The following is a 45,531-nucleotide window of genomic DNA, read 5'->3' as shown; positions in this document are numbered from 1 at the left end:
CGGCCTGCGCCCAGGGGCGCGTGGGCCAGGCTGCCAGCAGCGCCATGCCCTGCAGCCACTGCCGGCGCGTGCGCGAGGCGGGCTCAGTCACCGTCGGCATCCGAGAAGCCAATGGTGACATCCAGGGCCAGGGCAACGTCGTTTTCCACCAGGTGCTTGAGCTGGCTCAGCGCCCGGCTGGCGGGGGCGGTGCGTGCCAGCTCGACACGGTCCACGGCCTGCATGGCGGTGTCGGCCTGCTGGACGGCGGCGCGCAGCTCGTCGGCCAGGCGCGTCCAGCCTTGGGCTTCGACCAGGCGGGCAATGCTCACGTGGTCTGGCTGGCGGGCGTCGCCCACGGCCAGGTGGCGCAGCGAGCCCCATTGCGCCTGCCAGCTGGCCAGCGTGCCCTGGCTGGGTGCGCGCGTGACGGCGGCCGGCTTGCCCGGGCTGGCGCTGCGCAGCGGCTTGTCCATGGACTGCCAGCGCAGCCGCTCCAGGCCGCCGATCCACTGGTTCAGGAATTCTGCGGTGCTGTGGAAATCCAGCGTGGTGCTGGCGCTGGCGGCCAGGTTGGCCTGGTGCAGGTCGTGCATTTCCTGGGCCAGCTCGGCAGCGACCAGGCCGACGTAGTGGCAGGCCGGGGTGTGCGGCTGGGCCACGTCGACCCACAGCAAATGCTCGGCCGCCGGGAAGCCCTTGGCCGGTGCGCCGATCGTCTCCATGGCGGCCAGATCCTGGGGGGCCTTGCGCAGCGCGGTCTTGAGCAGGGGCAGGCGCAGCGGCTGGAAGTCGACCATGCGGGCGGTGCGACGTTCGATCTGCGGGCCCATGGCCAGCGCCGACAGGCGCTCCCAGTCCTGGCTGGCCTGGGTGAACTGGGCGCGCGCCGCCGCTAGGCCGGCCTGGCCGGCGCAGTACTGCTGCACCTGGCTGTGCAGCTGCTGTGCGGAGGCACTGGCCTGGGCCGATTGCGGCACAAACCATTGTGCGTACAGCGCCTGGGCGGCAGCCCCGGAGGTCAGGGGTGGGGCCGATGGTGCGGCGGCCAGGGCATGGCCAGCGGTCAGCAGCCCGATCAGGCCCAGGGAGAAGAAAGAGCAACGCATCACAGAGATTCCACAAATTGAACCAGGGCTGCGCGGTCTGGCGCCGGCATCTGGCGGAATTGTTCCCGTGCAGCCTCGGCTTCGCCACCGTGCCAGAGGATGGCCTCGGCGACACCGCGGGCACGGCCGTCGTGCAGCAGGCGCTGGTGGTCGTTCACCGCCGGCAGCAGGCCGATGCCCCACAGCGGGGGGGTGCGCCACTGGCGGCCGTGGGCGGCAAAGTCCGGGCGGCCATCGGCCAGCGCCTCGCCCATGTCGTGCAGCAGCAAGTCGGTGTAGGGGGTGATGTCCTGGCCGGACAGGGCCGGGCTGCTCAGGCGCGGAAACAGCGCGGTGCCGGTGCGGTAGCTGGGGCGGTGGCACTGCGCGCACTGCGCGGCATGGAACAGGGCTTCGCCGCGCAGCACACCCTCGTCCTGGGCGTTGCGGCGCGCAGCCGGGGCCAGGGTCGACTGGTAGAAGATGACATCGTCCAGCGCATAGTCCTCGATCTCGACCCCCTGCTGGCCCTTGGTATTCCCATTCGGCGCGGCCAGGCAGTCTTTCTGCGCGGGGGTGCAGGTCTGCTGCGGGAAGCGGCTGGAGGTGATGCCGATGTCGCCCAGGAAGGCGCCGGCAGTCTGGTGCGCCAGGCTGCCGACGTTGGCCTTCCAGCCAAAGCGGCCCAGAACCATCCGCTCGGCGTAGGCATCCCAGACGTAGTTGGGCTGCCCCTTGATGGGGCCGGTGCTGGCCGCCTGGGCCTGGGCATTGGCCAGAATCTCGGCCTCGGGGATGGCTTCCAGCAGGCCCAGGCCGATCACCTGCGGGGCAATCCGCGGGCTGACCATGACATCGGCGGCCATGGGGCCGTAGGCCAGGTTGCGCAGGTGGTAGCGGGGCTTTTCCAGGGTGTAGGGCGTGCCGTCGGCGTACTGCCCCTCGATACGCTCGTAGCTCATGTGCACCTCGCCTTCGCCCTGGACACCGTGGATGCCCATGGTGTTGAACTGATCGCCGTACACAGGCTCGTGCTTGGGGCCGCCATGGGCATCGGTGCCAGGCACCGACAGGCGCAGCAGCAGGCCGGCAAACGGCTGGGGCGCCAGCGGGTTGTGGAAGTCCGGGGGCTGGGCGCGCCCGTCCTGCACGTGGCAGCCGCCGCAGGAGCGGGCCAGGAAATGCGGGCCCAGTCCGTCGCGCGCGGTGGTGGAGGCCGGGGCCTGGACCCAGTTGCGCTTGAAAAAGGAGTTGCCCACCACGAAGCGCGTGCGCTCGGCGTCACTCAGATTGGCGGCGGGCAGCGAGAAGGCGTTGCGGCCGTTGGAGAACACGGTGGTCTTGCCACCGGGCTGGGCATCGGCGGCAGGGCGCGCAAACAGGGCCTGCGCGGCATCTGCGGCGGTGGCAGCCCTGTCGCCAGGGGCCGGGCGGGCGGTGCAGGCGGCCAGCGCCAGGGCGGTGGCCAGCACGCTGCTGGTGCGGAGCAAGGAGGTCATAGGCAGGGGGCCGAAGGCCCAGAAACAGGCACCGCGGCCAGGCCGCGGTGCAGGAAGACAGGCAGCCGGGGCTGCCGCTCAGGGCTCGACCAGGTTCAGCTGTTCGAAGCCGACGGCCTTGGCCGCGTCCACCAGGTCTTTGCTTTGCTGGGTCAGGGAGTCGATCGTGGCCTGGATCTTGGCGCGTGCGGCGCTGTCGCGCGCGCCCTGGATGGCCTGGTCGAACGGGGCCGGAATGGCTTGTGCCGAGGCCACGGACTTGGCAATCTGCAGCGAGGTCTTTTCGGCGATCACCGGGTCCTGCGCCGCCACCCAGTCGCGCAGGCCGGGGCCTTGCAGCACCGTGCCGTTGCGGCGCTGGTAGTGGCCCAGCCAGACATTCTGGATGCCTTGGGCGTTGGTGACCGCGTCGCGGTGGGTGTTGTCCGAGAAGCAGGAGTGTTCGTCTTCCTGGTCACGGCTGGCCATGGCCACTTCCAAGCGCTCGCCCGCCAGTTCACCGCGCGACAGCGAGCCCAGGCCGATGAACACCTTGCGCAGGGATTCGTCGCCGCCCTGGTCGAAGGCCGCGCGGAAGTTGTTCTTCACGCCGGGCTTCCACTGGTCGGCCACGGATTGCAGGTCGTCCAGCAGCAGCTCGGTCACCACCTTGAGGTAGGCGCGGCGGCGGTCGGCATTCGGCTTCTTGCCGTCCACGAAGTCGGTGTAGGGACGCGCGCCGGGGCCGTGGTCGTCCAGGTCCTGGCCCCACAGCATGAACTCGATGGCATGCCAGCCGGTGGAGATGTTCTCCTCGCCGTCGTGCTCGTTCAGCGCGGCCAGGCGTTCTTTGGTGATGGGCAGCTTGCGGTTGTTGATCAGGCCGGCGCTGTCATCGCCCACCACGTAGTCCACATAGGACTCGTCCATGGGCCAGGCGTTGATCTGGCCTTCGGGGCCGTCGGCGTTGTCGATGGGGCCGTCGTAGAAGCGGAAGGCCTCGGTCTGGCCGTAGAACTCGCGGGCATCCAGCCAGGCCTTGCGCGCCGCGTTCTGGGTGGCGGGGCTGGGCTTGGCCAGGAAGGCATGGATCGCCTTTTGCATCTGCTGCGCGGCTGCGATGGTGTCGTTGTAGTTGGCATACACCAGGGTGCTGTAGTGCTGCACCACGGCCGAGGCCTGGAGCGCGCTGGGGCGGGCGCTGGCCGCAGCGGGTTGGGCGGCGGAGGCCGGTGTGGCCGCGAGGGTACCGAGGGTCAGGGCACTGGCAATCAGATAGCGATACATAAGGCAGGCAGTGGCACAAGGCAGAATCAAAGATGCGCGGATTTTACGCGATTGATAATTATTTTTATTTGCTTTATCGCAACGCTACCGGGCCGTGGCCTGAGTGACCTTCGCTCAGAGCAGCACCGTGCCCTGCACGCAGGTCACGGTCTGCCCGCCGATCCACAGTTGCTGCTGCGCGTCCTGCTGCACGGACACCCAGCCGTCGCGCCCCACGCAGGCGCCCTGGTTGGCCATGTAGGGCGCCTGCAGGTGGCCTTGTGCGATCAGCCAGTCGGCCAGGCTGCCGTTCAGGCTGCCGGTGACCGGGTCTTCGACACCCGTGGTGGAAAAGGCCCGCACTTCCAGCTGGGCCTGGGCGGCGACCGGGGCGGCGCGCAGGCCGGTGGCAAAGGCCTCGGCCTCGCGGCAGGCACGGCCGATCAGCGGCGTGGCGTCGTCGGCCTGGTAGCGCGCCGCCACGCCGACCTTGTGGCCCAGGGCCTTGATGCGCGCCAGGTCAGGCTCCAGGCCCAGCACAGTGTCTGGGCTGTCCAGCAGCAGGCACAGCCAGTGCGGGCCGTTGTCCAGGTAGGCGGCATCCAGCACCTGCTCGTTGGTGATGCCCAGGGCCTCGTAGATCAGGTGCAGGTGGGCGGGCAGCGGCAGGGCGCGGGTGGCCGGGGTGGCAAACGCCAGCCCGGCGGCCGAGGGCTGGATGGGGATCAGGCCTTTGGCGCACTCCTGCACGATGCGCGTGGGGTCCTGGGGCGTGCCGCCCTGGGCCAGCCAGGCATGGCAGGTGCCCAGGGTGGGGTGACCGGCAAACGGCATTTCAGCGGCCGGGGTGAAGATGCGCACGCGGTAGTCGGCGCCCTGGGCGCGGCCGGCTTCGGTGGGCGGTAGCACGAAGGTGGTCTCGGACAGGTTGGTCCAGCGCGCAAAGCTTTGCATCTGGCCCTCGTCCAGGCCCTGGCCATCCAGCACCACGGCCACCGGGTTGCCCCGGTAGGGCTCGGCGGTGAAGACGTCCACGGTCATGAACGGGCGGGTGGTCAGGGGTGGGCAATGGGCGGACATGGCGGGGATTCCCAATCAGAGCGAACAAAAAAGCGCATAGCTTGCGGGAAGCTATGCGCTGTGCACGATACGCCACCCGGGGTGGCGTCCAGGCGATTATTTGGCCTGGAGCGCGCGGATGGCGGCGGCCAGGGCGGCAATGCCCTGGTTGATCTGCGCGGGCGAGACGGTCACGTACGACAGGCGCAGGGTGTTGTGCTCGGCCTCATCGGCAAAGAAGGGCGCGCCGGGCACAAAGGCCATGCCGCGCTCGACCGCTTCGGGCAGCAGGTCCTGGGCGTTCATGCCCTTGGGCAGGCGCACCCACAGGAACATGCCGCCCACGGGGCGGGTCCAGCTCACGTCCAGGCCTTCCATTTCGCGCTCCAGGGCCACCAGCATCACATCGCGCTGGGCCTTGTACATGGCACGGATGGTGGGGATGTGCCGCTGGAGGAAGCCGTCCTTCATCACCTCGGCGACCACGCGCTGGTTGAAGCTGGGGCTGTGCAGGTCGGCGGCCTGCTTGGCCTGGGTCAGCTTGCCGTAGACCGACTTGGGGGCCACGATGAAGCCCACGCGCAGACCGGGGGCCAGCACCTTGGAGAAGGAGCCCATGTAGATCACGCCCTCGGGGTTGCGTGCCGCCAGCGGCAGGGGCGGCTCGCCCTCGTACCACAGGTCGCCGTAGGGGTTGTCCTCGATCAGGGGGATGTCCAGTTCCTTGGCCTTTTCCACCAGGGCCTGGCGGCGCGCCTCGCTCATGGTGCGGCCGGTGGGGTTCTGGAAGTTGGGCAGCACGTAGGCGATGCGGGCCTTATCGGCACCGGAGCCCACCTTGGTAGCAAAGTCTTCGACCAGCATGCCTTCGTCGTCGCTGTCCACGCCCACGGCCACGGGTTCCATGGGGGTGAAGGCCTGCAGGGCGCCCAGGTAGGTGGGTTTTTCTACCAGGATGCGGCTGCCTTTGTCCATGAAGATCTTGGCGATCAGGTCCAGCGCCTGCTGGCTGCCGGTAGTGATCAGCACCTGCTCGGGGTTGACGTCCCAGGGCAGGAAGTCGGCGATCGCCTGGCGCAGCGCAGGGAAGCCTTCGGTGGTGGAGTACTGCAGCGCCGCGGCGCCGTCACGTTCCATCACCGCGTTGCAGGCGGCGGTGAAGGCCGTGATCGGGAAGCCCGCGGGCGAGGGCAGGCCACCGGCCATGCTGATGATGCCGGGACGGTCGGTGAGTTTCAGAATCTCGCGGATCGCGGAGGAGTTCATCTTGGCGGCACGTGCAGCCAGGGTCCAATTCGTCATAACTACTCAATCTCTAGAAGCGGCGCGCGCACTGTGCGCGTGCCGGACAAGGCGTGGTGCGAAGAGCATACCGTTGTGGGGCATGGCCGCGTCACCCGGAAACTACGCATAGCCGGGCGCTGCGGCAATGGGCGTCGGGCACGGGATGGGCGGCGGCGCCGGTGCAGCTATTGTGGGGCGAAGCGCCGCGGCTTGCAGGGGCCGGGCCGAAAAAATCATCGCCGCTTCAGGCGCGCAACATCCAGACGGCGGTGCCCACCAGCAGGGCGGCCATCAGGCGGTTGAACCACAGCAGGCGCCGGCCGTGGGCCAGCCACTGGCGCAAGGCAGCGCCGATGCAGGCGTAGCACAGGTTGCTGCAGAAGGCGTAGCTTGCCATGACGGGCAGCACAACGAGCATGCGCTCGGCAAAGTTGGCCTGGCCAGCGACCCATCCTGCGACGATGGTCAACGCCAAAAACCATGCCTTGATGTTGATGAATTGCAGCAAAACCCCTTGGGCAAAACTGATTTGCAGCTGCGCGGGCCGCGCCTGGGCCAGCTGGCCGCTGCCCGACAGCTTCCAGGCCAGCCACAGCAGGTAGCCGATGCCCACGGCCTTGATGCCCGCGCGCAGGGGGGGCAGGCCGGTGATCAGCGCGCCCACGCCCAGGGCGCACAGACCCAGCAACAAGATCCAGCCGATGGGCACGGCCAGCACGAAGCGCAGGCTGTGGCGCAGCCCGTGGTTGGCCGCCATGGCGGTGGACAGCGTGGTGTTGGGACCGGGGGAAAAGCTCATGGCAGTGGCCAGAACGAGCAAGGCGGTGAATTCTTGGAGTGGCATGACGTGCGAGGGGAATGCAGCTGCCAATGTAGGTGGCTTGCAGGGTACTTGTCAGCAGGTTTTGTACCAACGGCTGCGCAGGCGTGGCGATGGTGGTGGGGCCGACGCTTGGTGAGCCAATGAGTGGTGGAGTGGCTCGGGAAATAAAAAACGAAGCTGCCAGTGCTGGTACAGCTTCGTTTTTAAGTTGTTTTATCTTTGAAGTGCTGGATTGACAGGCGCAAGCAGCTACTTTTTTGATACCACTACCAGTGTGGGCGCTGGTTGTGCCATTCGCAGGCCAGACGTAACAAGGTGCGATTGACGTGTTCCAGCGAAATATCGTGCTCTTCGCACACTTCGCGGATGGTGGCGGCGCCGTTTTCGCGCTCCAGGGCAAAGGCCAGTTGCAAGCTGGGTGCGTAGGGGCCTTCACCGCGGATGGCGGCATCGGGAATGCGCTCGGACAGCGGCAGGCGGGTGAGCGTGGTCTCCAGCGGCTCATCCAGCACATCGTTCAGGCGTGCAAACAGGCCGCACAGGTACACCTCGCTGCGCAGCTCCTGGCTGACACCGGCGTCCAGCAAGTGCGAAGTCATTTGCGCGCGCATCACGGTGCCGAGGCGAATGGGCTGCAAATCTTTGTCGTGGCTGGCGTGGATCAGCTGGGTGGTCAGCCATTCCTTGAGCGTGCCGTAGCCCAGCATCACCAGCGCACGGCGCAGCGAATTGATGGGGTTGCGCGCCCCCAGCGCGGCCGAGTTGGCGTACAGCATGAAACGGTAGGCCAGCAGTGGGTCTTCGCTGAGAATTTCTTCAAAGGTTTCCAGCGACTGGTCGGCATCCACCGCTTTCATCAGGCGCTGCACGTGCTCGTGCGAGGGGTGCAGCACCCGGGCGCCGCGCACCCGGTGCAGCACATCGTCGGTGGGCCAGCCTGCAATCGCGCTGGCGTGGTAGTGCTCCAGGCAACGGCGTGCCAGCGTCTGGCTGTGGATTTCCTCGTACATCTGGCCTTCCAGCAAGGCCAAGCGCTGGGGAACCGGTTGGTCCACGGCGGCGCGCATCAGGATCAGCGCGTCCTGGGGCTCCAGGTGCAGCAAGCTGCATGCGTAGTGGTTGGCTTCATCCGTGGAGGGCAGCTGGTTCATGCCGCCACGCCAGACCAGGCGCACACCACGCTGGGCGGCCAGCGCAACGCCGGACTGCAGCGCAGGGTGGTCGGCCAGCCACTCTGCCCGCACTTCCAGTGCCCACGCGGGGTTGGGAGTGATGTGTGAGAGCAGTGCTTGCAGCAGGCGCACCGACTGTGGCGAGAGCAGGAGCAGCGGGGAGGACGGCGCCCACATTTCGCGCAAGATGCGCAGCAAGTGGGCGGTGTCTACCTGCGTTTCCGGTTCGTCGTGCAAAAACAATTGCACGCCGCCCAGATTGCGTTCGGCATTCCACAGCGGGCGAAAGCCCATCACCAATGCGTTGAGAACAAATTCCACGGTGCCTGCCTAATAAGCTGAGAGAGATGCGCTAGCTTAGCCTTTAGCACTGCTAGCACCAGCCCTGATACGTCGTTGTTTCGCCAGCATGTACTGCGTGCGGCTTCACGCCGCGTCGCAGGCACAAATCTTCGATGTGCGAGGTGCTGTGAGCAGCTTTTAGCCAATGTAATCAAACAGTGACAGCTTTTGAACCGATGCATAGGTCTGCAAAGCAGCATCGACAGCGGTTTGCTGGGTTTGCAGCTGTGACAGTGCTGCCACCATATCAATATCTTCTGCGGCGGATCGCTGGCTTTCCATTTGCTCGTTGCGTGCCAGCAATGCACTGTCCATGCGATCGGCTTGATTGAGCAAATCACCGGCAGTGCCGCGCACGGTGGAGATGCGGTTGAGCTGTGTATCCAACTCCGCAATCGACTGAGCCAGACTGTGCGCCAAGGCGCCGGAGTTGGTGGAACCATCCGCATTACCTGCGTTTTTGACCGCAGCAATCGCGTTGTCCATGGCTTGAAAAATGGACATGGACTCGCTAGGCTTGACGGTGAATGTATCGCCAGCCTGAGGATCGCCAGTGATCACCAGATCCATGCCTGCCACGGAAATGGCATCGCCAGATTTGTAGGTCGTCCAAGTAGTGCCTCCGTCTGTACTGTACTCCATGCCGTCGGCACCATCCTGGAAGGTGATGTCAATCGGCGTAGTCAGCGCTGTGGCTGCTGCAGGGTCACGGATAGTGCCGACATCCGTCCAAGCGGTACCTTGGTTGGCTGCGCCAATATCGACCGCTAGCACCCCATTGCCGGTAGATCCGCTAAAGAACGCCTGCGAACCGTCCAGAGAGTTGGTGATGGTGTATTCACCACTGTTGGGCTGCCCGGACTGAATGCTGCTGGTGCCATTCAAAAAGGGCGTGCTCGAGGCGGTATCCAGGCCGCGAAACAGTGGCAGGCCATTGCTGTCCGTGCGGTTGGCGTAGCTCTGGATCTGGGTGCTCAGGCTTTCCAGCTGCTCCACCTGCGTATCACGCTGCGTCTGGTTGTAGGTGCCATTACCCGCTTGCACCAGCAGCGAGCGAAACTCTTGCACGGCGCTGTTGATTTCGCCCAGCGTGCCTTCGGCGTATTCGATGGTGGCGGTCTGCGCATCCAGCATGCGCTTGTCGGTTTCGATGCGGTCCAGGCGGGTGCGGGCGCGCTCGGCCTGTGCGGCTGCAACCGGGTCGTCACTGGCGCGCAGCACGCGCTTGGCTGCAGAGGTATGCTCCATCTGGCTGGCCAGTTCCGCTTGCTGCTTGCTGATGTTGCTGATGGTGCGGTCATACATGTTGGCCGTACCCAGGCGTGTGATGCTCATGGAGAACTCCTAAACTCTGGTGAATCAGCGGCTGACTGCGTTGAGCACGCTGTCGAACAAGGATTGCGCGGTTTGAATGATCTTGGCCGAGGCCTGGTAGGCCTGCTGGTACTGCAGCAGGCGCGCGGCTTCCTCGTCCAGGTTGACGCCGGACACGGCGGTGCGGTCGGCATTCAGGTTGTTGGCCACGGTCTGGGACAGCTGGGCCGCGTACTTGGCGCTTTGGGTGCGCGTGCCGATCACGGCCATGGCCGAGGAGAAACCATCGCTCAGTGTGGTGCCGCCGTCAAAGATCGTGGCATCGCGCAGGGCCAGGAAGGCCGAGGCATTGCCGGCGTTCAGCTTGTAACCATCGCCCAGGTCCAGGGCATTGCCCACGTCCACGGTATCGCCGTTGGCAGGGGTACCGGTCAGGGTGATGTTCCAGCCGTTGATCTGGATGGCCTGACCCGAGGTGTAGGGGGCGGCGGCTGAAGGGGCGCTCCAGCTGCTGGTGGCCGGGTCATAGGTCTGGTAGCTGTAGTTGCCGGCGCCGTCGAAGGTGATGCGCACCGGGGCATCCTGGGCAGGAATGCCCGCCAGGTCGGTGGCGCGCAGGTTGCTCATCTGCAGCGTGCCCTGGTTGCCCTGGGTGATCTTGGCGGTCACGGCGCTGGACACGGCCAGGTCGTTGGGGTTGTGCACCAGCGGCTGGATTTCGTCGGCGGCCGCGCTGAAGGGCTGGAACAGAATGCTCTGGCCCTGGGTGGCGCTGGCCGTGACCGTGGCGGGCACGGAGAACTGCAGGCCATCGACCTGGGCATCGATGCCGTTCACCGGGTCGATGGGCAGGTTGGTGGTCTTGCCGTCGGAGATGCGGATCAACTGGGCGTTGCTGCTGCCGTCGAACAAGATCTTGTAGTCCGAGGCGACCAGGCTGCGTGTGTCGGTCACGGTGGCCGTGGCGCTGGTGGCCGGGTTGCTGACGTCGTAGCCGGTGATGTTGCTCCAGCCCTGGGTCTGCGTGGTCAGCTTGAACAGGTCGGTGCCGTAGTTGCCCGACAGGGTCAAACCCAGCTTGTTCTGCTGGTTCAGCTCCGAGCCGATGGCCAGTGCCTGGCGGCCCAGCAGGTTGCGGCCGACGACCAGGTCGTCGTTGTTGAATTTCAGCAGGCCGGCGATCTCGCCGCCACCCACCATGTTGGCGGTCAACTCGACCTGCTCGCCATTGGGCTGGCTGAAGTACAGCGACAGCTTGCCGCTGCCCGGGTATTCGGTGGTTTCGGCCACGCTCAGCTGGCCGGCGCTGCTGCCCAGCACCAAGGCTTGGCTGCCTCCCACAAACAAATTGATGGAGCCGTTGTTGCCGTCCACCTGGGTGGTTTGAACGTATTGATTGATTTCACGAATCAATTGATCGCGTTGATCTAGCAGGTCATTCGGCTGGTGACCGGATGCGAGCGAGCGTGAAATCTGGGTATTCAGCGATGCAACTTGGCTAGCGAGTGTATTTACCAGCGTCACATCATTGGCGAGCTGTTGTTTGGTGGCGTACTCTTGCTCGTCCAGCGTTGCGGATGCTGAACGAAAGCGCGCAGTCAGCTCGCTCATACGGGTCAGCACCACGTTACGTGCTGTGCTGTCAGAGGGCGCTGCTTCCACGTCCGCAAAGGCATTCATCATGCTGTTGATGGCAGAGCCCAAGCTGCTGTCGCCACCTGAATAAATGTCTTGCATCTGCATCAGCGACTGGTAGCGGATGGCGTCTGCTGCACTGGCTGCACTGGCTGCGTTGGACTGTTTATCCAGCAGTGCGTTGTAGTTGCGCATAACAGTGGTCACTTGAACACCGCTACCTATGTAGCCAGAGCCTGTGTTTTGACCCACTACTGCTGTAGTGGAAATGGTTTGGCGCGAATACCCCGCAGAGTTTGCGTTAGCAATGTTATGGCTGGTAGTGTTCAGTGCCTGCTGATTGGTGAGCAGTGCAGAAACGCCGATGTTCATGAGACTCACGTGCGTACCTTTCAGTAAATTTAGCTGGGGGTGCCTTGCTGGGCAGAGCGCGCGCTTTCAATGGCGCGAGACAGCTTGCTGGCGTAAAGAGGATCGGTGGCATAACCTGCGTTTTGCAGCGCTGTGGCATAGGAGCGGGCGTTGCCCGTGTTTTCCATGGCTTTGGCGTAGCGCGGGTTTTCGGTAATCAGGCGTGCGTAATCGCGGAACGACTCTTCATACGAGTCGTAGGCGCGGAACTTGGCCTTGACCTTGCGGGGAATACCGTCGACGTATTCGGTGGTGGTAATTTCGGCCACCTTGCCACTCCAGTTGCCCGTGGCCTTGATGCCAAACAGGTTGAACGAGTTGCTGCCGTTGTCACCACGGATTTCACTTTTGCCCCAGCCAGTTTCGTGGCCGGCCTGGCCCAGCATGTAGCTGGCGGGAATGCCGCTCTCACGCGCCACGCGCTGTGCGGCGGCGTTGTGGGATTGCACAAAGTTGTCACGCCCTTTGGGCGAGGGCGCGTAGGCATCCAAGAATGCGGTACTGCCCACGGCAGTGTTGCCCGACAGACCGGGGTAGCGGGCGCTGCGGCCGGCAAAACTCACCGTGGAAGGAATGCTGAAATTGCGCTCGCCACTGCTCAGTGCTGCCGCAGGGTTGACGCCAGCGTCAGCAGGGTCGAGGCCCATGGAGCGGGCAATTTGCGCGGTGATGGCATCGGCCAGCCCACCAGGCATGCCCGCCATGGAGACGGACAGCTGCTGGTCCATCATGGAGTCGGCCAGCTTGGAGCTTTCGTTGTCCAGCAAGCCACTTTTCATGGTGGCCTGGCGCATGCTCTTGATCATCTCGTGCATGAACAGCGACTCCAACTGCTTGGCGGCTTCGCGGGCCGCTTGCGGGTTGTTCGCGCTGGCCTGGCTTTTCAGGCTGTTGAGCGAGTTGATGTCGGTCGCTAGCGCATTACTGGTGTTCATCATGCTCATATCACCTCCAGCTCGGCATTCAAAGCACCTGCGGCCTTGATGGCTTGCAAGATGGCCAGCAGATCCTGGGGCGTAGCACCCAAGGCGTTGAGCGAGCGCACCACATCGGACAGCTGGGGCGATGCGGGCACGCGAATGATCTTGCCGGGCTCTTGCGTGACGTTGATGTTGGTCTTTTCGGCCACCACGGTCTGGCCTTGTGAGAAGGCGCCGGGCTGGCTGATGACCGGGGTGGAATCGATGGTGATGGCCAGGTTGCCGTGGGCAATCGCACAGGGGCCCAGGGTCACGGACTGGTTCATCACGATGGAGCCGGTGCGGGCATTGATCACCACCTTGGCGGCCGGCTTGTTGATCGGCAGGGTCAGCTCCTGGATGTCAGCGATGAAGCCGACGCGGGCGCCGGGGTTCACGGGCGCACGCACTTCCACGGTGCGACCGTCCAGGGCCATGGCGGTGCCCATGCCATGGCGGCCGTTGATGGCCTTGACCACCTGGCTGGCGGTCTGGAAATCGGTGTCGTTGAGGCCCAGCTTGATGGTGTCGCCGTCATTGATGGGCGTGGGCACGGCCCGTTCGACCTGCGCGCCCTGGGGGATGCGGCCGGCGCTCAGGTGGTTGATCTGGACCTTGGAGCCACCTTGCGAGGCCCCGGCGCCGCCGACCACCAGGTTGCCCTGGGCCAGGGCGTAGATCTCGCCATCGGCACCGCGCAGCGGCGTGGTGATCAGCGTGCCGCCCTTGAGCGACTTGGCGTTGCCCATGGACGAGACGTTGATGTCGATCTGCTGGCCGGGCTGGGCAAAGGCGGGCAGCTCGGCAGTCACGATCACGGCCGCGACGTTCTTGAGCTGCAGGTTGTTGGTGTTGGCCGTGGCTGGCAGCGTGATGCCCATCTGCTGCAGGTAGTTGGACAGCGTCTGGGTGGTGTAGGGCATCTGGGTGGTCTGGTCCCCCGTGCCATCAAGGCCGACCACCAGGCCATAGCCGGTCAATTGGTTGGACCGCACGCCCTGAACCGAGGCCACTTCCTTGATGCGCAAGGCGTGGGCGGGAGCGGCCAGCATGCCGCCGCTGAGGGCCAGCAACGCCAGTGCGAGGCGTGCGCTGCGGAATGTGGAGAGCGTGGACATTACTTTCATACTGCCCAATTCTGGAGAGGATTAGAAAGGGATAAAGCTCAAAAAGAAGCGCGACAACCAGCCAATTGCCTGCGCTGAATTTTGCTGGCCGCGGCCGCGCGATTCCACGCGCACATTGGCCACCTGGGTGGAGCTGATGACGCTGTTGGGCTGCAGCTGGTAGGGGTCGACGGTGCCGGTGAAACGCAGCACATCGACGTTCTGGTTCACGCCGATCTGCTTTTCGCCGGTGACCACCAGGTGGCCGTTGGGCAGCACCTCGACCACGGTGGCGGTGATGGAGCCGGTGAAGGTGTTGGCGCTGGTGGTGCCACCGCCGCCTTCGAAGTCGGCATTGCTGCCCACGCCGAGTTTGCCGAACTTCTGGGCCGTGGCCAGGGCACCACCGGTCAGCACCGGCAGGTCGGTGATGCCGGCCGACATGCTGCTGTCGCGGTTGACCGTGGACGAGGACTGCTGGCTGGCCGTCACGCGTTCGGCGATCTGGATGGTGACCATGTCCCCGACCAGGCGGGCGCGGCGGCTTTCAAACGGTGGGCGGTAGCGGTTGGCCTGGAACAGGCCGCCCGTGGCCTGGGCCTGCTGCTGGGGTACGGCAATCGCCGTGGCAGGCAGCGGGTGGGTCTGGCTTTGCAGGTCGACCGGGGGCGGTTCGTTGAAGGCGCAACCGCTGATGACCAGGCTGGCCGCGCCCCACAGCGCGATGCGGGGCGTGCGCTGGGCCAAAGCGAAAACTTGGGAGGAGGGGCGAGAGGCGGCGGACATAAGCGCTCCGGGAAATGCAAAACAGGAGCGGCTTGCGCTCGTGCAGACTGGGTTTGCAATGCTTTTTGCTTGGAAACCCTCGCTGAACAAGCGCCAGGCGCTCTGAATAGAGGTGTGAATTACAGCTGCGAGAGCTTGGCCAGCATCTGGTCGCTGGTGGAGATGGCCTTGGAGTTCATCTCGTAGGCGCGCTGGGTCTGGATCATCTGGACCAACTCTTCCACCACGTTCACGTTGGACGATTCCAGGAAGCCCTGCATCACCGTGCCCAGGTTGTTGGTGCCGGGGGTACCGGCCTGCGGGGCGCCGGAGGCGGCGCTTTCGCGGTACAGGTTCTCACCGATCGGCTCCAGGCCGGCCGGGTTGATGAAGGAGGCGGTGTTGAGCTGGCCGATCTGCTGGGGCTGGGCGTTGCCGGGCACGGTCACGCTGACCACGCCGCTCTTGCTGATGCTCAGCTTGGTGGCGTCCTGGGGCACGGTGATGCCGTCCAGCAGCGGGTAGCCGCCCGCGGTCACCAGCTGGCCGGTGGCGCTGCGGCTGAAGGTGCCGTCACGGGTGTAGGCCGTGGTGCCATCGGGCATCTGGATCTGGAAGAAGCCGTCGCCGCTGATGGCGACATCCAGTTCCTTGCCGCTTTCCAGGGGCGTGCCCTGGGTGAAGTTGCGGGTGGTGGCCACGGTGCGCACACCCAGGCCCAGGTGCATGCCGGTGGGCAGCACGTTCTGTTCGTCGGCCTGGGCACCGACCTGGCGCAGGTTCTGGTAGATCAGGTCTTCGAACACCGCGCTCTGGCGCTTGTAGCCGGTGGTCGAGACGTTGGACAGGTTGTGCGAAACCACATCCATCTGGGTTTGCTGGGCAGACATGCCGGTCTTGGCAATCCACAGGGAATTCATCATGGCGAAGTGTCCTTCCGTAATTCAGGGGCCGGCTTTAGCCGTTCAGGCTCAGCAACTGGCTGGCGCTCTTGTCGTTGGTTTCGGCGGTGGTCAGCAGCTTCATCTGCTGCTCGAACTGGCGCGAGGCGGCAATCATGCCGACCATGGCTTCCACGGCGTTCACGTTCGAGCCTTCCAGCGAACCGGCCACCATGGTGGCGTTGGCATCGGCCGGCAGGTCGCCCTGGGGCGAGCGGAACAGGCCGTCATCGCCACGTTTCAGGGTCTGTTCCTGGTTGGGGGTCACCATCTTCAGACGGCCCACATTGATCGGGTCCTGGCCGGCCAGGGTGGCCACCACCGTGCCGTCGCCGCCAAAGCTGATGCTGGCGTTCTGCGGAATGTCGATCGGCGCGCCGCCATCGGTCAGCACGGGCAGGCCGGTGGCGGTGACCAGCTGGCCTTCGGCCGTGACTTCGAGGGCGCCGTTGCGGGTGTAGGCCTCCAGGCCATCCAGCCCCTGCACGGCAAACCAGGCATTGCCGCGCGCCATCAGGTCGGTGCTTTTGCCGGTGTGGATGGCGGGGCCGGCCTGCTCCAGGTGGCCGGAGGTGGCATCCAGACCGAACACGCGCGTGGTGGAGCCCTGGCCTTCCAGTGGCACCGAGCGGAAGGTGCTCAACTCGGCACGGAAGCCCGTGGTCGAGACATTGGCCAGGTTGTTCGACAGCACCGCCTGCCGTTGAGCAGCGGCGTTGGCGCCGGTCATGGTGGTATAGATGATGCGGTCCATTACAAACTCCTAATTGCGCGTGTCGGCTGCGCTTAGCGCAGGTTGACCAGGGTCGAGAAGATCTGGTCCTGGGTCTTGATGGTCTGGGCGTTGGCCTGGTAGGCACGCTGGGCGGTCATCATGCCGACCAGCTGGGCGGTCAGGTCCACGGTGGATTCCTCCAGGGCATTGCCCTGGATCACGCCGAAGCTGCCGCTGCCGGCCGAGCCGTAGACCGGTGGGCCGGAGTCGTTCGAGGCGACCCAGTTGTTGTTGCCTGCGGACTGCAGACCCTGGGTGTTGGTGAACTTGGCCAGGGCGATCTGCGCTTCGGCGCGGGTGACGCCGTTGGAGTAGGTGGCCATCAGCGTGCCGTCCGAGGCCACGTTCACCGCGGTGAGTTCACCGGTCGCATAACCGTCCTGGGTCAGCTTGGCCACGGAGAAGGCGCTGCCCATCTGCGTCACCTTGCCCAGGTCGATGTCCACTGGCCAGGGTCCGGGGTTGGGGTTGTTGGGGTTGGTGGTGGTGACGGTGGTGGTCAGCGTGGTGCCGGTGGGGGCCGCGAACTGGGGCACGTAGCCGGGATCCCCGGGGTTCAGGCCACCGGGGTCGGTCGCGCCGCTGTAGGCAGCCACGGTTTGCAGCTTGCCCGTGGAGCTGAACACCATCTGGCCGATGGGCATGGCATTGGGGTCCAGGCTGTCGTACACAGTCCAGGTGTTGGCGCCCGACTTCTGGAAGTACATGGACAGCGGAGTGGCCATGCCTTGTTCGTCGAACACTTCCAGCGACGTGCCATAGGTGGAACGTGCTGGGGCGGGCACGGCATTCTGGTCCACGCGCGCGTCCAGGTTCAGCGTGGCGGTCACGGTGCTGGTCTGCTTGGCGGGGATGGGGGTGCCGGCCGGGAACACCAGGTTGCTCAGGGCCACGCTGGTGCGCAGGCCGGTGGTGGGGTCGACGGTGTAGCCCTGGACCTTGTCGCCATTCACCGTGACCAGCTCGCCCGCCTTGTTCAGCTGGAAGGCGCCGTTGCGGGTGTAGGCCGTGCCGGTGCCGGTTTGCACCACGAAGAAGCCGTCGCCGTTGATGGCCATGTCCAGGCCGTTGGCGGATGGGGTGGTGACGCCTTGCGTGAACTGCTGGGACACAGCGGCCACGCTGACACCGATGCCGGTGTTGGTGCTGCTGGACGCGCCCATGGCGCTGGCCACCATTTCATTGAATTCAGCGCGCGATTGCTTAAAGCCCACCGTGTTGCTGTTGGCGATGTTGTTGCCAATGACATCCAAATTTTTGCTGGCTGCATTGAGGCCGGAAAGTCCGTGATTGAAACCCATGGTTTGCTCCTGCGAATTTAAAACACAGCCTTGATGCTGTTGTAGTTGATGCTGCTGCCATTCCCAAGCTCCAGCATGAGGGCGCCATTGCTGATGCTGGTAGCGACTACAGCGTTGGGGGACAGCGAAGTCGATTTGACGTTGGCTTCGCCGTTGGTGGCGGTGACCTTGAAGCGCAGATCCATGCTCTCGCCGGTGTAGTCGCTGCCATCCCAGGTGAAATAGTTGCGGCCCGCTTGTGCAGAGCCCATTTCGATGGTGTCCACAATCTTGCCGTTGGCGTCGGTGATGGTGACTGTGACATTGGAGGCCGAGCCTTCCAGGTCAAACGCGGCAGTGCCGCTGAGTTTGATGTTGCCTTCCTCGTCTTCGGAGGCGGCCAGGCCCAGCTGGTTGCCCTCGGACAGCACGGTGCGGCCGATCATGGACACACCCTGCAGCATCTGCATGGAGGCCAACTGGCTGGACACGCTTTCCACGGTGCTGTTGAGCTTTTCGATGCCGCTGACGGTGCTGATCTGCGCCATCTGCGAGGTCAGCTGCGAGTTGTCCATCGGGTTGGTGGGGTCCTGGTTCTGCAGCTGCGCAACGAGCAGCGTCAGGAACTGGTCCTGCATGTCGGCTGCTGAGGTGACCGAGCCGCTGCCGGAGGAGGTGCTGGTGTTGGAGGAAACGCCGGAAATCATGTGCGCCTACTTTCTGTGTGCTTATTGGCCCAGTTGCAGCGTTTTCAGCAGCAGCGACTTGGCGGTGTTCATGACTTCCACGTTGTTCTGGTAGGAACGGGAAGCCGAAATCATGTTGACCATCTCGTCCACGGCATTCACGTTGGAGTGGGTGACATAGCCTTGCGCGTCCGCCAGTGGGTGCTCGGGGTTGTGCACGCGGCGGCCCGGGGTGTTGTCTTCGGTGATGTCCTTGACCTTGACGCCGGCAGATCCTTCGGGGCCCATGGGCGCGGTCTGGAAGACCACTTCGCGGGCCTTGTAGGCCTGGCCATCGGGGCCGGCGACGGCGTCGACGTTGGCCAGGTTGGAGGCCACAACGTTCAGGCGCTGCGACTGGGCGCTGATGGCACTGCCCGAGACGCTGAAGATGGAGAACATGGACATGGCGGTGGTTTCCTTGAGAGTCGGTGCGCTTACTGGCCGGTGATGGCGCTGAGCATGGTTTTGGCGCTGCCGTTCAGAAAGCGCAGCGTGGCTTCGTAACGCACGGCGTTGTCCACAAAATTGGCACGTTCACGGTCCAGGTCGACCGTGTTGTTGTCCAGGCTGGGCTGCGAGGTCAGCGAATAGCCCAGACGGCCCTTGCCGTCGGTGCCGAACTTCTCGGTGGGCAGGGGCATGTGCTGGCTGTGCGTGGTGCTGGCGGCCTGCAGCGCCTGGCGCACCGAGCCGTTTTCGCCCTGGGCGGCCTGCAGCGTCTTGGCGAAGTTGAAGTCCCGTGCCACATAGCCGGGGGTGTCGGCGTTGGCGATGTTGCTGGCCAGCACCCGCTGGCGCTCCGCACGCAACAGCAGAGCGTCGCTGTGGAAGTCCAAACGTCCGGTCATTTTGTTGAGCATGCGAATCCTTGTGCGGTGTGAAAAACGGAATGCGGGGCGCCCCAGTCGGGCGGACTTTGGCACGTGCAGTGATTATGGAAATCCGCCGTATTTGCTAAAGCGCGAAGAAAGCAGGCTTGGGTGGGTACTTTCGGGGTTTAAAAGTCGCAGGGCTGACTACAGTGGCTGGCATGCCCCATGACCTGTTTCCGTCCGCCTTCCGTTCCCGTCTTGCGCGCACCCTGGTGCGTGCGCTGGCCTGCATGGCTGTGGGCGGTGCTGCGCTGGGAGCAGGTGCCCAGGATCTGGGGCAGATCAGCAACGAATGGCTGCAGGGCGCACTGTCTAAATCGGCCGAGATGCAGAGCATGCCGCTGCGCATGGAGGTGCAGGTGGGCCGACTCGATCCGCGCCTGAACCTGGCGCCCTGCCAGAATGTCGACCCCTACCTGCCCAGCGGCAGCAAGCTGTGGGGCCGCACCCGCATCGGCCTGCGCTGTGTGGAAGGTGCCAAGCCTTGGAATGTGTTCCTGCCGGTCACCATCCAGGCCTTCGGCCCCGCCTGGGTGCTGACCCACAATGTGAGCATGGGCGAAGTGCTCACTTACGATCACGCCATGCAGGCCGAAGTGGACTGGGCCGAGTCGCCCCATGCCATCATCGCCATGCCCGAAGATTGGGTGGGACAGACGGCGGCGCGCAACCTGACGTCCGGGATGGCCCTGCGCCAGACCATGGTCAAGGCGGCGCAGATCCTGAAACCGGGTGCCACCGTCAAAGTGATTGCCCAGGGCGGCGGCTTCATGGTGACCGGCACCGGCCGGGCGCTGGAAGGTGGCGCTGCCGGCCAGAACATCCGGGTGCGCATGGACAACGGGCGCACCGTCACCGGAACCGTCAATCCGCAAGGGGAAGTTGTGGTTGCACAGTGATACAGACGGATTTGAAAGAAAATACTCAAGTTATCTTTCAAGCCGCCGATAGCAAGACTACAGAGCCCGGAGCGGGGACATTGGAGAAAAACATGAAGGTCGGACACAACACCAACGTCGAAATGCTGGCAGCCAAGCCGCAGCAGAACGCTGCGCAACAAGCCCAGCAAAAACAAAACGGCACCGCCAGTGAGGTGGTGCAGCAAACCCGTGCGAATGCCGCAGGTGTGCCTGTGACCGTATCGAACTCGGTGCGCTCGCTGGATCAAAATTCCAAGTCTTCGTCGGATGTGGACATGGCCAAGGTCAATGCCATCCGCGAAGCCATTGCCAACGGCACGTTCAAGGTGAACGCCAGCGTGGTGGCCGACAAGATGTTGGTGGACGCTGCTGGGCTGCTGGGCGCAAGCCGCGTTTAAGCTTTTTCTACGGGCGCTGTGCGCCGGTGTGGGCCACCCGACCTTCGGCCTCACTGGTGTCTAGCGCCCGAACTCCGTCTCAACCCGCTCAACCGCTGAAACCACCATGCAACTTAGTGAAGCTCTGGAACAAATTAACGGCATGATCGATCTGGTCAATGCCTTGGTGCTGGAGAACCAGCCCGAATCGACCGAACACGCCATTCGACAGTTGCGTGATGGCATGCAGGCTTTTGCCGGGCTGGCACAGCGCTTTGGCGCCGAGCAGTTCACACCCGAGAACGTGCAGCGCATGCAGGCCATGTCCGGTCGCCTGACGCAGATGCGCGGCCACATCTCCAAGGTGTCGGCCATTACCGGCCAGCAGCTGGCATCGCTGATCCCTGAGCAATCGGTCCACCACACCTACGGCGGCGCCAAGCAGCCCGGCAGCGCAGCCTCGGTGGCGCGCATGTACCACATCAGCGGTTGATCTAAAAAGAGAGCGCATGGCGCTCGTCTTTAGCGTGTTTGCAGCACAAATGCCGTGCAAACGCCCGAATCACCTGCGATAACCGCTCCTGAAAAAATTAAAGCGCCTCATGAGGCGCTTTTTTGTAGGCGGTGAGGACTGCGATGCCGCACGGGGTGCGGCCGGCGGTGCCGGGCCGTCAGTGGGCCCGCATCTTGGTGCGCAGGCGCGCGATAGCCTGGCTGTGCAACTGGCAGACGCGCGATTCGGTGACTTCCAGCACGGCGGCGATTTCCTTGAGGTTCATGTCGTGCTCGTAGTACATGCCCATGACGTACTTCTCGCGCTCGGGCAGGCTGTCGATGGCCTGCACCAAGGCGGTGCGCATGCGGTCGTCGCGCAGCAGGCTGAAGGGGTCGGCACCGACATCGGCCACATGGCGGTCCAGGAAGCTGCCGTTGTCGTCATCGCCGGGGGTGATGTCTTCCAGGTAGACCAACTGTGTGCCACGCACCTTGGACAGCAGGGACTGGTACTCGCCCAGCGCCAGGTCCATGGACTGGGCGATTTCCGATTCCTTGGGCGCACGGCCCAGTTGCTGCTCCAGCCGATGGATGGCGTTCTCGATGTCTTTTTGGCCCTTGCGCGAGCTACGGCTCATCCAGTCGTTCTCGCGCAGCTCGTCAAGCATGGCGCCGCGGATGCGCTGGCCGGCAAAGGTCTCGAACTGCACACCCTGGCTGGCTTCGTAGCGTGACAGGGCATCGGCCAGGCCAATCATGCCGACCTGGATCAGGTCGTCCAGCTCCACGTTGGGCGGGAGCTTGGCAATCATGTGTTGCGCGATGCGACGCACCAGCGGGGCATGCTGGCGAATCAGCGCATCGCGGTCCAGTTGACCATGGGCGGTGTACATCGACTCAGTGGCTCCACACAGCAGGCGAGGAAGAAGAAAACGCCGCTTCGCGGGCCGCCATCTCTTGGGGCGGCTGCACGGTTTCGGCGTGCTCCAGGCATTGTAGGGCCCAGCGTTGCAGGTGCCGGGGTTGCAGCGGATCGAATTGTTCGCACAGCGGCTCGGCCTGCAAATGGCGCAGCGCACACTGCGACAGCGATTTGAGCACCGGGTCCAGCCCGTAGTCGGCGGGGCGCATGGCCACCAGGCGCGGCATCAGGCCGCTGCCGGCAAACACCTGCTTGAGGGCGCGGTAGCTGCTGACCACGTTGCGCGACTGCGCCGGCACCAGCTGCAGCGGCGCCTGGCGGCAGCCTTGCAGCATGCCCACCAGCAGGGGGGCGGGTGCCAGCAGCACCACCAGGGCGTGGTTGCGCACATAGCGGTACAGCAGCTCCAGCGGGCGGGTGCCGGTGACCGAGGCCTTGTGCTGCAGCTGCACCATGCCGCGCGCCGCGGGCAGGGTGGCGACGCTCAGCGGATTGCCGGTGTCGGCCGGCAGGGCGGTGTGTGCATAGCCCAGGCGCGGCTGCAGCAGATCCTGCAGCCCGGGCAGCGCGTGGGTTTCCTGTTCGGTGCCATCCAGCACCACGACGGGGTAGCCCTGTTGCTGCAGCTGGGCGCAGGCCATCCACAGGGCGGCCGCGTCGGCGCTGTCACCGGAGGGCACCACGGGCAGCACGCGCAGCGAGGACTGCACGCCCTGCCAGCGCAGGCCGGTACCTTGGTGCCACACGCTCTCAAGCATGCAAGGCCCCTTGGGCGTTGCCGATGGACGATTCCGTGAAGTAGAAGTCCATGTCCAGCGAGGAGGGATCGAAGGCCGACTTGGTGTGGGCACGCATGGAGGTGGCGACCAGCTCGCTGGCATTTGCACGCTCGAAATCTTCGGGCACGCGCTGGCCGTTGGTGATGCCGCGCAGCACCATCTGGTGGCGGATCAGGGCGTCCAGGGCGGGGGCCAGCTTCACGGCCTCGTCCAGCTTGGACAGGATGGTCTGCTTGCAGCCATCGCGCTTGAAGGCGGCCAGCGATTCGTCCAGCGTATCGCCGTGGGCGCCGGCATTGGCCACCAGCAGGCGTTCCACGCCGGGCAGGTTCAGCACTTCCAGGATGTCGTCCTTGCGCGGGTCGCGCGGGGCCACGCCGGTGGTGTCGATGATGACCATCTTCTTGCCGGCCAACAGGCCCAGCAGGTCCTGCAGGGCGGCCTTGTCGTGCGCCAGGTGGGCCACCACGCCCAGCATGCGGCCATAGGCACGCAACTGCTCGTGGCCGCCGACACGGTAGGTGTCCAGCGTGATCAGGCCCACGTTGTGGGGGCCGTGCTTGGCCGCGCACAGGGCGGCCAGCTTGGCGGCCGTGGTGGTCTTGCCCACTCCGGTGGAGCCGACCAGGGCGAACACGCCACCCTTGTCCCAGATGGGCGCCTCAGCGCGGTCGGTGCGCAGGTTGCGCTCCAGCACCTGCATCAGCCACTTCAGGGCCTCGGCGGGGCCGTGGTTCTGGGGCAGGCGCTCCATCATGGCGCGCGACAGGGCGGGCGAGTAACCGGCGCGGATCAGCTTGAGCATCAGGTTGCTCTGCAGCGGATTGGCACGCGTCTGGTTCATCCAGGTCAGGGTGTTGAAGCGCTCTTCAATCAACTCCTTGACGGACTGCAGCTCGTGCATCAGCGCGGGGGCGGCAGCCGGTGCGCTGGCCTTGCGGGGTTCGGCCGGCAGTTCCACCGCCAGACCGCGCAGGGGGTTGTGCTTGATGACCGACGGGGCGGTGGGCAGCGGGGCGCTGTCGCGCACGGCATCCAGGCGGTTCTTGCGGGCGAAGGTGGGCAGTGCCTCGGTGGCGACGCTGTCGCTCATCTCTTCGTTGCGGCGGCGCAGCATGCGTTCGCGCACATAGTCCTGGAAGGACAGGGTGCTCATGGCCAGCTGCTCGGTGTCTTCGGCCACGCTCTGGCGCGCGCTGGCCTTGATCACGGGCTTGGCCTGCTGCAGCTGCGGCTCCACGCGCAGCGGGGACTTGGGCGCCTGCTTGGGGGCGCGGGTCTCCTCGGCCGCGCGCGCCTGGATGGCGGCCATCAGGCCGGGGCTGGTGGTGCGGCCCTTGTCCAGGTTGCCCAGTGCATCTTCCGCGGTGGCCATGACTTCCACGCCATGGGCCGTGGGGCGGTTCGACAGGATCAGGGTGCTGTCACCAAAAGCGGCTCGCGCCTTGTCCAGGGCCTCGCGGGACGTGGGGGCTAAGAAGCGTTGGATGTTCATGCGTTTGCACCTTTAAGAATGGGGCCGATGCGGATGGTGTGGGTCTCGGGGATTTCGCTGTGCGCCAGCACCTGCAGGCGTGGGGCCACACGGCGCACCAGGCGTGCGATGGCGTTGCGAATCGCGTCGGGCACCAGCAGGCAGGCGGGCATGCCCAGCTCTTCCTGCTTGTTGGCGACCTCGGCCGCGCGTTGGGTCAGCATGTCGGCCACACCGGGGTCCAGCGAAGGCGCTTGCGGGTTGGACAGGGCTTGCACCAGCAAGCGCTCCAGACCGGGTTCGATCGCAATGACGTTGAGTTCGCGGGTGGGGCCGTAGATTTGTTGCACGATGGCTGGCGACAGGGCGATGCGCACGCGGCGCGCCAGCTCTGCGGCATCCTGTGTCGTGCCGGCGTGCTCCGCCAGCGTCTCGATGATGGTGCGGATGTCACGGATGTGCACAGCCTCCTCCAGCAGCAGCTGCAGGACCTTCTGGAACGTTGTGACGGTGACCATCTTCGGAATGACTTCTTCAATCAACTTGGGCGCGGACTTGGCCACGTGCTCCACCAGTTGTTGCACCTCGTTGCGGCTCAACAGCTTGGCAGCATGCATTTGCATCAAGTGTGACAAATGTGTCGCCATCACGGTTACCGAATCAACGACCGTAAAACCGGCCATTTGTGCCGCTTCCTTCTGGCGTTCGTCGATCCAGTGGGCGGGCAGACCAAAGGCCGGATCGGTGGTGGGGGTGCCGATCAGCGGCGTGCTGATGCCACCGGGGTTGATGGCCAGGTACATGCCGGGGAAGGCCTCGCCTTCGCCCACCATCACGCCGCGCAGGGTGATGCGGTAGGCACTGGGCTTGAGCTCCAGGTTGTCGCGCACGTGCACGGCCGGCGGCAGGAAGCCGACTTCCTGGGCAAACTTGCGGCGCACGCCCTTGATGCGGGTCAGCAGGTCGCCCTGGCGCTTCTTGTCCACCAGTGCGATCAGGCGGTAGCCCAGCTCCAGGCCCAGCAGGTCCACGGGCTGCAGGTCGTCCCAGGTGGCCTCGCTGTCCTGGGCGGGTGCGGCCAGTGCACCGCTGGGTGCGCTGCTGTCGGCGCCGGCGGCACCGCTGGCGGCGGTCTGCTGCTTTTGCTGGTTCTTGCGGTGCACCATCCAGGCGCCGTAACCAAACAGGCTGCCCATCAGCAGGAACACGGTGTGGGGCATGTTGGGGATCAGGCCCAGCATGATCAGGATGGCGGCCGTGATGGCCAGGGCGCGGGGCGAACCCAGCATCTGGTTGGCGATCTGCTTGCCGGTGTCGTTGTCCTTGCCGACGCGCGAGATGACCATGGCGGAGGCCACGGAGATCAGCAGGGCGGGGATCTGGGCCACCAGGGCATCACCCACGGCCAGCAGGATGTAGCTGTTGGCGGCGTCGCCGGCGCTCAGGCCGTGCTGGGCCATGCCGATGATGAAGCCGCCGATGATGGTGATGATCAGAATCAGGATGCCGGCCATGGCATCGCCGCGCACGAACTTGGAGGCACCGTCCATGGAGCCGAAGAAGTTGGCTTCTTCCTGCACCTCGGCGCGGCGGCGCTTGGCTTCGGCTTCGTCGATCAGGCCAGCGTTCAGGTCGGCGTCCACGGCCATCTGCTTGCCGGGCATGGCGTCCAGGGTGAAGCGGGCCGAGACTTCGGCGATACGCTCGGCACCCTTGGTGATCACCACGAAGTTGATCACCACCAGGATGGCGAACACGATCAGACCCACGGCAAAGTTGCCGCCGATCAGGAAGTGACCAAAGGCCTCGATCACCGCGCCCGCAGCGCCAGGGCCGGTGTGGCCTTCCATCAGCACCACGCGGGTCGAGGCCACGTTCAGCGACAGGCGCATCAGCGTGGTCAGCAGCAGTACCGAGGGGAAGACCGCAAAGTCCAGCGGGCGCACCATGTAGGCGGCAATCATCATCACCATCAGCGCAGTGGCGATGTTCAGCGTGAAGAACGTGTCCAGCAGCCACGGCGGCATGGGCAGGACCATCAGGGCCAGGATGGCAATCACCAGCAGGGGGGCGCCCAGGCTCTGGAGGGCCATGCCGTTCTTGGCGTTCCAGGCTTGCAGGTTTTTGAACAAGGCGGTGCTCATGGTGGCAGTGCTTTCTAACGCTTAAGACTGTGCGGCCGCAGCACGTCGGGTGTGCGGATCCAGTTCCGGGGGCACCAGGGGCTGGACCAGCTCGCCCGGGGCAGGGGCCTCGCCGCGCATTGCGGCCTTGAGGCGGTAGACATAGGCCAGCACCTGGGCCACGGCGGTGTACAGCGTGGACGGGATGGACTGGTCGATTTCGGCGTGGGCGTACAGGGCACGCGCCAGCATGGGGGACTCCAGCACGGGGATGTCGTGGGCCTTGGCCACTTCGCGGATCTTCAGGGCCACCAGGTCGGCGCCCATGGCCACGACCTGGGGGGCCGCCATATTGTTTTCGTCGTAGCGCAGGGCCACCGCATAGTGGGTGGGGTTGGTCACCACGAAGTCGGCCTTGGGCACGGCGGTGACGCTGGCGCGCTGGGCGATCTCGCGCTGCTTCTGGCGGATCTTGCCCTTGAGCTCGGGGCTTCCCTCAGACTCCTTGTGCTCTTGTTTGACTTCCTGGTGGCTCATCTTCAGGCGCTGCAGGAACAGGAACTTCTGCAGCGGCACATCGATCAGCGCCACGGCAAACACCACCAGCAGCAACAGCAGCAGGCCGGTCACGATCCAGTCGCCCACGCGCGCCAGTGCGGCCGCACCGCCCAAGGACGGCAGGGAGGCCATGTCCGGGATGCCGGACTTGATGTGGAACCAGCCCACCGTGCCCAGGATGAGCATCAGCAGCACGTTCTTCAGCGCCGTGATCAGCTGCTGCTTGGAGAAGACGTTGCCCAGGCCCGAGATCGGGTTGATGCGGTTGAACTGCGGCATGATGGGCTTGAGGCTGTAGATCCAACCGCCAGACATCAGCGTCGCCGCGATCGAGGCCGCATTGATTACCAGAGCAAAGATCACGCAGCCCAGGATGCCGATCCAGGCCATGTCCACCAGGCGCTCCATCATCAGCTGTGGCGACAGCACGGTCTCGGCATTGAACGACAGCTGCCGGCCCAGGGCGATGCGCAGGTGGTGCATCAGCGTCGGGCCGCCCACGATCACGACCAGCGAGCCCACCCCCAGCACGGCCAGGTGGCCGAGATCCCGCGAGCGCGACGTCTGGCCGTCCTCGCGGGTTTTCTGCAGCTTCCTGGCGGTGGCTGGTAGGGATTTATCTTGGCTCGATTCCATGACGGCATGAGGGAAAGGTCTCATGCCATTGTCCGCAAGCGGCCAGAACGCTAAAGCGGGAAAAGCGCACCACAGGCGGCGCTATTTCAACGCCCGCGGCGGTTGCGGGCGGCGGGCAATCTGCTAGGTGCCCGAGCAATGCTCTAAATACCAGAGCTGTCAGCGCTTATTTTTCAATTGCTTCAGAAATAAAACTATCTAAAGTGCTTGAAATAAAAGCGCTGGCAGCTCACTTTTTTAAAAACCCAAACTGGCCAGCAAATCGTCCACCTGGGACTGTGAGGTGACCACGTCCTGGGCGTTGGGGTCCACCACGGGGCCTTGCAAGACCGGGTGCGCCGGCTGGTCGGCTGCCGCGCTGGGGTTGTGCGCCGCTTCCTCGGGGGCGGCCTCTGCCAGGGCGGCCGCCCACAGATCGTCCGCCTGGTCGGCGGTCACGGCCACACCGGTCGCCATGGCGGCAGCGGCGCTGACCTCGCCCGCATCCAGCAGTGGCTGGTGACCGGCCGGTTGCGGGGCGGTCTGCAGCAGCAGCTCAATCAGCTGCTTCTCCAGCGTGCCGGCCAGGGTCACCACCTTGGCGATCACCTGCCCCGTCAGGTCGTGGAAGTCCTGCGCCATCATGATGTCGGTCAACTGGTTGTCCACGATCTCCGTGGCCTTTTCCATGTCTTCCAGGTAATTCATGATGTGGCCCTTGGCCACGGCCGCCACCGGGTCGGCAATCATGGACTGGCGCATCTGCTTGGTTCGCGCCACGATGCTGGACTGACGCTCCTTGGCATCGTCCACCAGGGTCAGCACCTTTTCGGCCGCCTGGCCGGTCAGGCGGGCAATGTAGGACAGGCGGTTTTGTGCATCCGGGAGCTCTTGGGCCGTCCCGCGCAGGCGGTCTGCATAGCCCAACTCGCGCAACGCGTCGTGCAGCTGGCGTGTCAGCAGTCCGATCTTGTTGTGCACCTCGCCATGGTCGAAGCCTGCTGCGGGTGGGCCGGCGTTGGGCGGTGTGTGTTCCATGGCTTTATCCCAGGCCCAGCTTCTTCAGGATCAGGTTCACCTTCTCTTCCAGCGTGGCCTTGGTGAACGGTTTGACGATGTAGCCGGCCGCGCCACCCTGGGCGGCGGCGACGATGTCTTCCTTGCGGGCTTCGGCGGTCACCATCAGCACGGGCAGGTGCTTGAGCTTGTCGTCGGACTTGATTTCCGTCAGCAACTCGAAACCATTCATGTTCGGCATGTTGATGTCGGACACCACGAAGTCGAACTTGCCGTTGCGCAGCTTGTGCAGCGCTGCCACGCCGTCTTCGGCCTCATCGGCCTCGGTGAAGCCGCTCTCCTTGAGCAGGTTGCGCACGATGCGACGCATGGTCGAGAAGTCGTCAACAATCAAAAAACGAAGGTCGTTGTTGGCCACGGGGGACCCTTTCGGTCAAAAAAGCTCTGAATGAAACCTGTGCCGTGCACGGGCTTCGTCCTGTTTTCACAAATTGTCACGGAGTTTGGGGCGCAGGTGGGGGATTCTCCTGCTTTTCCGTTTCCAATTTGCTGTCTGGGTGGACAGTCGGGGTTTGCTTGCCCAGCAAGCGTTCCTCTGCCTCATGCGTCAGCACCGTGATGGTGATGCGCCGGTTCTGCGGTGCGCGTGGCTCGTTCGGCAGCAGCAGGTCGCTGGCTGCCAGCCCCACCACGCGGGCCAGTTTGTCGTTGGGCATGCCGGCCGCCACCAATTCGCGGCGCGAGGCGTTGGCCCGGTCAGTCGACAGCTCCCAGTTGCTGTAGCCGCGTTCGCCCATGCCATACGGCGCAGCGTCGGTGTGGCCCGCTATGCTGATGCGGTTTTCCACCCCGCCCAGGGCCGAGCCGACCTCGCGCAGGATGTCGCGCATGTAGGGCTTGACCATGGCGCTGCCGATGTCGAACATCGGGCGGTTCTGGTCGTCCACGATCTGGATCTGCAGGCCATCGGGCGTCACGTCCATGCGGATCTGCGAGCGGTATTCGTTCAGCGTGGCATTGCTGGAAATCATGGCGTCGATCTTGGCGTGCAAGGCCTGGATGCGCTGGGTGTCCTGCTGCGCGCGCTGGCGCTTGGTGTCCACCTGGCGGCGCTGGCTTTCGCTCTCGGTTTCCGAGCGTTTGACCTGGCCATACACCTTGGTCAGGTCGTTGCCGCCCCCGGGGATGACGCTGGAGCTGTTGCCCGAGCCGTCGCCCCCGGCCATCGCCACCTTGAGGGGCGAGTTGAAGTACGCGGCAATCCCCTGCAGGTCCCCCTTGGAGGTCGAGCCCAGCAGCCACATCAGCAAAAAGAAGGCCATCATCGCCGTCATGAAGTCGGCATAGGCAATCTTCCAGGCGCCGCCGTGGTGACCGTGTTCACCTTTCTTGACGCGCTTGATGATGATGGGCTGCAGCTTCTTGTCATTCGCTGCGCCCGCGGCTGCGCCGCCGGGCTGGTTGGGGGGCGGCATGGCTTACTTCCTCTTGACGTGCTCTTCCAGCTCCAAGAAGCCGGGGCGCTCCGTCGAATACAGCACCTTGCGGCCAAACTCAATCGCCGTGGGTGGGTTGTAGCCCTGCATGCTCGCAATCAGCGTGCACTTGATGCACTCGTATTCCTTGGCGGCGTCCTGGTTGCGCTGCTCGATCAGCCCGGCCAGGGGCTCCACCAGGCCATACGCCAGCAAAATGCCCAGGAACGTACCCACCAGCGCCGAGGCGATCATGCCGCCCAGCACCGAAGGCGGTTGCCCGACGGAGCCCATGGTGTTCACCACGCCCAGCACCGCTGCCACGATACCGAAGGCCGGCAGGGCGCCGGCCAGGCGCTGCAGCGCCGTGACCACACGGTGCTCCTCCTGGTGGTGGGCATCCATTTCGTTTTCCATCAGGGACTCGATTTCGTGCGAGTTCAGGTTGCCCGACACCATCATGCGCAGGTAGTCGGTGATGAACTCCACCAGATGTTGGTCGGCCAGCAGTTCAGGGTACTTCTGAAAAATTTCCGAATTCTGTGGCTCTTCCACATCCATTTCGATGGCCATCAAGCCTTCCTTGCGGGCCTTTTGCAGCAGGTCGTACAGCAAGGCCAGCAGGTTCATGAAGCGTCCTTTGTTGTGCTTGGCGCTTTTGATGCAGCTGCCCAGCGCCGATGCCGTGGCTTTGAGCACCTTGGGCGGGTTGGTCACGATGAACGCGCCCAGGGCGGAGCCGCCGATGGTGGCCATTTCAAAAGGCAGGGCTTTGGCAAGCACACTCATGTTGCCGCCATGCAGGGCATACACGCCGAAGATGCAGCCGAAGGCGATGATGTAACCAATAAGGACAAGCATGGGGAAATTGTGTCAGAACCTAAACAAAGCCAAGCGCAGGAATGGTGCGTAAAAAGCCGTCTTGTTTGTGGCTTAGCAGTTTTCGCGCCGTGGGGTAGATGCAGGTATAGCTGCGGACAGCCTCTCCACTTTTCATAGGGTAAAAAAAACCACTGGAGGCTTTATCGGCATCCAGTGGAAATTCTGAAGGGAAAACGTCGGCAGGTGCTGTTTAGCTTTGCAGCAGCTTCAGCACGTTCTGCGGAATCTGGTTGGCCTGGGCCACCATGGCCGTGCCCGCTTGCTGCAGGATCTGTGTGCGGCTCAGGTTCGCGGTTTCTACGGCGAAGTCAGCATCCATGATGCGTCCGCGGGCGGCAGACAGGTTTTCTACCTGAATGTCGATGTTGTTGACCGTGTTCTCAAAACGTGCCTGCACCGCACCCAGCGTGGCGCGGGCGCTGTTGACTTGGTCCACGGCGCTGTCGATCTTTTTCAGCGCGACCCACGCGCCGCTCTGGGTGCTGACGTCGATGTCTTCGATGCCGCGTGCTTTATCTACAGAGCCTGCGCCGGCAACGCCGCCGGCGATGTCGACATGGGCGGGATCCAGGCCAGTTTCTTCTGCAGTGAAGTTGTCAAATGCCACGGACACGGGTGCGCCATTGGCATCCAGTTTTTCAGACAGGATTTCCACCTTGTACTGCTCGGTGCCATCAATCTTGGTCAGATAGGCGGTCACGCCGGTGTCTGCGCTCTTTTGGTTGATGGCTTCCACCACCTGGCCCAGGCGCTGCTGGGGGCTGTCGGCTTCGGGCAATTTGCCCAGGGGAACCGTGGTGCTGCCGTTGACCGTGATGCTCAGGTCTGCAGATGCAGCGCTGAAGGTACTCAGGGGGGCTGCGGCAGCCAGGGGCTGTGCTGTTTCAACGGCTGCTTCCTCGGAGGTTGCATACGACACCGACGACAACTGCGAAGAGCGCGTATCCACCAGCGCGCCCAAGGTGATGTTGTCGCCGGAGTTGGCGCCCACCTGGAACACGGCACCCGCAAAGCTGCCATCCAGAATCTTCTGGCCGTTGAAATTGGTCTGCTTGGCGACGCGGTCAATTTCCGCAGTCAGCTGGCTCACTTCAGCCTGCAGGGCCTCGCGGTCGCTGGCGCTGTTGGTGGCGTTGGAGGCCTGCACGGCCAGTTCACGCTGGCGCTGCAGCATGTCGCCAATCTTGCCCAGCGCGCCTTCAGCGGTTTGCGCTAGCGAGATACCGTCATTGGCGTTGCGCGATGCCACCGTCAGGCCCTTGACCTGGGTGTTCATGCGCTCGGCAATCGCCAGACCAGCGGCATCGTCCTTGGCGCTGTTCACTCGCAGGCCGGAGGACAGGCGCTGCATGGTGGTGTTCAAAGACTGTCCAGACAACGACAGGTTCCGCTGCGCGTTGATGGAGGCGATATTCGTATTGATAGTTGCGGCCATTGCTTCGTTTCCTTCAGAAAAAGCGAGTTACTTGCATCGCTCACATAAACCACGGGCCTACATGTGCGGCAGGCAACGCTAGCGATGGGGCAATTCTTCTATGGCTGCTGCTTGCGCGCTGCAGGGAATAAAGGCGGAAAAACCCGCTATCTCGGCGCTTCGTGCGGCGCTTCGCACGGCACGCCCGCAGTGCCGCACAGGGCGGGCACAGGGGCAGAGCAGGGGGTGAATAGGGGCTGTGTGCCCCGGCATGGGCATGCCATGCGGGGCAATATGGCCCTGGGATGGCACTGGAGTGGTGGCAGCGCATGCACGCAGAGCAAGGCCTTGGCGGTAAGTGGCCGCTTTTTGCAAAAATTTCTGAAATATTCCTAAAGATTCCTGCGGGCGGCTCCGATAACCCAAACATGGCGCACAAGACGCCGTTTATCGCAAAGCACTCAACACCTTTTAAAGGAATTTCACCATGGCCATGACCATCAACACCAACGTCGCTTCCATCAACGCCCAGCGCAACCTGAGCATTTCTGGCAGCTCGCTGAGCACCACCATGCAGCGCCTGTCTTCCGGCCTGCGTGTGAACAGCGCCAAGGACGATGCCGCCGGTCTGGCCATCTCGGAACGCATGAATGCCCAAGCCAAGGGTTTGGCCGTAGCGGCCCGCAATGCCAACGACGGTATCTCGCTGGCGCAAACCGCGGAAGGCGCGCTGGGCAAGGTGGGCGACATGCTGCAGCGCCAGCGTGAACTGGCCGTGCAATCGTCCAACGCCACCAACAGCGCGGCAGACCGCGAAGCCCTGCAGGCCGAAGTGAAGCAGCTGACCGCGGAAATCGACCGCGTGGCCAAGACCACCTCGTTCAACGGCACCAAGCTGCTTGATGGCTCGTTCACCGGCGCCACCTTCCAGGTGGGTGCCAATGCCGGCGATAACATCACCGTGGGCGCCACCACCAAGGCCACCGCCGATGGTCTGGGCAATGTCAGCTATGGTAAGAAAGAAGCGGACACAGCAGCACTCGATGGCTCGGTGATTACCGAGCTGGATGCCATGGACGATACGCTCGCAGAGACTTTTACTATTCAGGTGGGCAGCGCCGCTGCGATTGAACTGGGTGCGCTGGATGCCGCCTCGTCTGAGCAAGAGCGCCTGGGCCAGGTGGTGGCCGCCATCAATGCCAAGACCGCAGACACCGGTGTCACGGCCTTCTTGAGCACCGAGGATGGCAGCACCTACAAGCTGGAAGTGCGCTCTGACAGCGACGAAGCTGTGACTTTCGGCGCCGCTTTTACGGCAGATACGACAGGTTTTGATGCTGCTGATTTGAATATCGATGCAACAGACGTGGTGGCGCACAAGGGTATTGCGAACATGGACATCAGCACCCAAGCCGGCGCCTGGGACGCCATCAAGCAAATTGACAGCGCGATGGACCAGGTGAACGCGGCCCGTGCCAACCTGGGTGCCCTGCAGACCCGCTTTGACAAGACGGTGGAAAACATCGACATCATGAAGGAAAACACCACCGCCGCCCGTGGCCGGATTGTGGATGCCGACTTTGCGACCGAAACCGCCAATCTGAGCACTGCGCAGATTCTGCAGCAGGCCGGTACGGCCATGGTGGCCCAGGCCAACCAGCAGCCCCAGAATGTGCTGAGCCTGCTGCAATAAACAGAGCGTGTAGCGTAGATGCAGTCTGGGTTTTCAAGGGGTTTCCTTGAAAACCCGGGTGCGCCAGGCACTGCGTACTGGCCAGGTCAGGCAAGGCCAGCGCCGTCCCTCCACCCCCGCACCCACCTCGCGCCCTCCACCAGTTTTTTTGAAGGGGAAACAAAATGGCAATGACCATTAACACCAACGTCATCTCGCTGAATGCACAGCGTAATCTGACCACCTCGTCCAGCTCGCTGAGCACCAGCATGCAGCGCCTGTCTTCCGGCCTGCGCGTGAACAGCGCCAAGGACGATGCCGCCGGTCTGGCTATTTCGGAGCGCATGAAAGCCACTGCCAGTGGCTTGACCGTGGCGGCCCGCAATGCCAACGACGGTATCTCGCTGGCGCAAACCGCGGAAGGCGCGCTGGGCAAGGTGGGCGACATGCTGCAGCGCCAGCGTGAACTGGCCGTGCAATCGTCCAACGCCACCAACAGCGCGGCAGACCGCGAAGCCCTGCAGGCCGAAGTGAAGCAGCTGACCGCGGAAATCGACCGCGTGGCCAAGACCACCTCGTTCAACGGCACCAAGCTGCTTGATGGCTCGTTCACCGGCGCCACCTTCCAGGTGGGTGCCAATGCCGGCGATAACATCACCGTGGGCGCCACCACCAAGGCCACCGCCGATGGTCTGGGCAATGTCAGCTATGGTAAGAAAGAAGCGGACACAGCAGCACTCGATGGCTCGGTGATTACCGAGCTGGATGCCATGGACGATACGCTCGCAGAGACTTTTACTATTCAGGTGGGCAGCGCCGCTGCGATTGAACTGGGTGCGCTGGATGCCGCCTCGTCTGAGCAAGAGCGCCTGGGCCAGGTGGTGGCCGCCATCAATGCCAAGACCGCAGACACCGGTGTCACGGCCTTCTTGAGCACCGAGGATGGCAGCACCTACAAGCTGGAAGTGCGCTCTGACAGCGACGAAGCTGTGACTTTCGGCGCCGCTTTTACGGCAGATACGACAGGTTTTGATGCTGCTGATTTGAATATCGATGCAACAGACGTGGTGGCGCACAAGGGTATTGCGAACATGGACATCAGCACCCAAGCCGGCGCCTGGGACGCCATCAAGCAAATTGACAGCGCGATGGACCAGGTGAACGCGGCCCGTGCCAACCTGGGTGCCCTGCAGACCCGCTTTGACAAGACGGTGGAAAACATCGACATCATGAAGGAAAACACCACCGCCGCCCGTGGCCGGATTGTGGATGCCGACTTTGCGACCGAAACCGCCAATCTGAGCACTGCGCAGATTCTGCAGCAGGCCGGTACGGCCATGGTGGCCCAGGCCAACCAGCTGCCCCAGAACGTGCTGAGCCTGCTGGGCTAAAGCGCGCCACGGTGGGCGCCTTGAGACTGGGGTGCCACCTTTGAAGTTGAAAGTCATGCTTTGCTTGATACGGTACCCCCGCAAGGGGGTGCCGTTTTTTTGCATGCCAGGGGTGAGAAAAGCTTGAGAAATCGGCGGGCCTGCCGATAAAGGATGCAACAGTCCCGCCGCACGGCCCTGGTGCAGGTGGCCAGGGGCTGCGCAAGGGTGGCGCTGGGCAGGTCAGTGTTTTTGCATGGTTCTGGCCGTGTTGTTTGGCCTTTTGAAGGCCGCCCTGTTGTTGCAAAATGCAGGGAGTTGCGCAGTGCTTTCAGTGCGCGGGCGCACAATTTTTTAAGGAGCGAGTGATGGCATCTATTTCTTCGATTGGCGTGGGCAGCGGCTTGGATGTGGAGAGCATCATTTCGCAGACGGTGGAGCTGGAGAAGGAGCCCATCAAGACCCTGGACGCCAAGGCCGAGGTGATCAACACCCAGATTTCGACCTACGGTGAAATCAAGTCGTTGACGGATGACCTGAATTCTGCGGCGCGCGATTTGACGCTGGACCGCACCTGGGACTCGGTGAAGATCAGCTCGTCCAACAGCTCGGCCGTGAATGCCACGATGACCGGGTCTGCGGCCGCAGGTTCCTACAATATTTCGGTCAGCGAGCTGGCGCAGAGCCAGACTTCGGCCAGCACCAAGCTGGCGGCCAAAGCCAATATGGGCACGGCGGGCGTCATGCGCGTGAAAGTGGGCGCGGGTGACCAGGCGAAAACGGTGGATCTGCCCGTCACCGCGACGGATACGCTGACCACGCTGGCGGCCAAGATCAATGAAGATCCCACGCTGAGCCAGACGCTGGTGGCCAGCGTGATTACCGACAGCAGTGGCAACCAGCAGTTGATGGTGCGCGCGCGCAGCACGGGTACGGACAGCCAGTTTGCGGTGGAGTTCGGTGCGAGCAAGAATGCCGACGGGACGTTGGCGCCGGTGGATACCAGCGCTGACACGGGCCTGGCCAAGCTGGCGGGCACGGGGGGCTTTACGGTGGCCCAGGAAGCCCAGAATGCGCAAATCACGCTCAACGGTGTGGCGCTGGAGTCCACCAGCAATACGTTTGCGGATGTGATTCCGGGGCTGTCGATCTCGGTGTCGGCCAAGGGCGATTCTTTGCTGAGCCTGACCCAGGATACGGAGGCGATCCAGACCAGCATTCAGGCGTTTGTGGATGCCTACAACGCGCTCAATGAGTTGCTGAGCACGTCCACGGCGTACGAGTCCAACACGGGGGTCTCCGGGGCGCTGCAGGGTGACAGCAGCACGGTGAGCCTGCAAAACTCGCTGCGCATGCTGACGCAGAGCGTGACGGGCAATGCCACGGGGGCTTATACCCGCCTGTCGGACATTGGCATTCAAATGCAGCAAGGTGGCGCATTGACGCTCGATACCACCAAGCTGGCCACGGCCATGAACGATGTGGCGGCCATGAAGTCGATGTTTGCAGCGAAGCCGGATGCGCTGGGCCAGGGCGGTGGGATTGCGGTGAATTTCAAGACCTTGACGGATGAGTTGCTGGCGTACGAAGGTACGCTGAACAACAAGACGGATGCCCTGGAAGGCCAGCTGGAGCGCAATCGCGATGAGGTGGCTAAGGTGGAGGCGCGCGCCGTGACCGTGGAGAAGCGCCTGCGCTCACAGTATTCGGCCCTGGATGTGAAGATGGCGTCGCTGAACTCGCTGAGCTCGTATGTGGAGCAGATGGTGGCGTCGTGGAACAAGTCCGATTGATGCCCGGCTGGGGCTGGGTGGTCTCAAGGTCTGGGCGGGGGGCATTGCACCCCCCGGATGTATTTAGAAAGGTAAGGATTCCCATGTTTTCATCTGCAGGTTACGGCGCTGCCAAGGCTTACCGTCAGGTGAGCGCGCATTCCCAGGTGGAAAGTGCGTCGCCTCACCAGTTGATTCAGATGCTGTTCGATGGCTTGTTCCAGTCGCTGAACGCCGCGCGTGGCGCGATGGAGCGCGGTGAAGTGGAAGAAAAAGGGCGCCACATCTCCAAGTCTGTACGCATTTTGCAAGAGGGCCTGGTGATGGGTTTGGACTTGGAAAAGGGCGGTGAACTGGCGGCTAATCTGAAGCTGCTGTATGACTATTCTGTGGCCCAATTGACCAAAGCAAACATCCACAATGATGTGGTGTTGGTGGAAGAAGTCATCAAGGTTTTGCAGCCCGTGGCGCAAGGCTGGAAAGAGATTGGAACCGCAGCCAACCCCGTGATGTGAGGGGGTGCTGTGCAGGAGAACAGATTGCTCGATTACTACAAGGCCATTGAGGCCAAGAGTGCCGAAATGCTGTCTGCCGCGTTGCAACAGAACTGGGATTGCGTGGTGGAATGTGAGAAATCGTGCGCCGTGCTGATTGGCGAGCTGCGCGTGCAGTCCCAGGAGCAGGTGCTGACGCCCGCGCAGCGCAAGGAAAAGACGCGCATCATGCAGAGCATCTTGCGCAATGACGCGCAGATCCGGGTGCTGGCCGAGCCGTGGCTGGCGACGCTGGAGTACATGGGCAAGGTCCCGGCCAGCTCGGTGTTGCACTGAGGTGGGCGCTGCGTACTGCTAGGTAGTTAAGTCCTTGGTGGGGACACAAGCCGCATGCTGCAAGGCATGCGGCTTTTTTCATGGGCCCACCCGGGGCAGTCAGATCTGGGCGTTGGTGTGGTGTGGTTGGTGTCGCTGAAACCACCAGGATCTGGCGCTAGTGCTTTTGATAGCTGCTGGCGCTCGTCTATGAAGAGTTTCAAGGTATTAATGACCTGAAGGGTGCGATGGATGTGCGCGGTGCGCTCATCTTTTCTGAGCTGAAAGGCCTGTGGACCTGCTTGCGTGGCGATGGGCTGTGGCCAAGTCGGCGCGCAAAAAAGACCGCAACCCAAGGGGTGCGGTCATCAAGATTTTTTGAAGGGGCGAGCGTTGGGGCGGGGCGCAGGCTGGGGTGGCCATTCGCCCTGCACAGGCAGGTGCTCAGACCTGCATGTTCATGACATCGGTATAGGCCTGCACCAGGCGGTTGCGCACATGCAGGGTGGCTTGGAAGCCGATTTGCGCCTTCTGCATGGCCACCATGGTTTCTTCCAGGCTGACCGAGGGATTTTCCATCTGCACTTCTTGCTGCAGGTGGCTGGAGTGGTTCTGGGCGCGCTGACGGAGTGCAGCGCATTTTTCAGGGCGTGGCTGAAACCATGGCCGTCTGCTTCGGCCTGTTGCACAGGCTTGGTCAGGCGTTGGGCCATATCGCTGGAAATGGGTGTCAGCGCAGAGTTGGTGCTTTGCAGGCGCAGGTCCATGGTGTTCATCCCTGGGTTGTTCTTGATTGATGGCGCAATCGTAGGCAAATGCAAGCCTGGCATCTGTGCGAATAAATGGGGAAACGGCCGCCTTATCGGGGGAACGGTGGCGTGGGAAGTCCGAATAATCGGCAGCACGTTGGGCTCCGTGTCGGGCCCGAGCTCCCATTTGGAAAAGAACATGTCTGCAGTTGCTGAAATTCCTGTTGCTGAGAACCCCGCTGCCGCAAGCCCGATGAGCTGGCAGCAGCGGGTGGCAAGCCTTGATCGCAATCAGCGCATCCTGATCGGCGCTGTGGGCGCGCTGGTGGTGGCGGGGGTGATTGCGGCCTTGATGTTCAGCCGACAGCCCGATTACCGCGTGCTGTTCTCCAATCTGAGCGACAAGGACGGTGGCGCCATCGTCACGCAGCTGGCGGCCATGAACGTGCCCTACAAGTACACCGAAGGTGGTGGTTCGATCATGATCCCCGCGGACCGGGTGCACGATGTGCGCCTGAAGCTGGCGACCCAGGGGCTGCCCAAGGGCGCAGTCTCTGGCTTCGAGATCATGGAGAACAGCAAGTTCGGCATCACCCAGTTCCAGGAGCGCGTGAACTACCAGCGCGGCCTGGAGGGCGAACTGACCCGCTCCATCATGGGCCTGTCGGCCGTGCAGAACGCCCGCGTGCACCTGGCCCTGCCCAACCAGAATGGTTTTTTCCGTGAGCAGCAAAAGCCTTCGGCCTCCGTGCTGCTGACGTTGTACCCCGGCCGCATGCTGGACCGCACGCAGATCGCGGGCATCGTGCACCTGATTTCTTCCAGCGTGCCGGAAATGCTGCCCAGCGCGGTCAGCGTGCTGGACGACTCGGGCAAGCTGCTGTCGCAGACGGGCAACCCTGAAGACAGCCCCGTCAACGTCCAGCAGCTGATGTACCAGCAACAGCTGGAAAAGCAGTACACCCAGCGCATCCTGGACATCCTGGAGCCGGTGGTCGGCAAGGGCAATGTGAAGGCGCAGGTGACGGCCGAGCTGGACTTTTCGCGCACCGAATCGACCTCGGAGCTGCATGCCCCCAACCAGGGTCAGGCCGCGAGCGCGGTGCGCAGCCAGCAGGTGCTGGAAAGCACTGGCGAGAAAGAACCTGTGCCCCCGACCGGCGTGCCCGGTGCCGTCAGCAACCAGCCCCCGCAGAACGCGGCGGCGCCCATCAACGGCGCGGCCCCCACGCTGCAGGCGGCCAATGGCCAGCAGACCAACATCATGGCCATTCCCGGCAGCAAGCGCGAATCGGTCACCAACTATGAAGTGGACAAGACCGTGCGCGTGACCCGCAACAGCACGGGCTCCATCAAGCGCATGACGGCTGCGGTGGTGGTGAACTACCTGCCCGGCACAGCGACCGAGGCCGGCGCGGCCGTGACGCCCCAGGCCATGACCGAGGCGCAGCAGGCACAGATGCTGGCCCTGGTGCGCGAGACCATCGGTTTCAACGCGGAGCGCGGGGATTCGGTCAATCTGATGAACACGCCCTTCCAGCAGGAGCTGCGCCTGGCTTCGGACCTGCCGATCTGGCAGCAGCCCGAAACGATCGATCTGGTGCGCTCCATCGCCTGGCCGGTGGGCCTGGTGCTGGCGGCCCTGATCCTGATGTTCGGCGTGGTGCGTCCGATCCTCAAGGCCCGCAAGAAGAAGGAGCTGGCCCAGCAGTTGGATCTGCTGGAGGCCGAAGAGCTGGAGCGCCCAGCACTGGCCGCCCCGCCCAAGCCGGGCGAGCCCGCCCCCGAGGAGCTGCGCCTGCAGCAGGCGCGCGCCCTGGCCAAGCAGAACCCGATTGCCGTGGCCAACATCGTCAAGACCTGGGTCAATGGCAGCGATGGCAGCCACTGATCCTGACCGCTGGCACCTAACTATCTACAGAACACAAAGAGTTTGCTATGGATGATCGAGGTCTGAACGACGCCGCCATTTTGCTGATGTCCCTGGGCGAGGAAGAGGCGGCCGAGGTTTTCAAGCACCTGTCGCCCAAGGAAGTGCAGAAGCTGGGTGAGACGATTGCCCGCATGCGCGGGGTGTCCAAGGAAAAAGTGGATTTCGTGATCGCGCGCTTCACCGACGACTGCGCCGCCCAGAGCCTGCTGGTCGAGGACGCCAGCGACTACGTCAAGTCGGTGCTGCGCCGTGCGCTGGGCGATGACAAGGCTGCGCTGCTGCTGGACCGCATCTTGCAGGGCGGTGACGTCTCGGGCATTGAAAGCCTGAAGTGGATGGACCCGATCTCGGTGGCGGAACTGCTGCGCAACGAACACCCGCAGATCGTGGCGGCCATCCTGGTGCACCTGGAGTTCGACCAGGCCGCGGCGGTGCTCATGCAGCTGCCCGAGCGCATGCGCAGCGAAGTGATGCTGCGCGTGGCCACGCTGGAAGGTATCCAGCCTTCGGCGCTGAAGGACCTGAACGAAGTGCTCTACAAGGTGCTGGCCGGTGGCGACAAGATCCGCAAGACCTCGCTGGGCGGTGTCAAGGCTGCGGCCGAGATGATCAACCTGCTGGGCGGCAATGCCGATGTGGCGGTGCTGGACACCATCCGCAACTACGACGCGGACCTGGCGCAGAAGATCATGGACAAGATGTTCGTGTTCGACGACCTGGTCAAGCTGGACGACCGCTCGCTGCAGTTGGTGCTGCGCGAGGTGGCGTCCGAGACACTGATCATCTCGCTCAAGGGCGGCTCCATGGAAGTGCGCGACAAGATCCTGGCCAACATGTCCATGCGTGCGGCCTCGGCCCTGCGCGAAGACCTGGAAGCGCGCGGCCCCATGCGCCTGTCCGAGGTGGAGGCGCAGCAAAAGGAAATCCTCAAGGTGGTGCGTCGCTTGGCGGACGAAAACCAGATCACGCTGGGCGGTGGCCCAGAAGACAGCTTTGTCTAAGGCCAGTCCTTCGCAGTTCCAGTAGGTTGACATGACACGCTTTATTCCCAGCGAAGAGATTGACGAGCAGCAGGTGCGGCACTGGCACTTTGGTGGTGTCCGCAATGGCACCTTCAACAAAGGCTTTGCGGCCATGCCCGAGATGACCTCGGACCCCGCCTTGCTGCCCTTGGCCGAAGAGCCCGTGGCCGAGCCGCAGCCCGAGGAGCTAGAGGCCGCGCCCGTGCCTGAGCTGGAGCTCGACGATGTGCCCCTGCCGGTGCCTGGGATTTCCGAGGAAGAGCTGCAGCAGCAACTGGAACAGGCCCGCCAGGAGGCCTATGCCCAGGGCCTGGAGCAAGGCCGGCAGCAGGCGGCCCAGGAATGGCAGGCCCGCATGGCCGACTACCAGAACAACCTGGGCCGTGAGACGGCACAGCGCCTGAACGAGGTGCTGCATGCCGCACAGACCGGGGTGCAGGGCCTGCAGCAGCAGATGGCGCCCGACTTGCTGCAGCTGGCCGTGGATATCGCGCGCCAGGTGGTGCGCCAGGAACTGCGCTGCAACCCCCAGGCCCTGCAACCCGTGGTGGCCGAGGCCCTGGACATGCTGGGGGCCGACACCAAACCGGCCGTGGTGCGCCTGAATCCCGAGGATTTCCAGCAGTTGCAGGCCCATCTGCGTGCCGCCTTGCCCAATCCCAAGGTGGAATGGCTGTCCGACCCGACGGTGGCCAAGGGTGGTTGCCTGGTGGAAAGCCAGGGCGCACAGATCGATGGCAGCCTGGAGCGCCGCTGGCAGCGTGCCGTGGCGGCACTCGGCCTGGTGTCGACCTGGTACGACGGTGGAGCCGGCCATGGCAACTGACCATTCGCCCATCGGCGCCGCAGTGGCACAGTTGCAGGACATGCTGCGGGTGGGGCGCGAGCGCGTGAACCAGCCGCTGCCCTTGCACAGCCACGGCACCTTGACACGGCTGACCGGCCTGGTGCTCGAGGCCAGTGGCCTGCGCGTGCCCGTGGGCTCGCAATGCCATCTGCAGATGCCCGGTCAGGAGCCGGTGCTGGCCGAGGTGGTGGGTTTTGCCGGCGATCGGGCGTTCCTGATGCCGGCCGGCGACATCCAGGGCTTGTCGTGCGGGGCGACCGTCACACCGGCCGAGCCGTTTGTGCCGCCCCTGCGCCTGGGGGATACCGAGGCGCCGTCCCTGGCCACGGGCGTGCTGCGCCTGCCCATGGGCGATGGCTTGCTGGGACGCGTGGTCGACTCGCAGGGTGTGGCGCTGGACCACGGCGGCGCGCTGGTGAACGTCGTGTCCGAGCCGCTGGACCGTGAGCCCATCAATGCCATGGAGCGTGCCCCGGTGCGCGAAAGCCTGGATACGGGCGTGCGGGCCATCAACAGCCTGCTGACCGTGGGGCGTGGCCAGCGTCTGGGCCTGTTTGCGGGTTCGGGCGTCGGTAAATCGGTGCTGCTGGGCATGATGGCGCGCTTCACCCAGGCCGACGTGATCGTCGTGGGCCTGATCGGTGAGCGTGGCCGCGAGGTCAAGGAATTCGTCGAGGACATCCTGGGCGCCCAGGACCGCAGCCGCGCGGTGGTGGTGGCGGCGCCGGCCGATGCCCCGCCGCTGCTGCGCATGCAGGGGGCCACCTACGCCACGGCGATTGCCGAACATTTCCGCGACAAGGGCAAGCATGTGCTGCTGCTCATGGATTCGCTGACCCGGTATGCCCAGGCCCAGCGGGAGATTGCGCTGGCGATTGGCGAGCCGCCCGCCACCAAGGGCTATCCGCCGTCCTGCTTTGCCAAGCTGCCGGCCCTGGTCGAGCGCAGTGGCAACGGCCTGAATGGCGTGGGGTCGATCACGGCCTTCTACACCGTGCTGTCCGAGGGGGATGACCAGCAGGACCCGATTGCGGACGCTTCGCGCGCCATCCTGGATGGCCACTACGTGCTGTCGCGGGCCCTGGCGGAACAGGGGCATTACCCGGCCATCGATATTGAGCAGTCGGCCTCGCGGGTGATGCACAACGTCGTCAGCCGGGAGCATTTTGAGTTAGCTAGACGTTTTAGGGCCGTCTATTCGCGCTATCAAAAAAGCAAGGATTTGATACAAGTAGGAGCTTATGTCAACGGCTCCGATCCCCAGGTCGACGAGGCCATCCGCCTGCAACCGGCGATGGCCACGTTCCTGCAGCAGACCATGTTCGAGTCTGCTTCCATGGACGAGAGCCTGGCGCAAATGGCTGATGTCCTGCAACAGCCGGCTTGAGATAACTAGAGGATGCTGGGAATGTCGTCACTCAATGCACTGATGATCGCGATCGAAATGGCCACGCGCAAACGCGACGAGGCGCGCCAGGCCTTGCGTGAGCGTCAGCATGCCCACGATGCCGCCAGGTCCCAGATGGAACAGCTGGACAACTACGCCCGCGAAATGCAGCAGCGCTGGGGGGCTAGCGAAGGGGCGGCGATGAAGCCCGAGGTGATGTTCCACCACGGCCAGTTCATGGACCGGCTGCAGCATGCCATCAACCTGCAAACCAAGGTGATGGCAGACCAGGCGATCCGCCTGGAAGCGGCGCAGAAGGCCTTGATGGCGTCGGAGCTGCGCCTGAGCAGCCTGAACAAGGTGGTGGAAACCCGCCGCCGCGATATCGCGCTGGCGCAGATGCGCCGCGAGCAAAAGCAGACCGATGAGCGTGCGGCTCTGCAGTTCATCGGCCGCACGTTCGGCCTGCAGTTTCAAGAGGTCTGAGCATGGATATTCAAGCAGCGAACACGCCGGCCAAGGCGAAGGCCGCGGCCAGCGACAAGCAGGACAAGAGCAAGGTGGAAGACGGGCGTGAAGGGGCGCCCGCGTTTGCCCAGCTGTTGCAAGGCCTGCAGCCTCCCGCCGCGCTCGAAGCCCGGGCGGCGGCGCAGGACGTGCTGGAGGCCCGGCAGTTGCCGAGCGCCGAGCTCGTGCAGGCCGACAGCGCCGTGCTGCGCGACGGCTTGTCCATCGGCTTGGACCTGGGCAGCCTGGTGGGCCAGACGGCGCTGCTGGATGACCGTGCCGATGCGGCGCTGCAAAACGGCAGCTTTGTGCTGGCGCAGCAGGCGGCGGGCCGTGCCAGTCCTGCAGGTTGGGGGGCCCAGCCACATGTGGCGGCAGGCCAGGCCGTGGCGACCGTCGCGGCCGGCGTGCAGTCGGCCCTGCCCTGGGTGGCGGAAGGTGGTGCGGCGGCCGCGGTGGTGAAGGTGGCCACAGAAGCCGCAGGTCTGGTCGAGGACGGATTGCAGGCCGTGGCCGATCTGGTGCAGCCGGACACGCCAGCCTCCGAGGGGCGTGTCAATCTGCTGGGGGCCTGGAAACTGGAAGACCCGCAGGCCATCCCCTCGCCAACGCTGCAACGCGTCATTGGTCAGGTGGAGCAGTGGGCGGCCGCAGGCGCAGGCCTGCAACCCAAGGCCACGGAGCGTGCCGAGGGTAGCAAGTCGGGGCAGGATGCGGTGGCGGGCATGTCCGCGGCGCAAGGCAGCGGCACCCGTTTGACCGAGAACGCGGTGCGCGAGACCCAGCAGGCCCAGGATGCGCAGTGGGAGGCCCAGGCCGACGTGCCGGTGGAAGACATGCGCTTTTGGCTGCAGGGCAAGCAACAGCGCGCCGAGGTGGTCCTGGACCAGGATGGGCAGAACGTGCGGGTGCAGGTCTCCGTGCGCGGCAACGAAGCCCATGTGACTTTCCAGGCCGACCAGCAGCACACCCGGGCGGTGCTGGACAACAGCCTGGCGCAGTTGCGCGAGATGCTGGAGCAGCAGGGTGTGGCCCTGGCGGGGGTGTCCGTGCAGGCCCAGACCGCGGACGGGCAGCAGGCTGGCGCAGGCGCGCAGGAGCGCGGCAGTGCGTGGGCGCCGCAAGGGGCCGCACG

43 protein-coding genes and 1 pseudogene are annotated in these 45,531 nt (G+C 64.1%); 15 read left to right on the top strand and 29 right to left on the bottom strand.

Annotation, left to right across the window (positions count from 1 at the left end; all coding sequences use genetic code 11):
- Positions 1-83: 83 nt before the first annotated feature.
- The 18 genes from SJH88_RS08690 to flgB all read right to left on the bottom strand — a co-directional run bounded on the left by SJH88_RS08690 (position 84) and on the right by flgB (position 19,265).
- A complete protein-coding gene (locus tag SJH88_RS08690) occupies positions 84-1,088 on the bottom strand; it encodes an imelysin family protein (protein ID WP_260674690.1) in 1,005 nt (334 codons plus the stop codon).
- On the bottom strand, positions 1,088-2,566 hold the full coding sequence (locus SJH88_RS08685) for a di-heme oxidoreductase family protein (protein WP_274754220.1): 1,479 nt from the start codon (positions 2,564-2,566) through the stop codon (positions 1,088-1,090). Before SJH88_RS08685 ends, SJH88_RS08690 begins: the two co-directional genes overlap by 1 nt.
- A 78-nt stretch (positions 2,567-2,644) precedes the next feature.
- The gene (locus tag SJH88_RS08680) at positions 2,645-3,832 is read right to left on the bottom strand and encodes an imelysin family protein (protein WP_274754219.1); all 1,188 of its coding nucleotides are present in this window, start codon (positions 3,830-3,832) and stop codon (positions 2,645-2,647) included.
- A gap of 114 nt (positions 3,833-3,946) precedes the next feature.
- Complete coding sequence (locus SJH88_RS08675) at positions 3,947-4,891, bottom strand: PhzF family phenazine biosynthesis protein (RefSeq protein ID WP_045265625.1); 945 nt, start codon at positions 4,889-4,891, stop codon at positions 3,947-3,949.
- A 96-nt stretch (positions 4,892-4,987) separates the two neighbouring features.
- Positions 4,988-6,172 carry an aminotransferase-like domain-containing protein gene (locus SJH88_RS08670; RefSeq protein WP_274754218.1) on the bottom strand — a complete coding sequence of 395 codons (1,185 nt, stop codon included), beginning with the start codon at positions 6,170-6,172 and terminating at the stop codon, positions 4,988-4,990.
- A 226-nt stretch (positions 6,173-6,398) separates the two neighbouring features.
- Positions 6,399-6,998, bottom strand: coding sequence for a LysE family translocator (locus tag SJH88_RS08665; protein ID WP_274754217.1), 600 nt, complete (start codon positions 6,996-6,998; stop codon positions 6,399-6,401).
- A 245-nt stretch (positions 6,999-7,243) separates the two neighbouring features.
- Positions 7,244-8,470 carry an HDOD domain-containing protein gene (locus SJH88_RS08660; RefSeq protein WP_274754216.1) on the bottom strand — a complete coding sequence of 409 codons (1,227 nt, stop codon included), beginning with the start codon at positions 8,468-8,470 and terminating at the stop codon, positions 7,244-7,246.
- A 159-nt stretch (positions 8,471-8,629) separates the two neighbouring features.
- Positions 8,630-9,826, bottom strand: a complete 1,197-nt coding sequence (gene flgL, locus SJH88_RS08655) for a flagellar hook-associated protein FlgL (RefSeq protein WP_274754215.1) — start codon at positions 9,824-9,826, stop codon at positions 8,630-8,632.
- 24 nt (positions 9,827-9,850) lie between these two features.
- On the bottom strand, positions 9,851-11,821 hold the full coding sequence (gene flgK / locus SJH88_RS08650; RefSeq protein ID WP_274754214.1) for a flagellar hook-associated protein FlgK: 1,971 nt from the start codon (positions 11,819-11,821) through the stop codon (positions 9,851-9,853).
- Between the two features lie 20 nt (positions 11,822-11,841).
- Positions 11,842-12,795: a flagellar assembly peptidoglycan hydrolase FlgJ gene (gene flgJ, locus SJH88_RS08645; protein ID WP_420921730.1), complete on the bottom strand. Its 954-nt coding sequence runs from the start codon at positions 12,793-12,795 to the stop codon at positions 11,842-11,844.
- Positions 12,792-13,937, bottom strand: coding sequence for a flagellar basal body P-ring protein FlgI (locus tag SJH88_RS08640; protein ID WP_274754212.1), 1,146 nt, complete (start codon positions 13,935-13,937; stop codon positions 12,792-12,794). The genes flgJ and SJH88_RS08640 overlap by 4 nt, the downstream gene beginning before the upstream one ends.
- A gap of 21 nt (positions 13,938-13,958) precedes the next feature.
- The gene (locus tag SJH88_RS08635; RefSeq protein ID WP_274754211.1) at positions 13,959-14,702 is read right to left on the bottom strand and encodes a flagellar basal body L-ring protein FlgH; all 744 of its coding nucleotides are present in this window, start codon (positions 14,700-14,702) and stop codon (positions 13,959-13,961) included.
- 119 nt (positions 14,703-14,821) lie between these two features.
- Entirely contained in the window at positions 14,822-15,604 is a 783-nt protein-coding gene (gene flgG, locus SJH88_RS08630; protein WP_042413623.1) for a flagellar basal-body rod protein FlgG, read from the bottom strand.
- Between the two features lie 34 nt (positions 15,605-15,638).
- Entirely contained in the window at positions 15,639-16,376 is a 738-nt protein-coding gene (gene flgF, locus SJH88_RS08625) for a flagellar basal-body rod protein FlgF (protein ID WP_274754210.1), read from the bottom strand.
- 32 nt (positions 16,377-16,408) lie between these two features.
- A complete protein-coding gene (gene flgE / locus SJH88_RS08620) occupies positions 16,409-17,698 on the bottom strand; it encodes a flagellar hook protein FlgE (RefSeq protein WP_274754209.1) in 1,290 nt (429 codons plus the stop codon).
- Positions 17,699-17,715: 17 nt separating this feature from the next.
- A complete protein-coding gene (locus SJH88_RS08615; RefSeq protein WP_274754208.1) occupies positions 17,716-18,384 on the bottom strand; it encodes a flagellar hook assembly protein FlgD in 669 nt (222 codons plus the stop codon).
- A 21-nt stretch (positions 18,385-18,405) separates the two neighbouring features.
- Positions 18,406-18,810, bottom strand: a complete 405-nt coding sequence (gene flgC, locus SJH88_RS08610) for a flagellar basal body rod protein FlgC (RefSeq protein ID WP_274754207.1) — start codon at positions 18,808-18,810, stop codon at positions 18,406-18,408.
- Positions 18,811-18,839: 29 nt separating this feature from the next.
- A complete protein-coding gene (flgB, locus tag SJH88_RS08605; protein WP_042413609.1) occupies positions 18,840-19,265 on the bottom strand; it encodes a flagellar basal body rod protein FlgB in 426 nt (141 codons plus the stop codon).
- 170 nt (positions 19,266-19,435) lie between these two features.
- On the opposite strand from flgB, the gene flgA reads away from it, so the two are divergent.
- From flgA to SJH88_RS08590, 3 genes are all read left to right on the top strand, one after another.
- Positions 19,436-20,176 (top strand): flagellar basal body P-ring formation chaperone FlgA, encoded by a 741-nt coding sequence (gene flgA, locus SJH88_RS08600; protein WP_274754206.1) that lies wholly within the window; start codon positions 19,436-19,438, stop codon positions 20,174-20,176.
- An 11-nt stretch (positions 20,177-20,187) separates the two neighbouring features.
- Positions 20,188-20,595, top strand: a complete 408-nt coding sequence (flgM, locus tag SJH88_RS08595; protein WP_274754205.1) for a flagellar biosynthesis anti-sigma factor FlgM — start codon at positions 20,188-20,190, stop codon at positions 20,593-20,595.
- Between the two features lie 106 nt (positions 20,596-20,701).
- On the top strand, positions 20,702-21,067 hold the full coding sequence (locus SJH88_RS08590) for a hypothetical protein (protein WP_274754204.1): 366 nt from the start codon (positions 20,702-20,704) through the stop codon (positions 21,065-21,067).
- A 178-nt stretch (positions 21,068-21,245) separates the two neighbouring features.
- Here the strand turns inward: SJH88_RS08590 and SJH88_RS08585 are convergent, their stop codons facing one another.
- The 10 genes from SJH88_RS08585 to SJH88_RS08540 form a co-directional block, all read right to left on the bottom strand.
- Positions 21,246-21,962 carry an RNA polymerase sigma factor FliA gene (locus SJH88_RS08585; RefSeq protein WP_274754203.1) on the bottom strand — a complete coding sequence of 239 codons (717 nt, stop codon included), beginning with the start codon at positions 21,960-21,962 and terminating at the stop codon, positions 21,246-21,248.
- A gap of 4 nt (positions 21,963-21,966) precedes the next feature.
- Positions 21,967-22,749 carry a hypothetical protein gene (locus SJH88_RS08580; RefSeq protein WP_274754202.1) on the bottom strand — a complete coding sequence of 261 codons (783 nt, stop codon included), beginning with the start codon at positions 22,747-22,749 and terminating at the stop codon, positions 21,967-21,969.
- The gene (flhF, locus tag SJH88_RS08575; protein ID WP_274754201.1) at positions 22,742-24,265 is read right to left on the bottom strand and encodes a flagellar biosynthesis GTPase FlhF; all 1,524 of its coding nucleotides are present in this window, start codon (positions 24,263-24,265) and stop codon (positions 22,742-22,744) included. The genes SJH88_RS08580 and flhF overlap by 8 nt, the downstream gene beginning before the upstream one ends.
- Positions 24,262-26,388, bottom strand: coding sequence for a flagellar biosynthesis protein FlhA (flhA, locus tag SJH88_RS08570; RefSeq protein WP_274754200.1), 2,127 nt, complete (start codon positions 26,386-26,388; stop codon positions 24,262-24,264). Before flhA ends, flhF begins: the two co-directional genes overlap by 4 nt.
- Positions 26,389-26,409: 21 nt before the next feature.
- Positions 26,410-27,561: a flagellar biosynthesis protein FlhB gene (gene flhB / locus SJH88_RS08565; RefSeq protein ID WP_274754222.1), complete on the bottom strand. Its 1,152-nt coding sequence runs from the start codon at positions 27,559-27,561 to the stop codon at positions 26,410-26,412.
- 237 nt (positions 27,562-27,798) lie between these two features.
- On the bottom strand, positions 27,799-28,578 hold the full coding sequence (locus SJH88_RS08560) for a protein phosphatase CheZ (protein ID WP_274754199.1): 780 nt from the start codon (positions 28,576-28,578) through the stop codon (positions 27,799-27,801).
- A gap of 4 nt (positions 28,579-28,582) precedes the next feature.
- Positions 28,583-28,975, bottom strand: coding sequence for a chemotaxis response regulator CheY (gene cheY, locus SJH88_RS08555; RefSeq protein ID WP_274754198.1), 393 nt, complete (start codon positions 28,973-28,975; stop codon positions 28,583-28,585).
- A gap of 76 nt (positions 28,976-29,051) precedes the next feature.
- Complete coding sequence (gene motB / locus SJH88_RS08550) at positions 29,052-30,032, bottom strand: flagellar motor protein MotB (protein ID WP_274754197.1); 981 nt, start codon at positions 30,030-30,032, stop codon at positions 29,052-29,054.
- Between the two features lie 3 nt (positions 30,033-30,035).
- Positions 30,036-30,893, bottom strand: a complete 858-nt coding sequence (motA, locus tag SJH88_RS08545) for a flagellar motor stator protein MotA (RefSeq protein ID WP_043382790.1) — start codon at positions 30,891-30,893, stop codon at positions 30,036-30,038.
- Between the two features lie 211 nt (positions 30,894-31,104).
- The gene (locus SJH88_RS08540; RefSeq protein WP_274754196.1) at positions 31,105-32,349 is read right to left on the bottom strand and encodes a flagellin; all 1,245 of its coding nucleotides are present in this window, start codon (positions 32,347-32,349) and stop codon (positions 31,105-31,107) included.
- A 308-nt stretch (positions 32,350-32,657) separates the two neighbouring features.
- Here SJH88_RS08540 and SJH88_RS08535 point away from each other — a divergent pair, with 308 nt between their 5' ends.
- The 6 genes from SJH88_RS08535 (at position 32,658) to SJH88_RS08510 (ending at position 37,972) form a co-directional block, all read left to right on the top strand.
- A complete protein-coding gene (locus tag SJH88_RS08535) occupies positions 32,658-32,825 on the top strand; it encodes a hypothetical protein (RefSeq protein WP_274754195.1) in 168 nt (55 codons plus the stop codon).
- Positions 32,816-34,021: a flagellin gene (locus tag SJH88_RS08530; RefSeq protein ID WP_274754194.1), complete on the top strand. Its 1,206-nt coding sequence runs from the start codon at positions 32,816-32,818 to the stop codon at positions 34,019-34,021. Before SJH88_RS08535 ends, SJH88_RS08530 begins: the two co-directional genes overlap by 10 nt.
- 164 nt (positions 34,022-34,185) lie before the next feature.
- The gene (locus SJH88_RS08525; protein ID WP_274754193.1) at positions 34,186-35,391 is read left to right on the top strand and encodes a flagellin N-terminal helical domain-containing protein; all 1,206 of its coding nucleotides are present in this window, start codon (positions 34,186-34,188) and stop codon (positions 35,389-35,391) included.
- A gap of 347 nt (positions 35,392-35,738) precedes the next feature.
- Positions 35,739-37,163, top strand: coding sequence for a flagellar filament capping protein FliD (fliD, locus tag SJH88_RS08520; protein ID WP_274754192.1), 1,425 nt, complete (start codon positions 35,739-35,741; stop codon positions 37,161-37,163).
- Positions 37,164-37,246: 83 nt separating this feature from the next.
- The gene (gene fliS, locus SJH88_RS08515) at positions 37,247-37,657 is read left to right on the top strand and encodes a flagellar export chaperone FliS (protein WP_274754191.1); all 411 of its coding nucleotides are present in this window, start codon (positions 37,247-37,249) and stop codon (positions 37,655-37,657) included.
- Between the two features lie 24 nt (positions 37,658-37,681).
- Positions 37,682-37,972 carry a flagellar protein FliT gene (locus SJH88_RS08510; protein ID WP_479680502.1) on the top strand — a complete coding sequence of 97 codons (291 nt, stop codon included), beginning with the start codon at positions 37,682-37,684 and terminating at the stop codon, positions 37,970-37,972.
- A 423-nt stretch (positions 37,973-38,395) separates the two neighbouring features.
- Here the strand turns inward: SJH88_RS08510 and fliE are convergent.
- Positions 38,396-38,718 (bottom strand): annotated as a pseudogene (gene fliE, locus SJH88_RS08505) (flagellar hook-basal body complex protein FliE).
- A gap of 181 nt (positions 38,719-38,899) precedes the next feature.
- Here fliE and fliF point away from each other — a divergent pair.
- From fliF to SJH88_RS08475, 6 genes are all read left to right on the top strand, one after another.
- On the top strand, positions 38,900-40,591 hold the full coding sequence (gene fliF, locus SJH88_RS08500; protein WP_274754190.1) for a flagellar basal-body MS-ring/collar protein FliF: 1,692 nt from the start codon (positions 38,900-38,902) through the stop codon (positions 40,589-40,591).
- Positions 40,592-40,638: 47 nt separating this feature from the next.
- A complete protein-coding gene (gene fliG / locus SJH88_RS08495; RefSeq protein WP_183303260.1) occupies positions 40,639-41,634 on the top strand; it encodes a flagellar motor switch protein FliG in 996 nt (331 codons plus the stop codon).
- 31 nt (positions 41,635-41,665) lie between these two features.
- Positions 41,666-42,481 carry a FliH/SctL family protein gene (locus SJH88_RS08490; RefSeq protein WP_274754189.1) on the top strand — a complete coding sequence of 272 codons (816 nt, stop codon included), beginning with the start codon at positions 41,666-41,668 and terminating at the stop codon, positions 42,479-42,481.
- A gap of 40 nt (positions 42,482-42,521) precedes the next feature.
- Positions 42,522-43,889: a flagellar protein export ATPase FliI gene (fliI, locus tag SJH88_RS08485; protein WP_225890718.1), complete on the top strand. Its 1,368-nt coding sequence runs from the start codon at positions 42,522-42,524 to the stop codon at positions 43,887-43,889.
- 21 nt (positions 43,890-43,910) lie between these two features.
- A complete protein-coding gene (gene fliJ / locus SJH88_RS08480; protein ID WP_274754188.1) occupies positions 43,911-44,375 on the top strand; it encodes a flagellar export protein FliJ in 465 nt (154 codons plus the stop codon).
- 2 nt (positions 44,376-44,377) lie between these two features.
- On the top strand, positions 44,378-45,531 hold a 1,154-nt coding region (locus SJH88_RS08475), incomplete at its 3' end, for a flagellar hook-length control protein FliK (protein WP_274754187.1).

Source organism: Comamonas sp. GCA5, assembly GCF_036541385.1.
GTDB lineage: Bacteria > Pseudomonadota > Gammaproteobacteria > Burkholderiales > Burkholderiaceae_C > Comamonas > Comamonas aquatica.
Note: the sequence above shows the minus strand (reverse complement) of the source record. Positions and strands in the feature narration are given on the sequence as shown.

Excerpts from the sequence above, each read along its gene's own strand:
- SJH88_RS08665 (WP_274754217.1), bottom strand. The coding sequence starts at position 6,998 with ATGCCACTCCAAGAATTCACCGCCTTGCTCGTTCTGGCCACTGCCATG.
- flgL (WP_274754215.1), bottom strand. The coding sequence starts at position 9,826 with ATGAGCATCACACGCCTGGGTACGGCCAACATGTATGACCGCACCATC.
- SJH88_RS08640 (WP_274754212.1), bottom strand. The coding sequence starts at position 13,937 with ATGAAAGTAATGTCCACGCTCTCCACATTCCGCAGCGCACGCCTCGCA.
- SJH88_RS08490 (WP_274754189.1), top strand. The coding sequence starts at position 41,666 with ATGACACGCTTTATTCCCAGCGAAGAGATTGACGAGCAGCAGGTGCGG.
- SJH88_RS08680 (WP_274754219.1), bottom strand. The coding sequence starts at position 3,832 with ATGTATCGCTATCTGATTGCCAGTGCCCTGACCCTCGGTACCCTCGCG.
- SJH88_RS08635 (WP_274754211.1), bottom strand. The coding sequence starts at position 14,702 with ATGTCCGCCGCCTCTCGCCCCTCCTCCCAAGTTTTCGCTTTGGCCCAG.
- SJH88_RS08560 (WP_274754199.1), bottom strand. The coding sequence starts at position 28,578 with ATGGAACACACACCGCCCAACGCCGGCCCACCCGCAGCAGGCTTCGAC.
- motA (WP_043382790.1), bottom strand. The coding sequence starts at position 30,893 with ATGCTTGTCCTTATTGGTTACATCATCGCCTTCGGCTGCATCTTCGGC.
- fliI (WP_225890718.1), top strand. The coding sequence starts at position 42,522 with ATGCTGCGGGTGGGGCGCGAGCGCGTGAACCAGCCGCTGCCCTTGCAC.
- fliJ (WP_274754188.1), top strand. The coding sequence starts at position 43,911 with ATGTCGTCACTCAATGCACTGATGATCGCGATCGAAATGGCCACGCGC.
- flgE (WP_274754209.1), bottom strand. The coding sequence starts at position 17,698 with ATGGGTTTCAATCACGGACTTTCCGGCCTCAATGCAGCCAGCAAAAAT.
- fliF (WP_274754190.1), top strand. The coding sequence starts at position 38,900 with ATGTCTGCAGTTGCTGAAATTCCTGTTGCTGAGAACCCCGCTGCCGCA.
- SJH88_RS08540 (WP_274754196.1), bottom strand. The coding sequence starts at position 32,349 with ATGGCCGCAACTATCAATACGAATATCGCCTCCATCAACGCGCAGCGG.
- flhB (WP_274754222.1), bottom strand. The coding sequence starts at position 27,561 with ATGGAATCGAGCCAAGATAAATCCCTACCAGCCACCGCCAGGAAGCTG.
- SJH88_RS08685 (WP_274754220.1), bottom strand. The coding sequence starts at position 2,566 with ATGACCTCCTTGCTCCGCACCAGCAGCGTGCTGGCCACCGCCCTGGCG.
- SJH88_RS08670 (WP_274754218.1), bottom strand. The coding sequence starts at position 6,172 with ATGACGAATTGGACCCTGGCTGCACGTGCCGCCAAGATGAACTCCTCC.
- SJH88_RS08615 (WP_274754208.1), bottom strand. The coding sequence starts at position 18,384 with ATGATTTCCGGCGTTTCCTCCAACACCAGCACCTCCTCCGGCAGCGGC.
- fliS (WP_274754191.1), top strand. The coding sequence starts at position 37,247 with ATGTTTTCATCTGCAGGTTACGGCGCTGCCAAGGCTTACCGTCAGGTG.
- flhA (WP_274754200.1), bottom strand. The coding sequence starts at position 26,388 with ATGAGCACCGCCTTGTTCAAAAACCTGCAAGCCTGGAACGCCAAGAAC.
- flhF (WP_274754201.1), bottom strand. The coding sequence starts at position 24,265 with ATGAACATCCAACGCTTCTTAGCCCCCACGTCCCGCGAGGCCCTGGAC.
- SJH88_RS08530 (WP_274754194.1), top strand. The coding sequence starts at position 32,816 with ATGGCCATGACCATCAACACCAACGTCGCTTCCATCAACGCCCAGCGC.
- fliD (WP_274754192.1), top strand. The coding sequence starts at position 35,739 with ATGGCATCTATTTCTTCGATTGGCGTGGGCAGCGGCTTGGATGTGGAG.
- SJH88_RS08525 (WP_274754193.1), top strand. The coding sequence starts at position 34,186 with ATGGCAATGACCATTAACACCAACGTCATCTCGCTGAATGCACAGCGT.
- SJH88_RS08690 (WP_260674690.1), bottom strand. The coding sequence starts at position 1,088 with ATGCGTTGCTCTTTCTTCTCCCTGGGCCTGATCGGGCTGCTGACCGCT.
- motB (WP_274754197.1), bottom strand. The coding sequence starts at position 30,032 with ATGCCGCCCCCCAACCAGCCCGGCGGCGCAGCCGCGGGCGCAGCGAAT.
- flgG (WP_042413623.1), bottom strand. The coding sequence starts at position 15,604 with ATGATGAATTCCCTGTGGATTGCCAAGACCGGCATGTCTGCCCAGCAA.
- fliG (WP_183303260.1), top strand. The coding sequence starts at position 40,639 with ATGGATGATCGAGGTCTGAACGACGCCGCCATTTTGCTGATGTCCCTG.
- SJH88_RS08585 (WP_274754203.1), bottom strand. The coding sequence starts at position 21,962 with ATGTACACCGCCCATGGTCAACTGGACCGCGATGCGCTGATTCGCCAG.
- flgF (WP_274754210.1), bottom strand. The coding sequence starts at position 16,376 with ATGGACCGCATCATCTATACCACCATGACCGGCGCCAACGCCGCTGCT.
- flgJ (WP_420921730.1), bottom strand. The coding sequence starts at position 12,795 with ATGAGCATGATGAACACCAGTAATGCGCTAGCGACCGACATCAACTCG.
- flgA (WP_274754206.1), top strand. The coding sequence starts at position 19,436 with ATGCCCCATGACCTGTTTCCGTCCGCCTTCCGTTCCCGTCTTGCGCGC.
- flgC (WP_274754207.1), bottom strand. The coding sequence starts at position 18,810 with ATGTCCATGTTCTCCATCTTCAGCGTCTCGGGCAGTGCCATCAGCGCC.
- SJH88_RS08590 (WP_274754204.1), top strand. The coding sequence starts at position 20,702 with ATGCAACTTAGTGAAGCTCTGGAACAAATTAACGGCATGATCGATCTG.
- SJH88_RS08675 (WP_045265625.1), bottom strand. The coding sequence starts at position 4,891 with ATGTCCGCCCATTGCCCACCCCTGACCACCCGCCCGTTCATGACCGTG.
- flgB (WP_042413609.1), bottom strand. The coding sequence starts at position 19,265 with ATGCTCAACAAAATGACCGGACGTTTGGACTTCCACAGCGACGCTCTG.
- SJH88_RS08580 (WP_274754202.1), bottom strand. The coding sequence starts at position 22,749 with ATGCTTGAGAGCGTGTGGCACCAAGGTACCGGCCTGCGCTGGCAGGGC.
- SJH88_RS08535 (WP_274754195.1), top strand. The coding sequence starts at position 32,658 with ATGCACGCAGAGCAAGGCCTTGGCGGTAAGTGGCCGCTTTTTGCAAAA.